The following is a 55389-nucleotide window of genomic DNA, read 5'->3' as shown; positions in this document are numbered from 1 at the left end:
CGGAATTCCTGAAGGAAGGCGCGGCCGTCGACGATTTCACGCGGCCGGACCGCATCGTGATCGGCTGCGACGACGACGTGCCGGGCGAGCGTGCCCGCGAGCTGATGAAGAAGCTCTACGCGCCGTTCAACCGCAATCACGAACGCACGCTGTACATGGATGTGCGCTCGGCCGAGTTCACGAAATACGCGGCGAACGCGATGCTCGCGACGCGCATCTCGTTCATGAACGAACTGGCGAACCTCGCCGACCGCTTCGGCGCGGACATCGAGGCCGTGCGCCGCGGGATCGGCTCCGATCCGCGCATCGGCTATCACTTCCTGTACGCCGGTTGCGGCTACGGCGGTTCGTGCTTCCCGAAGGACGTCGAGGCGCTGATCCGCACGGCCGACGAGCACGGCCAGTCGCTGCAGATCCTGAAGGCCGTGTCGTCGGTCAACGCGACGCAAAAGCGCGTGCTCGCCGAGAAGATCGTCGCGCGTTTCGGCGAGGACCTGAGCGGCCGCACGTTCGCGCTGTGGGGCCTCGCGTTCAAGCCGAACACCGACGACATGCGTGAAGCGCCGAGCCGCGAGCTGATCGCCGAGCTGCTGTCGCGCGGCGCGCGCGTCGCCGCATACGACCCGGTCGCGCAGCAGGAAGCGCGCCGCGTGATCGCGCTCGATCTCGCCGATCACCCGAGCTGGCTCGAACGCCTCTCCTTCGTCGACGACGAGGCGCAGGCCGCGCGCGACGCCGACGCGCTCGTGATCGTCACCGAATGGAAGGCGTTCAAGAGCCCCGACTTCGTCGCGCTCGGCCGCCTGTGGAAGGCGCCGGTGATCTTCGACGGCCGCAACCTGTACGAGCCGGAGACGATGAGCGAGCAGGGCATCGAGTACCACCCGATCGGCCGGCCGGGCTCGCGCCAGGCCGTCGCCGCGCGCGTGCCGGGCGCCGCGCGCGCCAGCGCGTAACCCGTTTTTCGTCACTCGTTGCGAGACGCCATGTTCCGGAACATCCTGATCGTCTGCCACGCGAACGTCTGCCGCAGCCCGGCGGCGGAAATGCTGTTCAAGTCGCACGCCGCGTCGCGCGGCGGCCCGCGCCCGACGTTCCATTCGGCCGGCGTCCACGCGAACGACGGCGACGGCATCGATCCGGTGATGCGGCAACTGCTCGCCGAGCGGGGCGTCGATGCGACGACCCATCGCTCGCGGCGGCTGTCGCGCCGGATCGTGCGCGACGCCGACCTGATTCTCGTCAGCGAGCGTCGACAGATCGCGGCCGTCGAAGCGGTCGATCCGTTCGCGCGCGGCAAGGTTCACCTGCTCGGCAAGTGGGAAGGAGCCGAGATCGCGGACCCGCACGGCGGCCCCGAGGCCGACTACCGCGAGAGCTACTCACTGATCGAACGTCTGGTTCAAGGATGGCTACAGAAACTATGCTGAAACGCCCGATGCGCCCGGTGGCGCTTGCCGTCGCGCTGACGACTTTCCTGTCGGCCTGTGCAACCGCGCCCGGCAACTACCTCGACTCGTCGAACCTGAAGGACGAAGGCCGGCAGGAAGCGGCCGAAACCTATCCGGTTCATTACATCGACGCCAAAGTGGTGATGGACCAGTTGCAGAAAGCGCAGGTCGATCATCCGCTGCCGCCCGGGCGCTATACCGATCCGTCGCAGTACACGTATCGCGTCGGCCCGCAGGACATCCTCGGCGTCACCGTGTGGGACCACCCGGAGCTGACGACGCCGCAGGGCCAGTCGTTCTCGAGCGGCGGCAACACGACGCAATCGGTCGCGGGCGCGCTGCAGCAGCCGTATACGACCGCGCTGCCGGGGCAGGCCGATCCGTACGGCCAGACGGTCGCCGCCGACGGCACGATCTTCTTCCCGTTCGTCGGCCGCATTCGCGTGGCGGGCAAGACGGTCGCGCAGATTCGCGACGAGATGGCGTCCAGCCTCGCGCGCTACGTGAAGAACCCGCAGCTCGACGTGCGCGTGCTGTCGTTCCGCAGCCAGAAGGTGCAGGTGACGGGCGAGGTGAAGCAGCCGGGCCCGCTCGCGGTGAGCGACGTGCCGCTCACGCTCGTCGACGCGATCTCGCGCTCGGGCGGCTCGACCGCCGAGGCCGACCTGCAGCGCGTGCGCCTGACGCGCGACGGCAAGCTGTACACGCTCGACGCGAACGGCGTGCTCGATCGCGGCGAGGTGAAGCAGAACGTGATGCTGCAGCCGGGTGACATCGTCAACGTGCCGGATCGCAGCGACAGCCGCGTGTTCATCATGGGCGAGGTCAAGACGCCGGTCACGGTGCCGATGCTCAAGGGCAAGCTGACCATCGCCGACGCGCTGACCGCGGGCGGCGGGATTCTCGACACCGATGCGAACCCGCGCAAGATCTACGTGATGCGCGGGATGCGCGACAACCCGACGAAGCCTGAAGTGTTCCGTCTCGACATGACGCAGCCCGATGCGCTGATGCTGTCGAGCCGCTTCCCGCTTCAGCCGCTCGACGTCGTCTACGTCAGCACGGCCAGCTCGGTGCAGTTCAACCGCGTGCTGCAGCAGGTGCTGCCGACGATCCAGACGATCTTCTACATGCGGCAGATCACGCGCTGATAGCCCGCCGGGGCGGCGCCCGCCCCCCGGCACCACTCAAGCGGGAACGAATGGTGAACACGCAAGCGAAACACTCCTACGCGGACCTGACCGCGAAGACCGAGGAAGAGGACGTCGTTCTCGGCCAGTTGCTCCAGGTCATCATGGACGACATCTGGCTGCTGCTCGGCATCGCGGTGACGGTCGTCGCGCTCGCCGGCCTCTACTGCTTCATCGCGAAGCCGGTCTACCAGGCGGACGTGCACGTGCGGATCGAGGGCAACGACAACACGTCGCAGGCGCTCACGCAGACGCAGACGGGCGCGTCGATCAACAGCGGCCCGCAGCAGGCGCCGACCGATGCCGAAATCGAGATCATCAAGAGCCGCGGCGTCGTCACGCCGGTCGTCGAGCAGTTCAAGCTGAACTTCTCGGTCGCACCGAAGACGCTGCCGGTGATCGGCAGCCTCGCCGCGCGCGTCGCGACGCCGGGCGTGCCGTCGCGGCCGTGGCTCGGGCTGAAGTCGTATGCGTGGGGCGGCGAAGTCGCGGACGTCGATTCGATCAGCGTCGTGCCGGCGCTCGAAGGCAAGAAGCTCACGCTGACGGCCGGCCCGAACGGCACCTATTCGCTCGTCGACGAGAACGGCACGCGGCTGCTGGCCGGCCGCGTCGGCGAATCGGCGCAGGGCGGCGGCGTGACGCTGCTCGTGAGCAAGCTCGTCGCGCGCCCCGGCACGCAATTCACGGTGGTGCGCTACAACGATCTCGACGCGATCAGCGGCTTCCAGGCCGGCATCCAGGTGAGCGAGCAGGGCAAGCAGACGGGCGTCGTGCAGATCTCGCTCGAAGGCAAGGACCCGGACCAGACCGCCGCGATCGCGAACGCGCTCGCGCAGTCGTACCTGAACCAGCACGTGGTCGCGAAGCAGGCGGAAGCGACCAAGATGCTCGACTTCCTGAAGGGCGAGGAGCCGCGCCTGAAGGCCGACCTCGAACGCGCGGAAGCCGCGCTCACGCAATACCAGCGCACGTCGGGCTCGATCAACGCGAGCGACGAGGCGAAGGTCTACCTCGAAGGCAGCGTGCAGTACGAACAGCAGATCGCCGCGCAGCGGCTGCAACTCGCGTCGCTCGCGCAGCGCTTCACCGATTCGCATCCGATGGTGATCGCAGCGAAGCAGCAGCTCGCGGAACTGGAGGGCGAGAAGGAGAAGTTCAGCAACCGCTTCCGCAGCCTGCCGGCGACCGAGGTGAAGGCCGTCCAGCTCCAGCGCGACGCGAAGGTCGCCGAGGACATCTACGTGCTGCTGCTGAACCGCGTGCAGGAGCTGTCGGTGCAGAAGGCCGGCACGGGCGGCAACATCCATCTCATCGATTCGGCGCTGCGTCCGGGCGCGCCGGTCAAGCCGAAGAAGGTGCTGATCCTGTCGGCCGCCGTGTTCCTCGGGCTGATCCTCGGCACGGGCGTCGTGTTCCTGCGTCGCAACCTGTTCCAGGGCATCGAGGATCCGGACCGCATCGAGCGCGCGTTCAACCTGCCGCTGTACGGGCTGGTGCCGCTCAGCGCCGAGCAGGTGAAGCTCGACGCGGCCGCGGAGAAGGGCGGCAGCCGTGCGCGGCCGATCCTCGCGAGCCTGCGTCCGAAGGACCTGAGCGTCGAAAGCATGCGCAGCCTGCGCACCGCGATGCAGTTCGCGATGATGGACGCGAAGAACCGCGTGATCGTGCTGACCGGCCCGACCCCGGGCATCGGCAAGAGCTTTTTGACGGTGAACCTCGCGGTGCTGCTCGCGCATTCGGGCAAGCGCGTGCTGCTGATCGACGCCGACATGCGCCGCGGGATGCTCGACCGCTACTTCGGCCTGACGGTGCAGCCGGGCCTGTCCGAGCTGCTGAGCGATCAGTCGCCGCTCGAGGACGCCGTGCGCGAGACGCCGGTGCAGGGCCTGTCGTTCATCGCGGCCGGCACGCGCCCGCCGAACCCGTCGGAGCTGCTGATGTCGGCGCGCCTGCCGCAATACCTCGAAGGGCTCGGCAAGCGCTACGACGTCGTGCTGATCGATTCGCCGCCGGTGCTGGCGGTGACCGACGCGACGATCATCGGCCGCATGGCCGGCTCGACGTTCCTCGTGCTGCGCTCGGGCATGCATACCGAAGGCGAGATCGCCGATGCGATCAAGCGCCTGCGCACCGCGGGGGTCGATCTGGAAGGCGGCATCTTCAATGGCGTGCCGCCGAAGGCGCGCGGCTACGGCCGCGGCTATGCGGCCGTGCACGAATACCTGAGCGCCTGATCGCATTTCACGACACCGGGCCGGCGCGAGCGGCGCCTGCCCGGCCGGCTGGAGAATCCTTGATGAAAATTTCCGTGCTCGTTCCGACCTATCGGCGTCCCGCCGACCTCGCGCGCTGCCTGCTGGCGCTGCAGCGGCAGCAGCGGCTGCCCGACGAGGTGATCGTCGTCGCGCGCCCGGAGGACGACGCCACGCACGAACGGCTCGCCGATCCGGCGGTCGGCGGCGCGCTGCCGCTGCGCATCGTGCCGGTGGAGGTGGCGGGGCAGGTCGCCGCGCTGAACAAGGGGCTCGACTCGGTGAACGGCGACATCGTCGCGATCACCGACGACGATGCGGCGCCGCACCCCGACTGGCTCGCGCGCATCGAAGCCGCGTTCCTGTCCGACCCGCGCGTGGGCGCGGTCGGCGGGCGCGACTGGGTGCACGAGAAGGGCCGCCTGCTCGACGAATCGCGCGAGCGCGTCGGCCAGCTGATGCTGTCGGGCAAGATCGTCGGCAATCATCACCTCGGCGTCGGCGGCGCGCGCGCGGTCGACATGCTGAAAGGCGCGAACATGAGCTACCGCCGCGCGGCGATCGAACGGCTGCGCTTCGACACGCGGCTGCGCGGCGCCGGCGCGCAGGTGCACAACGACATGGCGTTCAGCATGGAAGTGCGGCGCGCGGGCTGGACGCTGCTGTACGACCCGGCGATCGCGGTCGACCATTTCCCGGCCGAGCGCTTCGACGACGACCGGCGCGATGCGGCGTCGCTGAACGCGATCAGCAACGGCGCGTACAACCTGCAACTGACGCTGCGCGAGCATCTGCCGCCGCTGCGGCGCGAGATCGCGTGGTGGTGGTGGACGCTCGTCGGCACGCGCGTCTATCCGGGCTTCGCGCACGTGCTGCTGGCGCTGCCGACCGCGCGGCGTGCCCGCGTGCTCGCGCACTGGCGCGCGGTGCGCCGCGGCGCGCGCGATGCGCGTCGCACCGACCTTGCCCCCCACCGCGCGGCGATGCCGCCGGTGACGTCTTGAACGGCCTGCGCGCGTCGCGCGCGGCCATGCCCGGAGGGCTCGCATGACCACGAAGGCTGCAACGAACGTTCACGTCCATTTGTTCTACGGCGCCGATCCGCGGACCTACCGGAAAGGCGACGACATCGGCTGCCTGTACGGCTATCACCACGCCGAATCCGACGAATTCCGGCTGACCTATTCGCAGGACGGCCGCGAGAACCGCGTCGTGAGCATCGCGCGCCGCGCGCTGAAGGCGGCGCTCGGCTTCGACGTCGTGCATGCGTGGCGCAATCGCGCGGCGTTGCTCGCGACCGACGTGATCTGGACGCACACCGAGCAGGAGCATCTGGCGGCCGCGCTGATCCTGAAGCTCGCCGGCGAGCAGGGCAAGCGCCCGCTGCTGCTCGCGCAGAGCGTGTGGCTGTTCGACAAGTGGGGCAGCTTCGGCGCCCCGCGCCGCTGGCTGTACCGCAAGCTGCTCGCGCGCGCCGACGCGCTGACCACGCTCGCTCGCGACAATGCCGACCTGTGCCGCCGCTATCTCGGGCGCGAGGCCGAGTTCGTCTATTACGGACTGAACACGCAGGATTTCCCGCCGGTCGAGCCGAAGCAGTGGCAGCCGAACCGGCCGTTGCGGATCGCCGCGATCGGCAACGACCGCGACCGCGACTGGCGCACGTTCCTCGCCGCGTTCGGCGGCGACGAACGCTACGACGTGCGGCTCGCGACGCGCCGCCGCGTGCCGCGCGAATGGCACGCGCCGAACGTGAAGATCGGCCCGGCGTCGGGGCTCGCGAAGCAGCACGAGCTGTACGCGTGGGCCGACGTGATCGTCGTGCCGCTGCGGCCGAATTTCCACGCGTCGGGCATCACGGTGATGCTCGAGGCGGCGGCCGTCGGCAAGCCGATGATCGTGTCCGACGTGGGCGGCCTGAGCGACTACTTCCCGCACGATACGGCCGCGTATGTGCCGGCGTTCGACGCGCAGGCGATGCGCCAGGCCGCCGACCGCTTCGTCGCCGATCCGGCGGCGGCGCTCGACTGCGCGCGGGCGGCGGCTGCCTGCTTGCGCGAGCGCGACCTGACCACGCAGGCGTTCGCCGAGCAGCACGTGCGGATCACGCGCGACATGCTGCGCCGGCGCCGCACGCCCGCGGCGGCCGGCGTCGCGATGCCGCTCGCCGATTCGCACCCTTCGTCGCAGTGAGCGCGGACCGATGAGTACGATTGCCGCCGAACGCGCGCCGTCGCGCGCCCGCAGCTGGTTCGCCGAGCCGAAGCACTGGGCCGGGCAGGCCGGGCTGTGGACGTTGACCGCCGCGCTGATCGCGATCCACCAGGGCAAGGTGCTGACGCTCGCGTTCCCGGTGCTGGCCATCGGGGTCGGCATCTGGCTGTATTTCAAGAGCCCGGCGCGCTATGTCGGCTTCATGTGGTGGGTGTGGTTCCTGAGCCCGGAAGTGCGGCGCCTGGCCGACTGGTCGAAGGGCGCGTTCACGCCGACGAGCCTGATCCAGGTCGCGCCGCTCGCGGTGACGATGATCGCCGGCCTGGGGCTCATCCGGCATTACCGCGTGCTCGCGCAGCGGCGCGGGATTCCGGTGCTGCTGATCCTGTTCGGGCTCGTGTATGCGTACCTCGTCGGGATCGTGTCGAGCGGCGTGATGGCCGCGACCTACGACCTCGCGAACTGGCTGTACCCGATCCTGATCGGCTTTCACGTCATGGTGAATGCGCGCGACTATCCGGAGTATCGCGACGTGCTGCTGTCCACCTTCATGTGGGGCATGCTCGTGATGGGCGTGTACGGCGTCGTGCAGTACTTCGTGATGCCGCAATGGGACGTGCTGTGGATGGTCGGCTCGCAGATGGGCTCGCAGGGCGAGCCGGTGCCGTACGGCGTGCGCGTGTTCAGCACGATGAATTCGTCCGGGCCGTTCGCGTTCGCGATGATGGGCGCGCTGGTGTTCGTGCTGGTCGCGCCGCAGAAGATCCGCTGGTTCGCGGGCGCGGCCGGTTTCGTGTCGTTCGCGCTGTGCCTCGTGCGCTCGACCTGGGGCGGCTGGGTGATCGCGCTCGCGATCCAGCTCGTCCAATCGAGCAATCGCGTGCGGATGCGGATCCTGATCAGCGGCGTCGTCCTGGTGGGGCTGTGCGTGCCGCTGCTGACCGTCGGGCCGGTGGCCGACCGGCTCGGCCAGCGCCTGCAGTCGATCACGAACCTGAAGGACGACCGCAGCTACGACGACCGCAACAAGTTCTACGCGACCTTCGCGCAGACGGCGTTCACCGACGTCGCCGGCGAAGGAATGGGCGCGACCGGCGCGTCCACGAAGCTGTCGAGCGACAGCGGCGAGCTCGGCAAGTACGGCAGCTTCGACAGCGGCGTGATGAACGTGCCGTTCGTGCTCGGCTGGCCCGGCACGCTGCTGTATCTCGCCGGCGTCGTGATGCTGTTCGGCCGCACGCTGCGCGCGGCGTTCAAGCTGCGCAAGGACAAGTTCGTCGGCGCCTGCCTGAGCCTGTGCCTGTCGACCTTCGCGATGCTCGTGTTCACGAACTCGCTGATCGGCACCGGCGGCCTGCTGATGTTCACGGCCATTTTTTCGATACTTGCCGCGGCGCACTGGCAGAAGGCGCAACGCCTGCTGGCCGCCGCGCGTTCACGGGGAGGCGACCATTGAGAATCGCGATCGTCACGCACGTCGTGCGACACAACGACGGGCAGGGCCGCGTCAATTACGAAATCGCGCGCGCGGCGCTGGCCGAAAACTACGAGGTCACGCTGGTCGCGTCGCATGTCGCGCCCGAGCTGCTGGCCGATCCGCGCGTACGCTGGGTGCCGGTGAAGGTCGGCGGCTTCTGGCCGTCGAATCTCGTCAAGCAGCAGGTGTTCGCGCTGAAAAGCGCGGCGTGGCTGCGCGCGCACCGTAGCGAATACGACGTGCTGCACGTGAACGGCTTCATCTCGTGGATCAAGGCCGACGTGAATACCGCGCACTTCGTGCACGGCGGCTGGTTCAAGAGTCCGTACTATCCGTTCGGGCCAGCCAAGGGGCTGTGGTCGGCCTACCAGTACGTCTATACGCGCGTGAATACCGTGCTGGAGCGCTGGGCGTACAAGCGTTCGCGCGCGATCACCGCCGTGTCGCAGAAGGTGGCCGACGAGATCGCCGGGCTCGGCATCGACAGCCGCAAGATCAGCGTGATCTACAACGGCGTCGATACGAGCGCGTTCGCGGGCGCGCAGGCCGACCGCGCGGCGTTCAAGCTGCCGGCCGACGCGTTCCTGCTGCTGTTCGTCGGCGATCTGCGCACGCCGCGCAAGAACCTCGGCACCGTGCTGAAGGCGCTGACGAAGCTGCCCGCGAACGTGCATCTCGCGGTGGCGGGCTACTTGCCCGGCAGCCCGTATCCGGAAGAAGCGCGTGCGCTCGGCATCGATTCGCGCGTGCATTTCCTCGGGCTCGTGAAGAACATGCCGACGCTGATGCGCTCGGTCGACGCGTATGTCTTTCCGTCGCGCTACGAAGCGATGAGCCTGTCGTTGCTGGAGGCGATGGCGGCCGGCTTGCCGGTCGTCACCGCGCGCACGGCGGGCGGCGCGGAAATCATCACGCGCGAATGCGGGATCGTGCTGGAGGATCCGGACGATCCGGCCGCGCTCGCGCAGGCGATCGGCGCGCTCGCGGCGTCGCGCGACACCTGTCGCGCGATGGGCGACGCGGCCCGCGAACTGATGACCCGTTTCGGCTGGGCCCACATGGGCGCCCAGTACGTCGCGCTTTACCGGCGCATCGGCCAACCCTCGCAGCCGTCCGCTTTCGAGCGGGTCGAGCATGCAATCACGCAGGAGCAACCGTGATGTCCCACTCTTCCCGGCCGATCAAATCGTTGCAGATCGGCATGCACTGGTTCCCCGAACGCGCGGGCGGCCTCGACCGGATGTACTACTCGCTCGTCGGCGCGCTGCCCGGCGCGGGCGTCGAGGTGCGCGGGCTCGTCGCCGGCTCGCCGAAGGTCGCCGACGACACGGGCGGCGCGATCCAGGGCTTCGGGCCCGCGTCGCAGCCGCTCGCGCGCCGGATGCTCGCCGCGCGGCGCGCGCTGCGCGACGAGATCCGCAGCAAGCGGCCGGACGTGATTTCGTCGCACTTCGCGCTTTATACGTTCCCGGGCCTCGACGTGACGCGCGGGATTCCGCAGGTGTCGCACTTCCAGGGGCCGTGGGCCGACGAAAGCCAGGTCGAGGGCGCCGCGTCGCTCGGGCAGCGCGCGAAGCGCTATCTCGAACAGGCGGTCTATACGCGCTCGTCGCGGCTGATCGTGCTGTCGCAGGCGTTCGGCCAGATCCTGACGCACCGCTACGGGATCGATCCGTCGCGGGTGCGCGTGATTCCGGGCTGCGTCGATACCGCGCAGTTCGACACGCCGCTCACGCCCGCCGAGGCGCGGCACAAGCTGCAACTGCCGCAGGACCGGCCGATCGTGCTGGCCGTGCGCCGGCTCGTGCGGCGCATGGGGCTGGAGGACCTGATCGACGCGATCGGCCTCGTCAAGCGCCGTCACCCCGACGTGCTGCTGCTGATCGCCGGCAAGGGCAAGATCGGCGAGGAACTGCAGCAGCGTATCGACGAAGCCGGGCTGCAGGACAACGTGAAGCTGCTCGGCTTCGTACCCGACCATCATCTCGCGGCGCTATACCGCGCGGCGACGGTCAGCGTCGTGCCGACGGTCGCGCTCGAGGGCTTCGGGCTGATCACCGTCGAATCGCTGGCATCCGGCACGCCGGTTCTGGTCACGCCGGTCGGCGGGCTGCCGGAGGCGGTCGCCGGGTTGTCGAGCGATCTCGTGCTGCCGTCGACGGGGGCCGATGCGATCGCCGAAGGGCTCGGCGGTGCGCTGTCGGGCGCGATCGCGCTGCCCGACGAGGCCGCATGCAAGCGCTATGCGCGCGATCATTTCGACAACGCGGTGATCGCGCGACGCGTGGCCGGCGTGTACGAAGAGGCGATTCAGGCGGCGGGCTGACCGCCCGCGGCGCGCATCGCGCCGCTGAACCGCAGCGAACCGCAGCCGAACCGAAGCCGAACCGAAGCCGAACCGAAGCCGAACCGAAGCCGAACCGAAGCCGAACCGAAGCCGAACCGAAAACCCGACCGGCACACGTGCGCGGCCGGTTCGCGAGCCGGCCGCCCGTCTCGGGCGGGCCGGCTTTTCCCGTTCCATCCGCACGGCCGGCGCGCATCATGCACGCCGCAGCGTCGCGGCCCACACGCCGAGCGCGGCCACACTGACTCCCGCACCGAGCACGCAGACACCCGTCCAGCCGGCGCGCGCATACGTCATCGTCGCCGCGAGCGCACCCAGCCCGCTGCCGATCGAATAGAACAGCATGTAGCAGCCGACCAGGCGCGCATGCGCGTCGGGCCGCGCGCCGAGAATCATGCTCTGGTTGACGACGTGCACGGCCTGTCCGCCGACGTCCAGCAGCACGATGCCGACGATCAGCAGCGCAATCGACGTATTGCCGAATGCGAGCGGCAGCCACGCGCAGGCAAGCAGCGCGAGTGCGGCGCCGGTCGTCGCTTCGCCGCGCCCGCGGTCCGCGAGCCGCCCCGCGCGGGCAGCGGCGGTCGCACCCAGCGCGCCGACGAGGCCGAACGCGCCGATCTGCGTGTGCGACATCGCATGCGGCGGCGCGCTCAGCGGCAGCACGAGCGCGCTCCAGAAGATGCTGAACGCCGCGAACATCAGCAGCGCGATCGCGCCGCGCACGCGCAGCACGCGTTCATCGCGCAGCAGCGACACCATCGAGCGCAGCAGCGCCGCGTAACCGATGCGTTCGCGCGGTGCGTGCCGATCGGGCAACAGCCGCGACAGCACGACCAGCATCGCGATCGCGAGCGCACCCGATACGAGATAGACGGCCCGCCACCCGGCGATGTCGGTGACGACGCCCGCCACCGAGCGCGCGGCCAGCAGCCCGACCACGACGCCGCCCTGCGCGGCGCCCACCACGCGCCCGCGTTCGCCTGCGCCGGCGAGCGTGGCCGAGCATGCGATCAGCCCTTGCGTCATCGCGGTGCCGAGCAGTCCGACCGCGACCATTCCCGCCAGCAGCGCGACGCGTGTCGATGCGGCGGCCACGCCGATGCAGGCCGCAGTCAGCAGCAGAAGCTGCACGGCGATCAGGTGCTTGCGGTTCAGCAGGTCGCCGAGCGGCACGACGAACAGCAGCGCGAGCGCGCAGCCGAGTTGCGTCGCGGTGATGACGCCGCCGACGGCGGCCTGCGACACGCCGAAATCCCGCGCGATCGAATCGAGCAGCGGCTGCGCGTAGTAGACGTTCGCGACGCTCGCCGCGCAGCAGACGGCCAGCAGCGCGACGCGCGCCGACGACAGGCGGCCGCCGTCGGCCGGATGAATCGCATCGGTTCGCGCGTTCGATGCAACGGTGCCGGAACGACAGGACGACCCCATGGTGGCCTCACGCAATGTAGTTGCAATTTGAAACTTGTTCGGAGTGTAGGGAAACTAGTTTTAAAATGCAACCTGTTGAGTGGCGGGCGACGGGCTCGCGCACGGATGGCCGGCATCGCCGCGAAGGTGGCCGGCGCGATTGCGGAGAGGAAGATGGCCAGGCAGAAAAGTCTTGCGGAATCGCCGTGCCCGGTGGCGCGCGCGACCGATATCGTCGGCGATCGCTGGGCGTTGCTGATCGTGCGCGATGCGTTCGACGGCGTGCGCCGCTTCGGCGATTTCCGCGTGAGCCTCGGCGTCGCGACCAACATCCTGTCCGACCGGCTGAAGAGGCTGGTGGACGCCGGCGTGTTCGACGTCGTGCCGGCCTCCGACGGCACCGCGTATCAGGAGTACGTGCTGACCAAGAAGGGCGAGGGGCTGTTTCCTGTCATCGTGATGTTGCGGCAATGGGGCGAGGCCAACCTGTTCGCGCGCGGCGAGCCGCATTCGGTGCTGGTCGACCGCGGCACGGGGCGCGCGATCCGCAAGCTCGCGCTGCGGCACGACGACGGCCGGCCTTTGAAGGCGGCCGATACGGTCGTCAGGAAACTCGACGACGAGGCCGGCGCGGCACGGCGGTGAGCGTCATCTGCGACGGTTGCACCGTCGGATAGACTGTCGCGATCTTCGTCGTCCGGAACCGCATCGCCATGACGCATCCGCTGGATTCCGCCGGTTATCGGCGCTTGCTCGACCTGCAGCACCGCATCTACGACCATGGCGTGCGCGAGGGCGTCGAGGACGGGCGCGACCATGCGGATCCGGCGCAGCCGCTGTGGCTGACCGATTTCAATCATCTCGACGTCGCGCCGCTACTGGGCGGGCTGCATGTCCGGTATTTCGGCGAGGCTTGGGGCGAACCGCTCGACTGGACGCTGGAATGTCTGGCGGAACCGGACGTGGCGAGCCTGGTGACCGATCTGGCATTCAGCGGCCCGGACGAAGGTGCGAACGGCACGCGCGAATGGGATTTCGGTCCGCTGCTCGATTCGGATGCGCGCTTTCCGATGCTGCGGTCGCTGTATGTGCGGCCGACCGAGCCGGCCGATCACAACATGTCGATGATCGTGCGCCGGGATCTGATCATGCGGGAGGGCGGCGAGATTGCCCGGTTCGTCGTGAAGGCGCCGTGTCTCACCGAGCTGACGGTGCCGAACGCGCCCGATGTGCGCTTCTTCGACGTGCCGTTGCCGCACCTGAACCGGTTGCGCATCGGTGGCGGTAGCGACACGCAGCAGTTCATCGATCGTCTTGCCGGCAGCGACAACCTGCCGTCGCTCGGCTGCCTCGACTTCTCCGAATCGACGGAATTGCATCTGGCGTGGAAGCACGAGCGCGGCGCCGGCAGCGTGACGTCGTTCGACGCATACGAGCGTCTGCTGAAGAGTCCGGCCGGCCAGCGGCTCCGCGCGTTGTATCTGAGAAATACCTGTCTCGATCTCGATGCGCTCGAAACGCTGCAGGCGCTGCATCCGCGGTTGCAGTTCATGGTGATTCAGGCCGGCAGCGGTGGGTACGTGAGCCACTTCCGGCACAACGTTTTTCCGTGGCGTCACCTGATCCAGCCCGACCCCGGCGACGCGTGATCGCACGCCCTCAATCGTGCGCCGACGCTGCCTGGCGCGCACCCGGTGCGCCGCGGTGCGCATCGGTCCGCACGCGGGTCGCGAGCAGTGCGGCCGCGAGCAGCAGCGCGACCGACACGACGGTTTCGATCCGCAACCCGCTGACGACCTGCGATCCACCGCCGCCGCCGGCGAGCGCGCCGAACGCCGCGACACCGATCGCACCGCCGGCCTGCCGCGCGGTATTCAGCACCGCCGACGCGATGCCTGCCCGTTCGGGCGCGACCGATGCGAGCACGGCCGTCGTCATCGCGGGCACCGCGAACCCCATGCCCGACGGAATCAGCAGGAACGGCACGAGCAGCACGCCGAGCGGCGTCGCCGCGTCGACGAAATGCAGCGACCCGTAGCCGAGCGCGGCGACCAGCGCGCCGGCCAGCATCGGCACGCGCGGGCCGTATCGGGCGACGGCGCGTCCGCTCGCGAGATTCGACAGCAGGAAGCCGCCCGTGAGCGGCAGGAATGCGAGCCCGGCCTGCAACGCCGATTCGCCGCGCGCGCGTTGCAGATAGAGCGTGAGCACGAACACGGTGCCGTAGTACGTGAGGTTCACGCAGATCCCGAACAGTACGGCCGCGCTGAACGCGGGACGGCGGAACAACGACAGCGGCAGCATCGGCGCAGCCGTGCGCGATTCGACCGCGATGAACGCGAGCGCGGCCAGCGCCGCCAGCGCGAAGCTGCCTGCCACGACCGGATGCGCGAAGCCGAGCGGCCGCCATTCGATCACGGCGCCGGTCAGCGCGGTCAGCATCGCGATCGCGACGAACTGGCCGCGCAGGTCGAGCGAGCGGCCCGGCGCAGCCTGTTCGCGGCGCGCGGGCACCCATGCGAACGTGGCCGCGAGTCCTGCCGCACACAGCGGCAGGTTCACGAGGAAGATGCCGCGCCAGCCCCACGCGGCGATCAACAGGCCGCCGACGACCGGGCCGGCCGCGATCGCGATCGACCCGGCCGCCGTCCACCCGCCGACCGCGCGGGCGCGCAGGCGCGGGTCGTGCCGGCACGCGTCGTTGAGCAGCGCGAGCGAATTCGGCAGCATGGCCGCGGCGCCGACGCCTTGCAGCGCGCGGGCCGCGATCAGCATCGCGGGCGCGACGGCGGCGCCGCACGCGAGCGACGCAAGCGCGAACAGCAGCAGCCCGGCGATGTACAGGCGGCGTGCGCCGAAACGGTCGCCGAGCGCGCCGCCCGACAGCATCAGCACCGCGAACGCGAGCGTGTACGCATCGACGACCCATTGCAGGCCGGCGACCGGCAGGTGCAGATCGACGGCGAGATGCGCGAGCGCGATATTGACGATCGTCACGTCGAGCTGCGTGACGACGAAACCGATGCTGACGGTGGCGACGACGCGCGCGAGCGGCGGCGGGAAAGCAGGGGACGGTGTGGTCGTATCCATGCGTCCATCGTAGGCGGCGACGGACAGGCGATGTTTCAGCGGGACGTGAAGCGTCGATACGCGCGCCGACGCGTGCTGCCTGCTACGTGCGTCGCTGCGTATTCGGCGAGGCCGATGCGTTCAGTGCCGTTCGCCGCGCCAGCGTCCCGGCGCCATGCCGAAGCGCTTCGTGAACGCATGCGTGAACGTGCTTTGATCGGCGAAGCCGACGCTGACCGCGATGTCGACGAGCGAATGCCGGCCGTCGGCGAGCAGCACGATCGCGGCGTCGAGCCGCAGCCGCTGCAGGTAGCGATGTGGTGTTTCGCCGAATGCGTCGACGAACAGTTGATGAAACCGGCGCATCCCGTAGCCGCAGTGCGCGGCGAGATCGGCGATGCGCAGCGGATCGGCGAGCCGCGCGCGCAGCCAGCGGTCGATGCGCGCGAAATCGAGGCCCGACGCGGGCGCGGCGATGCCCGCATCGTCGAGCAGCGCGTCGCACAGGCGCGCGGCGGCCTGCCAGTGGAAACGGTGCGCGGCGGCCTGCCGTGCGTCGCCGGCCGGCGCATCGTGCTGCGCGGCCGCCGCCGCGACCTGCGCGACGAGGGACGTGAGCGCCGGGTCGATCGACACGGCGCGCGCATGGTCGAACAGCCGCCGCGGTACCGCGAGCGATGCCGCGGGCAGGTCGATCACGAGCTGGCGATTGTCGCCGAGGCCCGCGTAGTCGTGGCGCGCGCCGGCCGGAATCAGCCAGGCCGCGTGCCGGTCGATGCGCCGGCCGATGCCGTCCACCGCCATCACCATCGCGCCATCGACGCCGAGCACGACCTGGTGGAAGTCGTGCACGTCCGACGCTTCGCACGTGGCGTAGCGGCGCAGCGCGATGGCCGGGGAGGCGAGGCGTTCCATCGGGAGGGAAACGGCGGGATGCGGGGTCAGACGTCGAGCAGTTCGACTTCGAACACGAGCGTCGCATTCGGCGGAATCACGCCGCCTGCGCCGCGCGGGCCGTAGCCGAGTTGCGGCGGGATCGTCAGGCGACGCACGCCGCCGACCTTCATGCCTTGCACGCCTTCGTCCCAGCCCTTGATGACCATGCCGCCGCCCAGCACGAACGCGAACGGGTCGTTACGATCCTTGCTCGAATCGAATTTCTGACCGTCGGTCAGCCAGCCCGTGTAGTGGACGCTGACGGTCTTGCCGGCTTGCGCTTCCGCGCCGGTCCCTTCGGTCAGGTCTTCGTACTTGAGGCCCGATTCGGTCGTGATGACGGACATGATTTCTCCTGAAAGAGCGTGACGTAAAACCGCTATTGTAGGCGAGCGCGCCGCAGGCCGGCGCGTGCGGATTTCGTGCCGCCGTACGCGTGTCGGCAAGCGGGGCGGAGCGTCGCGCGCGGGATCGCCCGAAATGCGATTGGAACGCGCGTTTGAATTTTTCGCGTGTCGCGGGGCCGAGGTTGCGCCGCGGCAGTGCGCCGCGCGTATGAATCGATGCGACCGGCACGCGTTGCCGCAGGCTGCACGACCGGCGCCGGAGCGGCGAAAGGCCCGCCACATGGGGCTTGCGGCCTGATGGCGGCGCGCTGCATCGGGCCTGGCAGCTCGCCCGTACGCGAGTCCGCGCGTTCGAATCGCGCCGGGTCCGGGCGCCGTTCGAGCGCCGTTTTTTCCATCTTTCCGACCGTGCCCCGTTTGGAATCGCGCATCTACCGCGCGGCTTGCGTGCGCCGGCGCGCGCGGCCTATCTTTACATTTGTGGATGTCAGAATTTGGCGGCGCGCGATGTGCCGCCCGGGCTTGCGCCGGCCGCGTCGGACGATGCGCCGCGCCGCTCGGCAACAGGAGAACGATGAACATGAAGTCAGCCGCTTCCGCCACCGCGGCCGGGATCATGCCGGTGCGTCGCGATCTGCGCTTCGACCTGCCGGTCGAACGCGCGAAGGACTGGCATGGCCTCGGGTCGCACGTGACCCATTTCTTCAACGCGCTGTCGCTGCTGTTTCCGGCCGGCGAGCGCTTCTTCATGGATTCGGTGCGCAACTACCGCGACCGGATCGACGATCCCGTGCTGAAGCAGCAGGTGCTAGGCTTCATTGGCCAGGAAGCGATGCACACGCGCGAGCACGTCGAATACAACGAGCTGATGCAGGCGAACCGGCTGCCCGCGCGCAAGCTGGACAAGCGCGTGTGGACGGTGCTCGGCTACATGAAGCGCAAGCTGCCGCATTCGGTGCAGCTCGCGCAGACGGTGGCGGCCGAGCACTACACGGCGATGCTCGCCGACTGGCTGCTGAGCGACCCGACGCGCCTCGACGGTTCGGTCGAAGGCTACCGGCAGATGTGGTTGTGGCACGCGCTGGAGGAAACCGAGCACAAGGCCGTGTCGTTCGACGTGTGGAATGCCGCGATGAAGCCGGGGCTGCGCCGTTACCTGATCCGCATCGGCGTGTATCTGCTGACGACGCTGACGTTCTGGCCGACCGTGTTCCTGCTCCATGTGACGCTGCTGCGGCGCGATCGCGGCGCCGGCCATCACGTGCGCGGCCTGCTGCGGGTGATCGCGTTCCTGTACGGGCCGCGCCGCGGGCTGTTCCCGCGCATCGTCGGCGAATGGCTGAGCTTTTTCCGGCCGGGCTTCCACCCGTGGGATCACGACAATCGCCACCATCTCGCGCGGGTCGACGCGCTGACCGCCCGCTACGGCCAGCCCGGCGGCACGCCGGCCGGCCGCGGCCGCGTGAACGCGCCGGCACCGCTCGCGTCGGGCCGCTAACCCGGCCGCCCGCCGCCCGGCGGGGCGCCGCGCATGTTGCGTGCGTGCATCATCTGGTTGCTTCCCACGATTGACGCAAATCAACCGGAACCGGTTGCGCGGGCGCCCGCCTGCCCGGCCGGCCGGTTGCGCGCGCATGCGCCGGCGCGCCGAGCGTGCATGCGCCGCGTCGTCGCAGGTAATCGCCGCGCGCCAGCACCGGCGCGGCTTCGCGCGAGCGGCGCCGGTCGCTTCCGGTCGCGCGCCGTGCCCGCCTCCGGGATAACACCCCTCTAGCCGCAGGCCGGCCGCATCGATATACCGTTCATGGCAACGTCGACCTCCGGCGCGATTCATGCGCGGGGGGATTTTATTCGGACGGAAATACGGCCAATATGTCAGTTCGATCGTGTCCGTCGTACGCGGCGGTGAGCCGGCGCGCGATACCAACGCCAAGCGGGGAACAACGATGGTTGCTAGGTCACCCGACGCAAACGGGCAGGCGGCGCCCGAGATGACGGACGTATCCGTCACCGCTCCCGAGGCCGGACGCAAGCTGTTCGTGATCATGCGCACGCCCGACGAGCCGTTGCTCGCACAACTGCGCGGCCTTGGCTGGGAGATCGCGGTCGCGAAGACGGCCGGCGCCGCGCAGAACATGACCTCCGGCGTGAGCGTGGCCGCGGGGCTGGTCGATTTCACCGGGTTCACGTCGCGCGACTATCCCGCGCTGAAGATGTGCCTGAGCCAGCCGGCGATCGGCTGGATTTCCATCGCGCAGGCCGGCATCACGATCGGCCCCGCCGTGCGCGAACTGATCCGCAGCTATTGTTTCGATTACGTGACGCTGCCGCTGCCGTACGAATGGATTTCGCACGTGCTCGGCCATGCGCGCGGGATGGCCGCGCTCGATCGCGTCGACGGCGCCGCCTATGCGGCGTCGATCGGCGAACACGGGATGATCGGCAACTGCGAGGCGATGCAGCAGTTGTTCAGCACGATCCGCAAGGTCGCGAAGACCGACGCGAGCGTGTTCATTTCGGGCGAGTCGGGCACCGGCAAGGAACTGACGGCGCTCGCGATTCACGAACGCTCCGGCCGCGGCAAGGGGCCGTTCGTCGCGATCAATTGCGGCGCGATTCCGCATCACCTGCTGCAGTCGGAGCTGTTCGGCTATGAACGCGGCGCGTTCACCGGCGCGAACCAGCGGCGCGCGGGCCGGATCGAATCGGCGAACGGCGGCACGCTGTTTCTCGACGAGATCGGCGACATGCCGGTGGAAAGCCAGGCGAGCCTGCTGCGCTTCCTGCAGGAAGGCAAGATCGAGCGGCTCGGCGGGCAGGAATCGATCGCGGTCGACGTGCGGATCATCTCGGCCACGCACGTCGACCTCGACGGCGCGGTCGAGGCCGGACGCTTCCGCGCGGATCTCTATCACCGGCTGTGCGTGCTGCGCATCCACGAGCCGCCGCTGCGCGCGCGCGGCAAGGACATCGACATCCTCGCGCACTACGTGCTGCAGAAATTCAAGTCCGACAGCGGCCGCAAGATCAGCGGCTTCACGTCGGCCGCGCTCGACGCGATGCGGCGCTACGAATGGCCCGGCAACGTGCGGGAGCTGATCAACCGCGTGCGGCGCGCGATCGTGATGGCCGAGAGCCGGCTGCTGACGCCGCACGATCTCGGGCTCGATACGCCCGGGGAAACCGAACCGGTGACGCTCGAACAGGCGCGCTCGCTGGCCGAGCGCACCGCGATCGAGAACGCGCTGCTGCGCAACGACCACCGGATCAACAAGGCCGCCGCCGAACTTGGCATTTCACGCGTGACGCTCTACCGGATGATGATCGAGCACGGGCTGAACGATCACGACAACACCGCCGGCAACGGCGGGAATGGCGACAGCGGCGGGCACGATGGCGCGCCGTCGGGCGACGCGGAGCATCAGCGGGTCGGATGAGCGGCTTCGCGCGCTGCGCGCGGTGCGGCTCACCGATAGGTCCACAGCCGGTGCAGCACGAACGTGACGGGCGGCACGCACAGCACGACCGCGACGATGCTCCATGCCCGGGCGAGCCCGAGCGCGTCGGTGCCGCGCGCCAGCAGCATCGTCGCGGCGAGGCCGGCCGTCGCGACCGCGAGAAAGCGCACGAAGTTGCCCCACGTCACCGGCGACGAAAAACTCCACAGCGTGTTGGCGAGATACGAGAACGCGGTCGAACAGACGAACGCGGTCGCGTTCGCGATGACGGGCGTCGCGTCGAACGACGCGAACATCGCGGCGGCGATCAGCGCATGCAGCGCGGTCGAGCCCAGGCCCGACACACCGAAGCGGATCAGTCTCGCGCGCTCGGCGGCATGGAAGGTGCGGATCATCGTGGGCGGGGCGTTTGCGTGAAGTCGCGTGAGGTCGCGTGAAGCGGTGTCGCAGTATAGCCATGCGATCGGCCGCCGCGTCCAGCGTTCGGCAGCGACCCACGGTGCGGCTTGCCGCCGGCATGTAAAGCGCATGAAACATTTCGCATCGGCCGCCGGGCGAATTTCCGCGGCGAAGCGGGCCGATCGGCCAGCCCGCCGCCGGTAAAAATTCCGCGCTCCATTGTTCAGCCTTATCCCGCAAGGCCCCCGTCGTTGCAAGGCCGGCACGCGCCGCGGCGCCCACGTTTCAGTTCCGTAACTTCCGGCATTCCACGGCCGTTCCGGCCGCCAGCCGGCCCGGTCACCGCCTTGTCCGGCCGGGCTCGCGCGGCGCTGGCCCGGTCCTTGCGAAGAAGGTCGTGCGAGAGTCGACGACGCGAGATCCGTCCGGTCAGGCAGCGAAAGCCGCCCGTACCGGCCAGGATGCGGTCCGCGGGGATGCGGCGGCCGGGCGCGGTGCGGCGGGCCGCGTCACGGCGAGCACGGCACGTCGTCGCCCGATCGCCGGGGCATCGGCATCGTCCGGTTGCCGGAAAAAACATCAGACAGCAAACGGGGTAGAAAAATGATCGATCGTCACACGCCGCGGTCCGCAGGCCGCGATCGCCGTGATTCGGGACATCGCCGCTCGAACGTCGCGCTGGCGGCCGACAGGCGTGCCTCGACAGGCCATCTCTCCGCGCCCGGTGCGAGGCGGATCCGGCTGGTTGCCGGTCATCCGCGCCGGGTCGGCACTTTCCTGCACGCGAATCCGATCCGCATGGGCATGTGCGCGCGGGCGCCGATACCGCGACGCCCGATCTTCGCCTATTGACGCGAGCGGCACGAGATCCGTTCGCATGCCCCTCTTTGCCGCGAACGATTGATCCGTTATCCGAACGATGATCGACACATCGTGCCGCGCGCGATGCAGGAAGACAGGCATTCGATGCAATGGCGAACCACGCGCCGCCGTTGCCATCCGGTTGAAGGGGAGGGGCGGTCGGACGCGCGCGACGGAAGCGGTATCCGTACGCGCGCGACGCCGTTTTTCAGCCGCCGTAGATGTCGAAGTCGAAGTACTTCGACGCGAGTCGCTTGTAGGTGCCGTCCTTGACCATGTCGGCGATCGCGCGATCGATCTTCGCCTTCAGGTCGGTGTCCTCCTGACGCAGGCCGATGCCGGCGCCGACGCCGAGCAGCTTTTCGTCGACGAGCTCGGGCCCGACGAACGTGTAGTTCGCGCCGCGCGGCGATTTCAGGAACCCGATCGCGGCCTGCACTTCGTCCTGGAGCGCCGCGTCGAGGCGGCCGGCGAGCAGGTCGGCATACACGCCGTCCTGGTTCTGGTACGACACGACGTTCGCGCCTTGCTTGCCCCAGTACGCCTTCGCATACGTCTCCTGCGTCGTGCCCTGCTCGACGCCGATCGATTTGCCCTTCAGCGATTCGGCGGTCGGCAGCAGCGACGAGCCCTTCTTCACGACGAGCCGCGTCGGCTGGTTGTAGATCTTCGTCGTGAAGCCGATCTGCTGCGCGCGCTGCGGCGTGATCGACATCGACGACAGCACCGCGTCGAACTTCTTCGCCTTCAGCGCCGGAATCATCCCGTCGAAATCGTTCTCGAGCCACACGCATTTCGCCTTCAGGCGCGCGCAGATCTCGTTGCCGAGGTCGATGTCGAAGCCCACGAGCTTGCCGTCCGGCGCCTTCGATTCGAACGGCGCGTAGCTCGCGTCGGTGCCGAAGCGGATCGTGGTCCAGTCCTTCGCGACGGCGGGGCCTGCGGATACCGCGAGCACGGCGATCGAAACAGCGGCAATCAGTCTCTTCATGGTGCGTTCCTTGGGCAGGGTGCATCCGGGTTCCGGGCGACACGGTTTCCACGGACACGACTCGCGCCGTGACGCGGTGTCCGCCCGGCCATTAACGCAGAAAATAAAATAAGAGTCCAGAATGGACAAAAAATATCGATTTGCCGGATCGGCGTGACGAGCGATGGGTGCGACCCTTGCAAAAATACGAGAATGGACTAATCTTGTTAGTAAATTCGTTTCGAGACTAACCGTCATGTCACAGCCTGCTTACGAGTCGCATTCCGCCGTGCCGCACGCTTCGGTCGCGCAGATGTCGGCCGCCGGTCTGCGTGCGTTTTTCAACATCGCGCGCGACTGGGAACTGACGATCGACGAGCAGATCGTGCTGCTCGGGTCGCCCGGCCGCTCGACGTTCTTCAAGTGGAAGGCCGCGCCGGAATCGGCACGTCTGCCGCGCGATACGCTCGAGCGCCTGTCGCTGCTACTCGGCATCTACAAGGCGTTGCAGATCCTGCTGCCGCAGCCGGCCGCGGCCGATGCGTGGGTCAAGCGGCCCAACGATGCCGCGCCGTTCGGCGGCAAGCGCGCGCTCGACCGGATGCTGGCCGGCAACGTCGGCGATCTGGTGGCCGTCCGGCAGTATCTCGACGCGATGCGGGGTGGCTGGGCGTGACGACACCGATCGACGTCACCCGGTGGCCCATGACCACCGTCGACTGGGCGCCCGCCTATCGCGTGATTCCCACCCGTTTTCCAGCCATCAACCTGTTCGACCGCGTCGCGTCGGCGGACGATTTCGACGCGCTCTACGCGCTCGAATCGCTGACCAACGACCGCATCCGCAACGAAGTCGGCACGCTCGACCTCGTGCCGCCCGCCGAGCGCCGCTACGGGCAGGGCTGGGGGCCGATCATGGCCGCGTTCACGCACCTGAATCCGTTGGGCAGCCGCTTCTCGGACGGCAGTTACGGCGTGTTCTACTGCACGCGCTCGCGCGACACGGCGATCGCCGAAACGCGTTATCACAGCGGGTTGTTTCTCGCCGCGACGAAGGAGCCGCCGATGCGCCAGCAGATGCGGCTCTATACCGTGTTCGCGCACGGCGACGTCGCCGACGTGCGCACGTGGCCGCAGCGCGCCCCCGCGTTGCTGGATCCGGTCGACTACAGCGCGGGGCAGGCGTTCGGCCGCGCGGTGCGCGATGCCGGCGGCGCGGGGATCGTCTATCCGTCGGTGCGCGATCCGCGCGGCGAGTGTCTCGCCGCGTTCCGCACGACGCTGCTGCGCGACTGCCAGCATGCGGCCTATCTCGAATACAACTGGAACGGCTCGGCCGTCGATGCGGTGTTCGAACTGAATCAGGTCGGCTAGCGTTCGCGTGCGGGACGAAGCGCCGGCTGGCGCGTCAGGGCAGCGGCCAGTCTTCCGCGTGGCGCTCGCGCGCTTCGGCTTGCGTCATCGACCAGATGCGGCCGGTGCGCGGCTCGGCGAGCGTGAGCCGCCCGGCCGGCGCGAACGCACCCGTGTCGATGAACCATTGCGCGCCGATCCGCTGCGGCTCGCGCACCGGCGTGTGTCCGGTGCAGGTCAGCGACAGCCCGGCCTGCACCGCCGGATCGGCGAGCCCCTGAACGAGATCGCGGCCCCAGATCAGGCGCTCGCGCACGTCGTGCGGATAGCTGCCGGTATCGAGATCCGCGTCCGAGCCGAAGAATTCCGCATGCAGCACGTTGAAGCGCGCCGGGCCGTCGCCGATCACGCGCACGAGCGGCAGTGCGTCGACGCGCGCCGCATGCGCGCGCAGCCGTTCCGGCGGCAGGTCGGCGCCCCAGTCGCCGCCGATTCCGCGCCACGCGTCGGGCGGCAGCTTGCCGCGCGCGACGAGGCTCAGCACTTCCTCGTGATTGCCGCGCACGACGTGGCACCACGGCCGGTCGAGCAGGTCGAGCGCGGTGTCGGAGGCCGGGCCGCGGTCGACGAGATCGCCGACCGAGAACAGCCGGTCGCGGGCCGGATCGAAGCGGACGTCGTGCAGCAGCGCACGCAGTACGTCGACGCAGCCGTGCAGGTCGCCGACGACGAAGTCGCGGCCGGCCGTGTTCGCGGGATGGCGGCAGAGCAGGGCGGGGGCGGTCATCCCCTTATCTTAGGCGCTCCTCAGGCGCTCGCGCCCATCGCCATGTCACGCCGGAATGAGGATAATCGGGGCGCGTTTCGCGCCGGCGCCGTGGCGCAGCCGCGCACGCGGCCGAACCCTTTCCATCTGCTTTCGGAATCACACGATGACGCTTTATCCGCAGGTATTACGCAACCGGCCGCGCATGGTCTCGGCATTCGTCGCCGGCGTGCTGTGCGCGGTGCTGCTGCCGTTTCCGCTGCGAGCCACCGCGCGGGCGCTGATCGGGTGGGATTGCGCGGTCTGGTTGTATCTGGCGTTGATGTGGGGGCGCATGGTCACCGCGCATCATCACAAGGTACGCGAAGTCGCGATCCGCGAGGACGAAAATGCGACGACCGTGCTGACCGTCGTGTGCCTCGCGACCGTCGCGAGCGTGGCCGCGATCGCGATCGAACTCGCGACCGCCAAGAGCGTGGGCTTTCGCGCGGGGCTCAGCCACTACGCGATCACGGGCGCGACGCTGTTCGGCGCGTGGTTCCTGATCCCGACGATCTTCACGCTGCACTACGCGCGGCTCTATTACGGCTCGCCGTGCAGCGACCGCGCGCTGCGTTTCCCGGATCAGCACCCGGAGCCCGACTACTGGGATTTCCTGTATTTCGCCTTCACGATCGCGGTCGCGTCGCAGACGGCCGACGTGTCGCTCGCGAATCGCGCCGCGCGGCGCTCGGTGCTCGCGCAGTCGATCCTGTCGTTCTACTTCAACATGGCCGTGCTCGGCTTGTCGATCAACGTCGCGGCGGGGTTGCTGAGTTGACGCCGATCACTTGAGCAGGTCGTACCGGCCGCCGCGTTCCAGCGCCCGCCGGTAGGCCGGCCGCGCATGGACCGTGTCGAGAAAGCGCGCGATCGCCGGATACCGGCCGCCGCCGCCGCGCGCGGTCGCGGCTTCGAGCGGAAAGCTCATCTGGATGTCGGCCGCGCTGAAGCCGTCGCCGACGAACCAGCCGCTGCGCGCCAGCGCGCCGTCGACATGGCCGAGATGCAGGTCGATCTGCGGATCGACGAAGCCCGACTGCAGCGTCGCGGCGATCTTGCGTGCGATCGGCCGCGCGAAGAACGGCATCGGCGCATGCGCGATTCGCAGCGCGACGAGCTTGAGCAGCAGCGGCGGCATCGCCGATCCTTCCGCGTAGTGAAGCCAGTACGTGTAGTCGTGCCGCTCGGGCGAGCCGGGCGGCGGCGCGAGGCGCCTGTCGCCGTAGCGTTCGACCAGGTATTCGATGATCGCACCCGATTCGGCGAAGGTGCGGCCGTCGTCGGTCACGACGGGCGACTTGCCGAGCGGATGGATCGCGCGCAATTCGGCCGGCGCGAGCATCGTCTTCGGATCGCGCTCGTAGCGCACGATCTCGTACGGCACCTCCAGTTCTTCGAGCAGCCAGAGCACGCGCTGCGAACGCGAGTTGTTCAGGTGGTGGACGGTCAGCATGTCGAGGTCGGAAGGGGGCGGGAACGTCATCATACCGAGCCCATGCGCCGCGTACGAGAATCGCGTCGTGCGCGCCGTCGCGGGCGCGTCGAACCGTCATGCGCGCCGCACCGCGACCCACGCCCCCCAGAACAGGCTCGCGAAAAAACGCAGCGGCGCGTCGAAGCCCGCGTCGCGCAGCAGCGCGAACACGGCTTCCTCGGACGCGGGCGGATCGGCGCCCTGCAGGATCTTCGCGAGTTGCGCGCGCACGGCGTCGGGCGTGGCGCCCTTCATGCGCCAGCGTTGCTGCCACGCGTCGAGCAGGCGCGGATGGTCCGCGTAGCGGCGATGGTTGCCGGCGAGCACGAGCGGCGCGCCGGGCTTCAGGCGTCGCGCGATCGCGTGCAGCAGCGCGGCTTTCGCGTCGTCGCCCGGCACGTGGTGCAGCACGCCGATCAGCGTCGCGCCGTCGAACGCGGGCACGTCGGGCAACGCGTCGACGCCGTCCTCGACGAACGTCGTGCGCGCGCCGAAACCCGCGGCTTCGACGTTCGCACGCGCGAGCGCGAGCATCGGCGCGGACGGGTCGACGGCCGTGAATTGCCAGCCCGGTTCGAGCGCGGCCGCGACGCAGATTTCCTGTCCCGTGCCGCCCGCGCCGGCAACGAGGATCCGCGCATCAGTCGCACCGATCGCCGACGCGAGCATGCAGGTGGTGAGTTCGTGGCACGCATCGTAGCCGGCGAGCGCGATGCGCGATTGCTCGGCGTATTCGTGGGCACGCGACGGATCGAATTTCGCGGCGCTGGCGGGGAGCGACATGGCGGGTCCTCGGGTAGGGGCGGACGACATGTCCGCGAACATGGCGCAGAGCGTATGTGCGCGCGGCCCGCGCAACAAGACGACCCATCATTCCGGTATGCCGACTACCCGACTCAGCGGCGCATGCCGGCCCGTTTCCAGCGGCGATGTTCCAAGGGTCGATTCGTATTTAAAAATGTCTGACTACGGTGCATCGACGGGGCGAATCCGGCGCATACTCGGTGCTCTCCCCCGCCTGGCCGTCGCATGCCGGGCTCCGATGCGCTGCGCCATCGGCGCGGCCATGCCGCTCGGTACGCACGAGGAGCGCATGATGTCCGATTGTCCGCACGATCCGTACGCGCAGCACTACATCCATTGTTTGCCGTTTGGCGCGCAGCCCTGCGGCGCGCTCAGCACGACGCCGCGCACGCATTTTCGCGTGTGGGCGCCCGGCAGCACCCACGTCCAGCTCGAACTCGATACCGGCTACGGCCCGATGCTCGTCCCGATGACGAGCGCCGGCCCGAACTGGTTCGAGGTCTTCGTCGACTGCGGCGCGGGCGCACGCTACCGCTATCGTCTCGACGATACCGTGTCGATTCCCGATCCCGCATCGCGCTCGCAGCCCGACGGGCTCGACGGCCCGAGCGAGGTCGTCGATCCGCGCGCGTTCACGTGGCGCAATACGTTCTGGCACGGGCGCGCGTGGGAAGACATCGCGCTCTACGCGATCCGCCCGCACGCGGTGGGCGGCTTCGACGCCGTGCGCCGCCGCCTGCCTCGGCTCGCGCGTCTCGGCGTGACCGCGCTGGAGTTGCTCGCGTCGCCGCACGACAGCCTGCCGTTCGCGCCGCTCGCGGCCGAAGGCGGCCCCGACGCGCTGAAGGCGCTGATCGACGATGCGCACGGCTACGGTCTCGCGGTGCTGCTGGAGCTCGACTACGCGCGCTTCGGCAGCGGCACCGATGCGCTGCGCCACTACGCGGGGCCGTTCTTCCATACGCGCGACGATCCGCTGCAGGCTGCCCCGCTCGCGCTCGATCATCCGGAAGTCTGCGATTTCTTCTGCGACAACGCGCTGTACTGGATCGACGAATACCGCTGCGACGGGCTGCGCCTGCGTGAAGCCGACCGGATCGGCGTGTCGTGGCTGCGCGAGATCGCGGATCGCGTGCGCGCCGCCGTGCCGGCCGACCGGCTGATCCACCTCGTGCTCGGCAGCGAGCGGCATCCGGCGCATCTCGCCGATACCCATTTCGACGCGCAGTGGAACGGCTGCGGCGAACGCGCGCTGCACCGGCTCACCGGGCGCGACACGTCGGCGCATGAAGGCATTTCCACGCACCAGTCGATTCACACGCTCGCCCGCGCGCTGACCGCGGCCGGCGCGGCATACCGGCCGGCCGCGTCGGCGGACGGGATGACCGCCGACAGCGGACTGTCGCTGACGTCGCTCGTGCTGTCCGACGGCGCGTGGCGCGACGGCGGCCCGGGCGATCGCGGGCAGGCGGCCGGTCTGGCCGCGCTCGCGCTGTCGCTGCTCACGCCGCAGATCCCGCTGATCTTCGACGAAACCGCGCGCGACCTCGACCGTGCGCATTTCGTGCAGTCGGCGCTCGCGGTGCGCGCGAAGCTGATCGCGCCGCGGCTGTCCGATTGCCGGCCGCAGGAAGCCCATGCGCTGAAGGCGGACGGCGACGGCGATGCCGACGCGCTGTGCGCATCATGGCGGCTCGCCGACGACGAGACGTTGACGATCGCGTTGAACCTGTCGCCCGATGCGGTGCCGTTCGACGCCCCGGTCGGGCGGGTGGTGTTCGAGACGCCGGCGCGCGCGCGCGACCGGGTCGATGAAGGGGAGTTGCCGCCGTATTCGCTCGTCGCGTGGCTGACGGGCGACGTCAATCGCTACGCGCTGACGCACGACGTGCGCCGCATGGACGACGGTTCGTGGCGCGGAATGCGTCCGAGCCTGAATGCATGAGCCGACGAACGCGTGAAGGGGGGCTGCCGGCCGCCTGCCGGAAAGCACCGAATCACCAGAACCCGCGAATGCCTGCGATGCCGTACGCGCCGTGACGGCGCGCGTCGTCGAGGTGTGCGCGCGTCATGCCGCCGAGCGCGAACACGGGCATCGCGGCCTGTGCGGCCAGCGCGTCGAATCGCGCCCAGCCGAGCGTCGGCGCACCGGGGTGGCTGAGCGTCGGCAGCACCGGCGACAGCGTGACGAAATCCGCGCCGGCACGCGCGGCCAGCAGCAGGTCGTCCTGCGCGTGGCATGCGGCGGACACCCATCGCCCGGCCGGCAGCGGCCGCTGCGCGGCGGCGCGCAACGCGGGGCCGTCGAGATGCCAGCCGGCGTCGTCGAGCCGCATCACGCCGGCCGCGTCGATCGGGCCGTTCAGCATCAGGTGCGCGCCGGCTGCGTGGCAGCGCGCGAGCGCCGCGGCGGCCAGCGACGCGAATGCCGCCGCGTCGAACGATTTCACGCGCAGTTGCACGAGCGTTTCGCCGCGTGCGAGCACGGCCGACAGCCGGTCGAGGAACGCGGCCCGATCGGCCGCCGACGCGGACGCCGGCTCCGGCGTGATCACGCAGCAGCGCGGCAGCGGCGCGTTCATCGCGCGATGCGACGCGCGGCCGTCATTCGTCGGCCTCTTTCGCGATCTTCGGATAGACGCGCACGAGCACGATGCGCGGCCCGTTCATCTTCTTCACGACGACGTCGAAGCGGTCGAACGCCACGCGCTGCCCTTCGGTCGGCAGGTCGCTCAACGCCTGGATCACGAGGCCGCCGACCGATTCCGCGCGGCCTTCGTCGATGTCGATGCCGAGCGCCTGCTCGAGCGACACGACGGGCAGGCTGCCCTTGCCCATCAGCGTGCCGTCGTCGAGGCGGCTCCAGTCCGCATCGCCCTGGCGGAACTCGTCGTGGATCTGGCCGACCAGCGCGCCGAGCAGGTTGTCGAGCGTCAGGAAGCCGATCGGTTTCTCGCCCTTGTTGCCGACCAGCGCGAAGTGCGGCGCGCCCTTGCGGAAGCGGCGGAACAGCTCCAGCGCCGGCGTGTCGGGTTTCACGTACTGGACCGGGCGCACGTAGTCGGAGAGATCCTCGAGCGCGGCGCCCGCGTGACGCGCGAGCAGCAGGTCCTTCAGGTGGATCAGCCCGCTCACCTGTTCGCGCGACGCATCCTCGAACAGCGGATAGCGGCTGAAGCGGTGCCGCGCGACGATCTCCATGTTGTCGGGCAGCGGCAGGTCGCGCCGCAGGCCGATCATTTCATGGGCCGGCCGCATCAGGTCCGACACGGTCATCGACGAAAAATCGAGCGAATGCGCGAGCGTGTTCCATTCGTCGTTGCTGTACGTGCCGCGCGCCGGCTGCGCCGCATTGCCGGCCGCGCTGCGGCGGCTGCGCAGGATCAGCTTCAGCTCGTCGGTCGAATAGTGCGCATCGCCGCCGTGGTCGGCCGACAGCCCCGCGAGCCGCAGCACCGCGTTCGCGCTGGTGTTGAGCACCCAGATCGCCGGATACATCGCCCAGTAGAACGCGTAGAGCGGCAGCGCGACCCACAGGCCGACTTTCTCCGGCTGGCGGATCGCCATCGATTTCGGCGCCAGTTCGCCGACGACGATGTGCAGGAACGAGATCAGCGAGAACGCGAACACGAGCGAGATCAGGTGCACGACGCGTTCGGACTCGACGCCGATCAGGTCGAGCAGCGGGCCGAGCAGTTGCGCGAACGCGGGTTCGCCGACCCAGCCGAGGCCGAGCGACGCGAGCGTGATGCCGAGCTGGCACGCGGAAAGATACGCATCGAGCCGGCCGTGCACGATGCCGAGGATGCGCCCGCGCAGGCCGTGCTTGCGGGCGAGGGTCTTGACGCGCGTCGCGCGGAGTTTGACGAGGCCGAATTCGGCCGCAACGAAGAACCCGTTCAGGGCCACCAGGAACAACGCGCCGATGAGCGCGAAGATCTGTAACAAAGAATCGCTCCGGTTATGACAGGCCCGTCAGTATAGAGCCAGAAAGGAATTTGTAATGCGTCGGGCGACCGCTTGCTTACACCGGCGCCTCGCACGGAATCGAGAACGTGAGGGTGGCGGGCGCGCCGTCGGCGAACAGGTCGTGTGTGAACGTCCCGCCGTGCGCGAGGGCGACGCGCTGGCACAGCGCGAGTGTCCACGCGCTGCGTTTCGTGTCGCGCTCGCGCAGCATCTCGCGCCGTGCGAACGATTCGAACGCGTGCGGCTGGGCGGGATCGACGAGCACGTCGGCGTTCACGGTGCAGGTGGCGCGCGCGGTGAACTGCGCGCCGTCGCGCGTGCAGGCGAACGCGACGCGGCTGCCCGCAGCGCTGGCCTCCACGGCCGTCGTCAGCAGGGTCCAGAGCGCCTGCGCGACGCGCTCGCGATCGGCGGTGAGCGACGGCTCGCCGTCCGGCAGCGTCGTGTCGAGCGCGACCTGGCGAGCGTCCGCGAGCGCGAAACGCACGAGCGCGATCGTTTCGTCGAGCAGCGCGCGCAGCGCGAACGGCTGTGGCGCGAGCGCGAGCGTGCGGGTTTCCGCGCGCGGCGCGTCGAGCACGCCGTCGATCAGCGCGACCTGCTGGTCGATGCCCGTGCGGATGCCCGCGAGCGCGCGCTGCAGGTTCGGATCGGCATTGGCAAGCTGGCGTTCGAGCACGTAGGCCCAGCTGTGCATCGCATTCAGCGGGCTGCGCAGGTCGTGCGACGCGGTGGAGAGCGCCTGGTCGCGCAGGAACAGCGCCGCCTGGGCGGCGTAGTGCGCTGCGCGTTCGCGCAGCAGGTCGGCGGCGGGATCGACGGAAGTGGACGTCACGGAGCTGGCCTGTCGGAAGCGGTTGGCGTGGAAGTCACGCGAATCGCCATTATAGGGACGGTGGGCGTCACGCCGGCAGCGCGTCCTCGTCCTTTTTCCGCGCGTCGCCGTTCGGCAGCAACTGGCACGCGAGCAGGCCGGCCAGCATCAGTGCGCAGCCGACGAGCGCGCGCAGCGTCAGCGTTTCGCCGAGCGCGGCCCAGCCGGCGATCGCCGCGAACACGCCTTCCATGCTGAAGATCACCGCCGCGTGCGCGGGCGCCGCGTCGCGTTGCGCGACGACCTGCAGCGTATAGCCGACCCCGACCGACAGCAGCCCGCCGTACAGCAGCGTCGGCAGCGCGCCGCGCAGCATCGCGATGCTGACCGGTTCCACGGCCAGGCCCATCGCGAGACACGCGACGCCGCATACGGCGAACTGCAGGAACGCGAGCACGAGCGGATCGTGGCGTTTCGCGAGATGGCCGACCGCCATCACGTGCGCGGCGATGATGACGGCGCCCGCGAGCTGGAACCAGTCGCCGTAGAGCACCGAGAAGTGCTCGTCGATGCTGAGGAAATACAGGCCGATCGCGGCCAGCAACGCGCCGAACCACGTGCCCGCGCCGATCCGGTGGCGCGCGAACACGCCCATCAGCGGCACGATCACGACGTACAGCGAGCTGATGAAGCCGGCGTTCGCGATCCGCGTGTATTGCAGGCCGACCTGCTGCAGCGAGATCGACACGGCGAGCAGCCCGCCGAGCGCCAGACCCGGCAGCAGCAGCGCCGGTTCGCGCCGGATCGCCGCGAGCTGCGCGCGCGACGCGGGATTCAGGATCAGCAGCGGCACCAGCACGAGCGCGCCGAGCAGGAAGCGCAGCCCGGTGAACAGGAACGGGCCGATCACGTCGAGACTCAGGCGTTGCGCGACGAAAGCGGAGCCCCAGATCGCGGCGGCGCCGAGCATCAGCAGGTTGGCGCGGAGGTGCTTGCGGGCGTCAAGCTTCATCGGAATTCGTCTGGAGATTACGGGCGGCGGGCCCGCTAGTTTACGCCGAGATTGCAAGACTGTCGGCGAACCTGCGCAGCGCGGCGGCGGCCCGGGCGTCGCGGACGCGCGAATACAGCACGACCTGCGACTGCGGCAGCGCCGGCAGCCCGAATTTCGCGCCGACGTCGACCAGCGTGCGCGGGGCGACGCGCCGCGCGAGCGGGCAGACGGCCAGCCCCGCCGCGGCGGCGGCCGCGACCGCCGCGACCCCGCCGCCCGTGAAGCGCTCGCGCCACGGCAGCCCCGCGCGGTCGAGCGCGCGCAGCGCGGCGGCGCGCACGCCGCAGGGGCCGGCCAGCACGGCGAGCGGCAGCGGCTCGCCAGCGCGCGGCGCCCAGTCGGGCGCGGCGAGCCACGCCAGCGGCTCGGTGAACAGTGGCGTGGCGTCGTCGCGCGGCGGATCCTCGCCGGGCTCGTGCCGCGCGATCACCGCGTCGAACCGCCGTTCGTCGTATTGCGGCAGCAGGCTCGTCGACGCCCCGAGATGCATTTCCAGCGACAGCCCCGGATCTTGCCGGTGCAGGCTCGTCAGCACGGCCGGCAGGTCGGGCACCGCGACGTGCTCGCTGACGCCGAGCGACAGGCGCGCCGTGCCGGTCGAGATCGCGCCGAGCGCACGCTCGTGCGCGTCGAGCAGCGCGCGGGCGGCCGGCAGGAAGTTCTCGCCGTCGGCGGCCAGCTTGACGACGCGCGGCGTGCGCGCGAGCAGCGGCTTGCCGAGATGGGCTTCCAGCCGCTTCAGCTTCAGGCTGACGGCCGATTGCGTGGTGCCGAGCGCATCGGCGGCGCGCGTGAAACTGGCGAGGTCGGCAACCAGCACGAACGCGCGAACCGCATCGAGATCGAGTACTTTCATTTCAAATGAAAATTGATGAAATATTCGACAATGACTGTTCATTATAGATTGCCGCGCCTAACCTGACGCTGTGTTTTCGATCCTCAACGTCACTTACCGACAGGAGCAGCACCATGCCATTCACCCGTATCGCCGTACGCGAAGGCAAACCGGCCGCCTATCGCAAGGCCCTCGTCGACGGCGTGCAGCGCGCGCTGATACAGGCGTTCAACGTCCCCGAGGACGACATCTTCATGGTCGTGACCGAGCATGCGGCCGAGAATTTCGTGTTCGGCCGCCATTACCTCGATATCGAACGCAGCGACGATCTCGTGATCATCCAGATCACCGCGAACAACACGCGCACGCTCGAGCAAAAGCGCTTGCTGTACCGGACGATCGCCGACAACCTCTCGCAGCAGCCCGGCGTGCGGCAGGAAGACGTCTTCATCAATCTTGTCGAGGTGCTGAAGGAGAACTGGTCGTTCGGCAACGGCATCGCGCAATACGCGGTCTGACGTGCCGGCTTGACCTGACACAGGGAGACAGGGCCGGATCGTCGCCTGCGCCCTTTTGGGGCGTGTACTATGGAAGTTGCTTCACGAGCGACGCCGGCGCGGTCGATGCGCCGGCGATTCTTCTTGTGCAGGAGCCTCCATGTCGCGTGTGCTGGAAATCGTGTTGTCGTTGTCGCTGGAAGGGTGGCCGGGAAAGGGCGCAAGCCGCGCCCGTGGCGCGCAGCCCGACTTCGGCGCCGAACTCGTGCGCGCGTGGCGCATTTGCCCGCAGGTCCGGATGCGCCGCGGCCACGAGCGCGTGACGATCGAGCCGTGCCAGATCGAGGAGGCCGAGCGGAGCCCGGGCGCGAGCTGGTGGACCTGGGTCGAATCGAACGCGCATGGCACGCGGGTCGTCGCGTCGCGCACCGAGACCTTCGCCCCCGGCGTCACGCAGCGTGAACTGTTCGACGCGGAGCACGCGGGCGTCGTCGTCGCGACGCCGCTTCCGATACCCGCGACAGGTGCCGCGGCCGATGCCGACGCGCCTCCCGCCGAAATCGACGGCGTTCCCTCGGACACCGACGAAGCGCGGTCCCAGGCGTCGGCGCTGCGCATCGTCAGCGAACGGCGGCGTGGGCGCTGGGCCGACGACAGCGGCGTCGTGGTCGAGATGACGCTCGACGACATCACGCTGCACGGCGGCGGCGAGCCGCCGCGCCGCTACGTCGAGTTGCGTCTGGCCGCGCCCGACTGGGAAACCGTTGCCGCGCGCACGGCCGCGCTGCACGCGCTGTTTGCCGCGGCGCGCGAACTGACCGGCGCGTGGCCCGCCTTCGTGCAGCTGACGAGCGTGATCGACCGCGCCTGTGCGGGCGGGCCGGTGGCCGCCGCGCTGGTCAAGGCGCAGCCCGTCGACCTGACCGGCATCCGCACGCAGCGCGCCGCGCTGTTCGCGCTGTCCGGCGACATCACCGCGCAATGGCTCGGCAACGAGTGCGGCGTGCTCGATCGCGACGATCCCGAATTCGTGCACCAGATGCGCGTCGCACTGCGCCGCCTGCGCACGCTGATGCGCTTCTTCCCGCGCTTCACCGACCGTCAATGGAAGGACACGCTCGGCGTCGACCTGCGCTGGCTCGCCGCGTTGCTCGGCACCGTGCGCGACTGGGACGTGTTCGCGACCGAGAGCTTGCCCGCACTGATCGCGGCCGACGGCGGCGGCAGCGAGTGGGACGGCACGCTCGGCGCGGCCCGCGCGCAGTCGATGGCCGCGCGCGTCGAGCTGCGGCAGGCGCTGCATTCGGCGCGCTATGCGCGGCTGACGCTCGGCTGGCTCGAATGGCTGAGCGCGCTCGCGCTGCCCGCGGCCGACGGCGACGACGCGCCGCCGCTGCGGCGTCACGCGACCAAGCGCGTGCGGCGGCTGTTCGGTCATCTCTACGGATCGCCGTCGCTCACGTCGCTCGACACGGCCGCGCGCCATCAGGTGCGGATCGATGCGAAGCGGCTGCGCTACGCACTGGAATTCTTCGCGTCGCTGGCGTCGCGCCGCACGCGCACCGAGACGGTCAAGACGCTGGCGCGCGTGCAGAGCGTGCTCGGCGAAGCGAACGACGCGATGGTCGCGCTGCATCATCTCGAGCAACTGGCCGCGCCGCCGTATCAGCTCGGTTTCGTGCGCGGCTACGGCGCCGCGCTCGAACAGCGGGCCGCCCGCGACGCCGAGACGCTGCTGGCCAGCCTGCGGCCGCCGAGGCTCGACGGCAAGCCGGGCTGAGCGCCGCGCGCCGGACCCTATAATGGCCGCCCGTTTCCCGCACGCATGCCGATGATGACCGACGCACCGCATTCTTCCTCGTCCCCCGGGCCGCTCGAACTGGGCGGCGAGCTGTGGCTGCGCGCCGGCGAACAGACGCTCGGCGGCGCGACGCGCATCGCATTGCTCGCGGCGATCGGCGACACCGGTTCGATCACGCGCGCGGCGAAGGCGGTGGGCCTCAGCTACAAGGCCGCGTGGGACGCGGTCGACACGATGAACAATCTCGCCGGCGAACCGCTCGTCGCGCGTTCGACGGGCGGCAAGGGCGGCGGCGGCACGACGCTGACGCCGCGCGCGACGTCGTTGATCGCCGCATTCCGCACGATCGAGCGCGAGCATCGCCGCTTCATCGAGGCCGCGAGCGCGGCCGTTGCGGGCTTCGACGTCGACTGGGCGCTGATCGGCCGGATCGGGATGAAGACGAGCGCGCGCAACCAGTTGTTCGGCAAGGTCGCGTCGATCGTGCGCGGCGCCGTCAACGACGAGGTGACGCTCGCGCTGCCGGGCGGGCAAGCCGTCGTCGCCGTGCTGACGCACGAAAGCGCCGAGGCGCTCGGGCTGCGGGAAGGCGCGAGCGCGTGCGCGCTGGTGAAGGCGTCGTGGGTCGTGCTCGCGATCGACGATGGCGGGCCCGACCTCAAGGTGTCCGCACGGAACAGGCTGCGCGGCAGTGTCGAAACCGTCACGGCGGGCGCGGTGAACAGCGAGGTGACGCTGGCGCTCGACGGCGGCGGGACGCTGACGGCCGTCGTGACCAACGACAGCGTCGATGCGTTGCAGCTCGACGCCGGCCGGCGCGCGATCGCGCTGTTCAAGGCGTCGAGCGTGATTCTGGCGGTGACCGGCTGACCCGCCCGGCAGCCCGGCTTCCATTGGCCGACGGCCGTCGTGCAGGGCGGAGTGAAGCCGGTGCCGCATGCGTGCGCATCGCACCGGCTTCGTTTCCGCTTTCAGCATGTGCCGCGACGCGGCTGCTCTCAGGCTCCGGCGTGGCGGCCGGCGCCACGCTCGCGACCACGGCGTCGCGCGTTCAGGTGACGCGCGTCGGCCACTCGGCGTGCGGCGAACTCGCCCGCACGCGTCCTTCGCTCAACTGCACGACCTGGTCGCCGAACGCGGCGACGTCATCGGGGTCGTGCGAGATCAGTACCATCGGGATGTCGAGCCGCGCCTGCAGTTCGGCGAGTTCATGGCGCATGCGCTGGCGCATCGCACCGTCGAGCGCCGCGAACGGTTCGTCGAGCAGCAGGATGCGCGGTTGCGCGACCAGCGCACGGGCGAGCGCCACGCGCTGCTTCTGCCCGCCCGACAGTTGCGACGGATATTGCCCCGCGAGCGATTCGAGATCGAACGCGCGCAGCCAGTACGCGACCTCCGGCGGCGCCGTTTTCGCGCGCGGATTGCGCAGGCCGGACGTGAGCCCGAACGCGATGTTCTGGCGCACGTTCAGATGCGGGAACAGCGCGTAGTCCTGGAACAGGTACGCGACACGGCGTTCGCGGGTCGGCACGTCGATGCGGCGCGCGGCGTCGAACAGCGGCTCGCCGTTCAGCGTGATCGCGCCTTCGTCGGGCGTCAGCAGCCCGGCGATCGCCTGCAGCGTCATGCTCTTGCCCGCGCCCGACGGCCCGAACAGCACGACGCGCTGCGTCGTCGCCGTGAACGACACGTCGAGCGTGAAGCGGCGTTCGGCGTTCGCGTAGGTCTTGCGGATATCGACGACGACGCTCATGCGGGCCTCCGCCGAAGCGGGCCGGCTGCCGGATGACGGGCGCGATACGGGCGGCGCAGGTGCTTCATGTCAACTGGCTCCGCCGGGCGCGCGACGGCACGAGCCAGCCGGTCGCGAGCAGCACGAGCACGCAGGTGATCGACGTCACCAGCACGAGGAAGTTGGCCGTGTTGTCGTCGCCGGCCTGCACGGCCGCGTAGATCGCGACCGACAGCGTCTGCGTGCGGCCGGGCAGGTTGCCGGCGATCATCAGCGTCGCGCCGAATTCGCCGAGCGCGCGCGCGAACGCGAGCAGCGCCCCCGCGAGGATCCCGCGCGCGGCGAGCGGCAGCGTCACGCGGAAGAACACCGCGGCTTCACCGAGCCCGAGCGTGCGGGCGGCGCGCTCGAGATGCGGATCGACGCCCTCGAACGCCGCGCGCGCCGATTTCAGGATCAGCGGAAACGCGACGATCATCGACGCGATCACCGCGCCTTGCCACGTGAACACCAGTTCGATGCCGAACGTGTCGAGCCACGCGCCGAACACGCCGCGCCGGCCGAGCAGCACGAGCAGGTAATAGCCGAGCACGGTCGGCGGCAGCACGAGCGGCAGCGTCAGCACGGAATCGACGACGTCGCGCAGCGGCGAGCGCCAGCGTGCGAGCATGAACGCGGCCGCGACGCCGAGCACGATGTCGAGCGCGGTCGCCCAGCCGGCAACCTTCAGCGACAGCAGCAGCGGGACCCAGGCGTCTTGCATCGCGATTTGCTCACTTGGCGGACTTGAAGCCGAACGTCGACAGCACGGCCTGCCCCTGCGGCGACGCGACGAAATCGATGAACGACTGCGCCTGCGCGGCGTGGCGGCTGTCCTTGACCACGGCGATCGGGTAGGTGATGGCCGTCTGGGTCGGCACCGTCAGCGCGATCTTCACGCGGCCCGGCATGATCGCCGCGTCGGTGCCGAACACGAAGCCCGCGTCGACCTCGCCGCGCGCGACGTAGTCGAGGCTCTGGCGCACGTTGGCGGCCAGCACGCCCTTCGCGCTGACCGCATCCCACACGCCGGCCGCGCGCAGCGCGCCCTCGGTGTAGCGGCCGACCGGCACCGAGGCCGGATCGCCGTACGCGATGCGCTTCACGCCCGGCGCTTTCAGGTCGTTCAGCGACGCCGGCGCGGGCGCGCGGCTGTCCGCCGGCACGATCAGCACGAGCGAGTTCGCCGCGAAATCGCGGCGCGTGCCGGGCACGATCACCTTCTCGTTCACCGCGCGATCCATCGCCTTCTGGTCGGCCGACGCGAACACGTCGGCCGGTGCGCCCTTGGCGATCTGCTGCATCAGCACGTCCGATGCGCCGAAATTGAACAGCACGTTGGTGTCCGGATGCTGCTTCTCGTACGCGTCGCCGACGGCCTTGAACGCGTTCGTGAGGCTGGCGGCCGCCGACACGACCAGTTCGTCGGCGGCGCAAGCGGGTGCGCTGAACGCGACCGCGGCGGCAAGCGTGGCGATCGGCAGCAGGCGAAGCAGGGTGCGGCGAAGCGGACGGACGGTTGAGCGCATGGAGGTTCGTCGTGAATGGATGGAAACCGTAATCGTAATATAGGGCGGGTTATAACGCTCGGCATAGTGCTCATGCGACGGTGCGCATGAAATGGTCGGACGTGAAAACGGGCGGCCGGTTACGCGTGAAGCGTGGGCGGCGCGGATCGGGTGCGCTGCAGCGACGACGGCTGCGACGCGGGATGGTAGTTCGGATTGGCCTTCCAGCGCGCGCGGACGAATGGGCGCTCGTGGCCCGACAGTTCCAGCGCGACCTTGGTGACCCAGCGATGCGACGGCACCGTGAGGCCGTGCAGCGCCACGGTGACGAGCGCGAGGCTCGCGACGACCGCCGGCACCGACCAGCGGTGCGGCGTCGCGCGCCACGAGCCGGCGATGAACGTGAGCGCGGCGACTCCGCCGACGAGGCAGCCGGTAATCGATTCGGACGGCGAATGCGCGTCGAGCGCGACCCGCGACACGCCGACCGCGACGCCGGCCGCCAGCCCGAGCGCGATGCCGGCGAGCCGCACCGGCGTGCGCGTGCGGATCAGCGCGAGGAAAATCGCGACCGGATACACCGACGTCGACAGCATCGCATGGCCGCTGAACCCGGTGAAATCCCACGCGCGGATGCCGATGCCCCAGCCGAGGAACGCGATCTTCGTGAGCGCCACCACGCCGATCGCGGCCGCGAGCACGCCGAGCCACGCGGCCGCACGCTGCCACGAGTAGCCGAGCGCGAGCCAGACGGCGATCGTGATCGCGAGCGGCAAGGTCAGGCCGGCGCCGCCGAACGCGGTAATCATGATCCACAGGTGAGCGGGCAGGTCGAACATCGGGAAGGGGACGAACGAAGGCGGGGACAATGCTTAAATCAACGCGCGAGCCGGGAAGAACGACTACAACGGATACAAGCGACGAAACCCCAGTATAGCGCCGCGTCCGCATGAGGCCCGTTTTTTGCGCGACCGGGCACGATCGACGAGCAGGAAAAATCCTGGAAACAATGTTATGGTGCATTGCACAAAGTCGAACGATGCATCCGTTGTGGCGCCTCTCATGGCGCCCTATTTTTCCTGACTGCGAGCCCGATCGATGACCAAAAGTCTGACCAAGGTATGGCTGGGCGGCATGAAACGCATGCTGTCCCCGGTCGCCAAGCGCGCGGCGCGCGACGCGCAGCGCATCACCCGCGACGCACTCGAGGCCGCGGCCTCTCCTGCCGTATCCGATCCGTCCCCCCCTCGCGAGTCGCGTGTGCGACCGCGCGCGGCCGCGTGGGCGGCCGGCGAGTGGACGCGCGGCGAATATCCGATGGCGCCCGCGCTCGGTCGCCTTGTCCAGAACCTCGCGTACGGGCTCTACGTGCCGTCCGGCCGCCGGCGTGGCGCGATGCCGCTCGTCGTGATGCTGCACGGGTGCCAGCAGTCCGTCGACGAGTTCGCGCAGGGCACGCGGATGAACCTGCTGGCCGACAAGCACGGCTTCGCGGTGCTGTATCCGGAACAGTCGCTGCGTGCGCACGCGCATGGGTGCTGGCACTGGTATGAAGACACCGACCGCGCGGGGCGGGGCGAGGCGGACACGGTGGCGGCGCTGGTCGACGCGCTGGTCGACGAGCACGGTTTCGACGCGTCGCGCGTCTACGTCGCGGGGCTGTCGGCCGGCGCGGGGCTCGCTTCGCTGCTTGCGCTGCACCACCCGGACCGTTTCGCGGCGGTCGCGTTGCACTCGGGCCCCGCGCTCGGCGAAGCGAATTCCGGCATCACCGCGATGGACGTGATGCGCCGCGGTTTGCGGCAGAACCCGGCCGCGGCGGTCGATGCGCTGGTCGACGCCGGCGCGTATCCGGGCATGCCGGCGCTGATCGTCCAGGGCGACGGCGATCATGTCGTCGCGCCGAAGAACGCCGATCAACTGACCGTCCAGTTCATGCGCCTGAACGGGCTCGCCGACAGCCGGGGCGCGCTGCGCGGCGGCGAGCGCGTCGAGACGCGCAAAACGGGCGTCCAGATTACCGATGTATGCCGCGACGGCGAGCCGGTGGTGCGGCTGTGTCACGTGAAAGGGCTGGATCACGCGTGGGCCGGCGGCGACGAAGCCGTGCCGTTTCACGCGGCGGTCGGCCCCGACGCAAGCGTGATGATCTGGGCTTTTTTCGAAACCCGTCGTCGCACTGTGGCGACCGAACGACGCACCGTTTGATCGGTGCTGGTCAAAGCCTAGGGTTTTCCCTATAATTCGGGAAAACCCTAGTCAAGAACCTTTGAACAGCGAGATCGACCATGTACCTGCTGAGCCACCTCTTCCTGATGCTGACCAAGAACGCTGAAAAGGCTGCGAAAGAGCGCGCCGACGCGTACCTGGCCGAAGCCACCGACATCTACGATCTCGAATTCCGCATGCGCAAGATCGATCGCGACGCGGCAATGAATCGTCCGTATTCGATCGGCGCGCGCTAAGCGGCGCGCGCGGGCCTGCCGGCCCGCCGTTTCGATGCATCGCGCAAAAGGGCGCGTGCGGCATGGTGCCGCACGCGCCCTTTTTGTATTCGCGTGAAACCCGAACCGGCGTCGTGTCAGACGATCGTCAGGCGCACCGGCACGTTGTTGCGCGTCGCGTTCGAATACGGGCACACGTGGTGTGCCTTGTCGACCAGCGCTTGCGCGTCGTTCTTGTCGAGCCCCGGCAGCGACACGCGCAACTCGATGTCGAGCCCGAAGCCGCCTGCATCGTTCGGGCCGATGCCCACTTCCGCCGTTACTTGCGTATCGGCCGGCAGCGTCTGCTTGTTCTGGCCCGCGACGAATTTCATCGCACTCAGGAAGCAGGCCGAGTAACCTGCGGCAAACAGTTGCTCCGGATTCGTGCCTTCCGCGCCCGTGCCGCCGAGTTCGCGCGGCGCCGCCAGCTTCACTTCCAGCTTGTTGTCGGCGGATACTGCGCGGCCGTCGCGGCCGCCGGTGCTCGTGGCGCTGGTCTTGTACAGAATGTTCATCGTGCAGCTCCTGTCGGGAAGAGAGGGAGAAAGCGGTCCGGTCAAACGGGATGTCGCCGGCCACGACTGAAATATAGAACACTAATGATTTGTGTGCAAATTAAATTTTGAAGAAAAACCCGGCGTGCCGGGCGGGTCGCTTCATGCGCGAAGTGTCAGCGTTCGTTGGCCACCGACAACGCGTCGCGCAACTGCTGGAGATCGGCGCGCAGCCTCACCAGGAATTCGGGTGTCTGTTGCATCGCGCAAAAAAGGTCGGCGGGCACCGAGTGCGCGCGGTCCTTCAGCGCACGGCCTTCCGGCGTCACGCGCACGTTGACCACCCGTTCGTCGGCCGCGCTTCGCACGCGCTCGACGTAGCCGAGCGCTTCCAGCCGCTTGAGCAGCGGCGTGACCGTGGCCGGATCGAGGTCGAGCCGCGCCGAGACGTCCTTCACGGCCATGTCGTCGCGCTCCCACAGCACGAGCATCGCGAGATATTGGGGATAGGTCAGCGACAACTTGTCGAGCAGCGGCTTGTACGCCTTCGTCATCGCGTGCGAAGTCGAATAAAGCGCGAAGCAGAGTTGCTCGTCGAGCGTCTGGGGCAGCGGAGGCAGGCGATCCATGATTCGGGTAGCGCATCGGATGCGCGAACGATTTGTACGCAAATTATTTTGCGCGCAAAAGATCGCGTTGAACAGGGGCGACCCGCAGCGTTCGATACCGGAAGAAGGGGGAGCAGAAGCGCGCCGCGCGACGCCGCGGTGCGGGAAAACAGCGCGCCGGCCGGCGGCGGGCAGCCCGCGCCGGCCGGGAGAGCAGTCAGTCAGCGGCCCGACGTCGTCGTCGTGGCGCCCGGTTCCTGCACGCCGAAGCAGCCGCGATAGGTCGCATAGAACGAGCAGTACAGCATCGTGACGATGATGATCGTCACCGGCATCATGATCGTGAGCGCATACGCGCCGGCGCCGAGCGCCTGCAGCAGCAGCGACAGCACGAGCGACGTGCCGAGCGCGACGCCGAACCACAGCACGCCGTACACGACGAACGCGCCGCGATTGCGCCAGCAACTGACGACGCTGAAGAACAGCGCCTTCGCGGGCGGGACGTCATGCCACGCGACCAGCACCGGCGCGAACCAGAACAGCATCGCGACCGGCAGATAGAGCAGCGTCGCGAAGAACAGCGCGCCGAGCGTGCCTTGCGCGGCGAGCGTCTCGGGCGTCGTGTTCGCTTCGTCGGCCGCACCCATCATCACGTGGAACAGCGCGCCGCCGTCCACGAACGACGACGCGGCGAACACCAGCACCATCGACGCGACGTAGATTACGCCGAGGACGAGCAGCCGCTGGGTCGCGACGGCGCCGTACGAGCGAAAGCCGTCGACGAGGATCGTCGGCATCACGGTCTTGCCGGCCACCGTGTCGCGGCACGCGGCCATGAAGCCGACCGCGATGCCGGGAATGAACACCAGCGGCAGCGCGGAGCCGATCACGGGCACCCTCGACACCAGCGTGATCGCGAGTAGGTACGTGAAGAACAGCGTGATGAACGCGAGCGGGTTCCGGCGGAACAGCCAGATGCCTTGACGGAACCAGACATAGCCCGTTTTCGCGGGCACTTCGATCAGTTGCATGCGGTTTGGATCTCGGGAAGCGCGGGCGTATGCGCGATACGCTCACGCAGAATGCGTTCGAAATGGCCGGGGTCGTGCGGCTTGAGCATCTCGGCCGCGCGTGGCAGGTAGAAGTCGTACAGGCGCGACACCCAGAAGCGGTATGCGCCGGCGCGCAGCATGTCGCTCCAGTGGCGGCGTTCCTCGGCCGTGAACGGCCGCACCGTCTGGTACGCGCGCAGCAGCGCGTCGGCGCGCGCGACGTCGAGCACGCCGGTCGCGAGGTCGACGCACCAGTCGTTGACGGTGACCGCGACGTCGAACAGCCACTTGTCGCAGCCCGCGAAATAGAAGTCGAAGAACCCGCCGAGCCGCACGTCGTGGCCGGTGCCGGGCGCCGCGTGCGCGAACAGCACGTTGTCGCGGAACAGGTCGCAATGGCAGGGGCCGGCCGGCAGCGCCGCATAGTCGTCCGACGCGAAGAAGCCGGCCTGGTGCGCGAGCTCGCCTTCGAGCAGCGTGCGTTGCGCGTCCGTGATGAACGGCACGATCGCCGGCACGTTCTCCTGCCACCACGGCAGGCTGCGCAGGTTCGGCTGGCTGCGCGGATAGTCGCGCCCCGCGAGGTGCAGGCGCGCGAGCATCTGCCCGACCTCGATGCAGTGTTCGACGCCGGGCGCGAGTTCGGCCGCGCCGTCGAGCTTCGTGACGATCGCGGCCGGCTTGCCGTGCAACTCGCCGAACAGCGCGCCGTCGTCACGCGGGACCGGGTCCGGCACCGGCACGCCGTGGGCGGCGAGGTGGCGCATCAGGTCGAGGTAGAACGGCAGCTGCTGCGCCGTGAGCTTTTCGAAGATCGTGAGGACGTATTCGCCGCGCGTCGTCGTCAGGAAGAAATTGCTGTTTTCGATACCGGACGGAATGCCGCGGAACGCAAGCACGTCGCCCAGTTCGTAGTGGCGCATCCATTGCGCGAGATCGGAGTCGGAAACAGCGGTGAAAACGGCCATGCGGGATGCGTCAGGTCAGGGTGTCGGCACGCGGGCGGCGTGCAGCGCGACAGCAGATGAAGGGGCGGCGCGGCGCGGTCGGTGTGCGGCGCCACGGAATCAGTAGCGCAGGTTCAGCGACGGCAGGCGCGTGATCGGGATGCCCGCGTCGTGCGGCTTCGGCGACGTGTCGGGGGTCGAGCTCATTTGGTAGCGCGTGCCGAAGTTCGACTTCACGTCGATTTCGACCGGCTTGCCGCGGTCGCGGTACTCGGTGACCTCGGTGCCGTTCTTGCTCTTTTCGTGGAAGCTCGGCGTGCGGCGGATGTCGGCGAAGTCCACTTTCGACGTGACTTCGGCGCCCGGCCGGTTGATCTTGCGGAGATCGGGCAGGCCGGCGGCTTCGTTGGCCTCGGCCCGGGCCTGCGCGTCGGCGTCAGGCGTGCCGCCGGCGGCGTGAGCGACGCCGGCGGCGGCAAACGCGACGGCAGCGGCGACGAAAATGAGCGGCTTCATGATGAGTCTCCAGTGAACCTACCGATTTTAGCAAATACTGCGCGCCATCCGGCCCCGGCGTGCGCAGGGGCGGCCATAAGGGCGACCGGGTTCCGTGGTAATGTCGTCGGATCAGACGAGGTGATGAAAATGAAGAACGATTTGAGCCGCCGGCACCGTGTGCTGTCGCCCGAAAGCCCGTCGATCGAGGCTTTCGACGATCCGATCGCTGCCGTCGCGCGGCTGTCCGCCATTTACGACACGAATACGGGCTTCCTGCGCGATGCGTTCGCGCGCTATCGCCGCCACGAAGCGATTACCGAGCACGTGCGCGCGTGCTATCCGTTCGTGCGGATCCGCACCGACGTCAACACGCACGTCGATTCGCGCCGCTCGTACGGCTTCGTCGCGGGCCCCGGCGTGTTCGAGACGACGGTCACGCGCCCCGATCTCTTCGCGAACTACTACCGCGAGCAACTGCGCCTGCTGGCGAAGAACCACCATGTGAAGATCGAGATCGGCGTGTCGTCGCAGCCGATTCCGATCCATTTCGCGTTTCCGGAAGGCATCCATCTCGAGGGTGAACTCGATCGCGACCGCCTGCTCGCGATGCGCGACATCTTCGATACGCCCGACCTGTCGTATCTCGACGACCGCATCGTCAACGGCACGTTCGAGCCGGCGCCGGGCGAGCCGCATCCGCTCGCGCTGTTCACCGCCGCGCGCGTCGACTTCTCGCTGCATCGGCTGCGCCACTACACGGCGACGTCGCCCACGCACTTCCAGAACTACGTGCTCTACACGAACTACCAGTTCTACATCGACGAGTTCGTGAAGCTCGGCCGCACGATGATGACGGAAAGCGACGATCCGGAGGTGCGCGCGTACCGCAGCGAATACAGCGCGTTCGTCGAGCCGGGGGACGTCGTGACGTACAACGCGAACCTCGGCGGCGAGCCGGCCGAGGGCACCGCGCCGCCGCGCCTGCCGCAGATGCCCGCGTATCACCTGAAGCGCGCGGACGGCAGCGGGATCACGATGGTCAACATCGGCGTCGGCCCGTCGAACGCGAAGACGATCACCGATCACATCGCGGTGCTGCGCCCGCACGCGTGGGTGATGCTCGGTCACTGCGCGGGGCTGCGCAACACGCAGCGCCTCGGCGACTACGTGCTCGCGCACGGCTACGTGCGGGAAGATCACGTGCTCGACGCCGACCTGCCGCTGTGGGTGCCGATCCCGGCGCTGGCCGAAGTGCAGCTCGCGCTCGAGCGCGGCGTGGCCGAGGTCACGCGGCTCGAGGGCGTGGAACTGAAGCGCGTGATGCGCACGGGCACGGTCGCGAGCGTCGACAACCGCAACTGGGAGCTGCGCGACCATCGCGAGCCCGTGCAGCGGCTGTCGCAGAGCCGCGCGATCGCGCTCGACATGGAAAGCGCGACGATCGCCGCGAACGGTTTCCGCTTCCGGGTGCCGTACGGCACGCTGCTGTGCGTGTCGGACAAGCCGCTGCATGGCGAGCTGAAGCTGCCGGGCATGGCCGACACGTTCTATCGCGGGCAGGTCGACCAGCATCTGCAGATCGGCGTGAAGGCGATGGAGATCCTGCGCACGAACGGGCTCGACAAGCTGCATAGCCGGAAGCTGCGGAGCTTCGCGGAAGTGGCGTTCCAGTAACGACACACGGCGCAACGGCGTCCATCACGACAAAGGCCGCACGCGAACTTGCGTTCGCGTGCGGCCTTGTTCTTTTCGTTTCGGCGCGAAGGCCGGATGGCCCGCGCTCAGGCGTTCAGCATTCGCCCTTTTTCGCGTGCCCCGGCGGGCAGTGATAGCCGCCATGGCCGCGATGACGCTCGTGATCCTCCCACTCGCGGCGTTCCCAGTAACGACGGCCGTCCCAGTAGCGGTCGCCGTGCCAGCCGACGATTACCGCCGGTGCGGGAGCGACCACGACCGGCGCGGGCGTGCCGATGTTGACGTCGACGTTGACGGCGTGAGCGAGGCCGGACAGCGAAAGGCCGAGGCCGGCGAAAGCGAGGGCGATCAGCGAGCGTTGCATGTTCTTTTCCGTGGTGTCGTGATGAATGGGCCGACGCGACGCGATGGAAGCGAGGGGGACCGTCCCACCGGGGGAACGCCGCGCCGACAGAATGCAGTGTGCTGCCGGGCGACGGAAAAGGCGAGTCGTGATTATTACGGAGGATTGGCGGTGCGTGCGCGCGCGAAGGGCCATCCATTTGACAGTGGCGGGCCGCCGGTGCGGCTGATCCCGTCGCATGACGCAGCGCCGACGGCGGGATTTGACATTCGACCGCGCGCGGCGGCGAACGGGTATTAACGGCGCGTTACAAAATCGCGCCCGGCGAGCGGCCGGCACGCGTTGCTCATTGCGTGCCAGGCACGACAGCCGGCCGTCGGGCCGGCTACCGTCACCGACCGGTTACAGATAGAACATCCGGTCTTCCTCGGGGCGCGGCGGATGATCGTCATCGTCCGAACCTTCCTCCTCGCCGCTGTCCTCGTAGAACGCGAGCACCGCGTCGAGCACCTGGTCGGGATCGTCGATCACCTGCATCAGATCCATGTCTTCCGGATTGATCAGGCCCATCGGAATCAGTTGATCGCGGAACCATTGCAGCAGCCCCTGCCAGAATTCGCTACCGACGAGGATGATCGGCACGAGGCGCGATTTCTTCGTCTGGATCAGCGTGAGCACTTCTGACAGTTCGTCGAGCGTGCCGAAGCCGCCCGGCATCACGATCACCGCGTCCGAATTCTTCACGAACGTGACCTTGCGCGTGAAGAAGTGGCGGAAGCGCAGCGAGATGTCCTGGTAATGGTTGCCGGCCTGCTCGTGCGGCAGCTCGATGTTCAGGCCGACCGACGGCGCCTTGCCGGCGTGCGCCCCCTTGTTCGCGGCTTCCATGATGCCGGGGCCGCCGCCGGAGATCACCGCGAAGCCGGCGTCCGACAGCTTGCGGGCGATCTGCACGGCGAGCTTGTAGTGCGGCGTGTCGGGTTTGAGGCGGGCAGAACCGTAGATGCTGACAGCCGGGCGGATCTCCGACAGGTACTCGGTCGCCTCGATAAACTCTGCCATAATCGTGAACATCTGCCACGATGCGCGCGCCTTCTTGGCCGTCGCGCGCTCTTGATCTGCGAGCGAACGCAGACTCGGAATCACTTTTCTCTTGTTCATAATGCCTGAAGAACGAAATCTGGAAGGTAAGACCCTGCTATTGGTTGACGGTTCGAGCTATCTGTATCGGGCTTACCATGCGATGCCTGATTTGCGTGGCCCTGGCGGGGAGCCGACCGGAGCGCTCTACGGAATCATCAACATGCTGCGCCGTATGCGCAAGGAAGTCAGTGCAGAGTATAGCGCTTGCGTGTTCGATGCAAAGGGCAAGACGTTCCGCGACGACCTTTATGCCGACTATAAGGCAAACCGTCCGTCGATGCCGCCCGATCTCGCGTTGCAGGTCGAGCCGATCCACGGCGCGGTGCGCGCGCTCGGCTGGCCGCTGCTGATGGTCGAAGGCGTCGAGGCCGACGACGTGATCGGCACGCTCGCGCGCGAAGCCGAACGGCACGGGATGAACGTGATCGTGTCGACCGGCGACAAGGATCTCGCGCAGCTCGTGACCGGCCGCGTCACGCTCGTCAACACGATGACCAACGAGACGCTCGACCGCGACGGCGTGCTCGCGAAGTTCGGCGTGCCGCCCGAGCGCATCATCGACTATCTCGCGCTGATCGGCGACACCGTCGACAACGTGCCGGGCGTCGAGAAATGCGGGCCGAAGACGGCCGTGAAATGGCTGTCGCAATACGACAGCCTCGACGGCGTGATCGAACACGCGGCCGAGATCAAGGGCGTGGTCGGCGACAACCTGCGCCGCGCGCTCGATTTCCTGCCGCTGGGCCGCCGGCTCGTGACGGTCGACACGGCCTGCGATCTCGCACCGCATCTCGACTCGATCGAAGCGTCGCTGAAGAGCGACGGCGAGGCGCGCGACCTGCTGCGCGACATCTTCGCGCGCTACGGCTTCAAGACCTGGCTGCGCGAAGTCGAGAGCGCACCGGCCGAAGGCGGCGGCGCCGATGCGCCGGAAGGCGAGCCGGCCCCGCTGATCGCAGCCGACGTCGCGCGCGAATACGACACGATCCAGACCTGGGAACAGTTCGACGCGTGGTTCGCGAAGATCGATGCGGCCGCGTTGACCGCGTTCGACACCGAGACGACCGCGCTCGATCCGATGCTCGCACGGCTCGTCGGCCTGTCGTTCTCGATCGAGCCGGGCAAGGCGGCCTACCTGCCGGTCGCGCACCGCGGCCCCGACATGCCCGAGCAGCTTCCGCTCGACGAAGTGCTCGCGCGCCTGAAGCCGTGGCTCGAGTCGCCCGATCACAAGAAGGTCGGCCAGCACCTGAAGTACGACGCACAGGTGCTCGCGAACTACGACATCGCGCTGAACGGCATCGAGCACGACACGCTGCTCGAATCGTACGTGCTCGAATCGCACCGCACGCACGACATGGACAGCCTCGCGCTGCGTCATCTGGGCGTCAAGACGATCAAGTACGAGGACGTGGCCGGCAAGGGCGCGAAGCAGATCGGTTTCGACGAAGTGGCGCTCGCGCAGGCCGCCGAATACGCGGCCGAAGACGCGGACATCACGCTGCAGCTCCATCACGCGCTGTATCCGCAAGTCGCGCGCGAGCCGGGCCTCGAGCGCGTGTACCGCGAGATCGAGATGCCGGTGGCGCTCGTGCTGCGCAAGATGGAGCGCACCGGTGTGCTGATCGACGATGCGCGCCTGCACGCGCAGAGCACCGAAATCGCGACGCGCCTGATCGAGCTCGAGGGCCAGGCGTACGAACTGGCAGGCGGCGAATTCAATCTCGGCTCGCCGAAGCAGATCGGGCAGATCTTCTTCGAGAAGCTGCAGTTGCCGGTCGTGAAAAAGACGCCGAGCGGCGCGCCGTCGACGGACGAGGAAGTGCTGCAGAAGCTGGCCGAGGACTACCCGCTGCCGAAGCTGCTGCTCGAGCACCGCGGGCTGTCGAAGCTGAAGTCGACCTATACCGACAAGTTGCCGCGCATGGTGAACCCCGCCACCGGCCGCGTGCATACGAATTATGCGCAGGCGGTCGCGGTGACGGGCCGCCTTGCGTCGAACGATCCCAATCTTCAGAACATTCCGGTGCGCACGGCCGAAGGCCGGCGCATCCGCGAGGCGTTCATTGCCTCGCCGGGCCACCGGATCGTGTCGGCCGACTATTCGCAGATCGAACTGCGGATCATGGCGCACATCTCGGGCGACGCGTCGCTGCTGCGCGCGTTCTCGCAGGGCGAGGACATCCACCGCGCGACGGCCGCCGAGGTGTTCGGCGTGACGCCGCTGGAGGTCAATTCCGACCAGCGCCGGATCGCGAAGGTGATCAACTTCGGGCTCATCTACGGGATGAGCGCGTTCGGGCTCGCATCGAATCTCGGTATCACGCGCGACGCGGCGAAGCTCTATATCGACCGTTATTTCGCGCGCTATCCGGGCGTCGCGCAGTACATGGAAGACACGCGCGCGGCGGCCAAGGAGAACGGCTACGTCGAAACCGTTTTCGGTCGCCGCCTGTGGCTGCCCGAGATCAACGGCGGCAACGGTCCGCGTCGCCAGGCGGCCGAGCGCGCGGCGATCAATGCACCGATGCAGGGCACGGCGGCCGACCTGATCAAACTGTCGATGATCGCCGTGGACGACTGGCTCACGCGCGACCGGCTTGCGTCGCGCATGATCATGCAGGTGCACGATGAACTGGTGCTCGAGGTGCCCGAAAGCGAGCTGTCGCTCGTGCGCGAGAAACTGCCGGAAATGATGTGCGGCGTCGCGAAGCTGAAGGTGCCGCTGGTCGCCGAAGTGGGCGCCGGCGCGAACTGGGAAGAGGCACACTGACGCACCCCGTACGATTCCTTGCTGCCCGCGGCATATTGTTGCAGGGATGCCGAATATCGAGATGGTTTGCTTGTGGTCAACGCGCAAGCTCCCGGACAATGCATGTCAGTCATGCCATTGACGCGGGGCGGCGCGCCCCGCGTGCCGGATCGGCCGCATCGAAGTGCTTCGAACTGCACATCGATGGTGTCCGAACCGGTTAATCCACCGGGCTGTGCGAATGCATCGCGTTTGCTTTATCCGGCGGCAGCAGTTTCGAATCGCAAAGGGGGAATCGGATGCATCGGATCATCATCGTAGGCGGAGGCGCGGGCGGCCTGGAACTGGCGACGCGGCTCGGCGACCGTTACGGCGCACGCGGCAATCGTCCCGCGCGTGCGCTCGTCACGCTCGTCGACCGCAATCCGACGCACATCTGGAAACCGCTGCTGCACGAGGTCGCGGCCGGCAGCATGGATCCGTTCACGCAGGAGCTCGAGTATGCGGCGCAGGCGCGCTGGCACGGCTTCGAGTTTCAGCAGGGCGAGCTGACCGCGCTCGACCGCGCGGCGAAGCACATCACGCTGTCGCCCATCAACGACAGCGACGGCGAGGAACTGTTGCCGGCGCGCGAGCTGGAATACGACACGCTGGTGATCGCGATCGGCAGCACGACCCACTTCTTCGGCGTGCAGGGCGCGCCGGAAAACGCGATCGCACTCGATACGGTCGGCGAGGCCGAACGCTTCCGCAAGCGGCTGATCGCGGCATGCATGCGTGCCGAGCACCAGGCGCCGGCGCCCACCGCGCCGGGCGAGTCGACCGAGCCGCGCATCCAGGTCGTGATCGTCGGCGGCGGCGCGACGGGCGTCGAGTTGTCCGCGGAACTGCGCAATACCGCGCAGGTGCTGTCCGTGTACGGGCTGCACAAGCTCGATCCGCGCCATGACGTCGGCATCGTGCTGATCGAATCGGGGCCGCGGATCCTGCCGGCACTGCAGGAGCGCGTGTCGGCGGCGACGGCCGAACTGCTCGAAAAGCTCGGCGTGCGGCTGATGCTCGGCGAGCGCGTGACCGAGGTGGCGCCCGGGTTCGTGCATACCGCGAGCGGCAAGGCGGTGCGCGCGGATCTGACGGTCTGGGCGGCCGGCATCAAGGCGCCGTCCGTGCTCTCGCACCTCGACGGCCTTCAGGTCAACAAGCTCGGTCAGCTCGACGTGCGCCGCACGCTGCAGACCTTCACCGACGACAACGTGTTCGCACTCGGCGATTGTGCGGCCTGCGCATGGCCGGGCAACGAACGCAACGTGCCGCCGCGCGCGCAGGCGGCGCACCAGCAGGCGAGTTTCCTGCTCAAGGCGATCGGCTGCCGGCTCGAAGGGCGCCCGCAGCCCGAGTTCACGTATCGCGATTTCGGCTCGCTCGTGTCGCTCGGTCACTTCAGCGCGGTCGGCAACCTGATGGGCGGGCTGATCGGCGGCAACATGCTGATCGAAGGGCTGTTCGCGCGTTTCATGTACATGTCGCTGTACCGGCTGCACATCGCGGCGCTGCACGGTTACCCGCGCATGATGCTCGACACGGTCGCGCACTGGCTGCGGCGCACGACGCTGCCGCGCGTCAAGCTGCACTGATCGCGTCGTTGCGCGTGGCGCGGGCGGGGAATGCGCCTATCGTGCGTGTTCGCCGCCCGTTTTTCTTTTCGGCTCACACGGATTCGGTCGCGCGTCGACGCGCGATACGGGCCGCCGTGCGATGACCGATTCGGCGGGCGCCGCCACGCGTCGTAATCGAGTCTTACACATCCGACAGTTGACGCGACAACGGATTATTGGGCATCTTGTCCGGGTTTTCGTTTGCGGCGGGGTGCCAACCGCCGCGACCTCCGCGCCGCGTGGCGGTGCGATGCCCCGTCATGTCGTATCCGCGATCGTGACGGCGGCGCCCCAATCGAGGAGTGCATTCATGTTGAAACCCGAAGTCGACAGCCTGGTCCCCCACGTCCCGTTCTCGCGCCGCAAGTTCATGCAGGCTGCGCTCGGCGGCACCTTCGCGGCGGCCGTGCTGCCCGTGTCGGCGCAGACGGTCACGACCGACAGCGCCGGGCTGGACATCGACACCATCGAGATCCGCTCGGGCGATGCGAGTATTCCGGCGTATCGCGCCCAGCCGGTCGACAAGACGAACCTGCCGGTCGTCATCGTGATCCACGAGATCTTCGGCGTGCACGCGCATATCGCCGATGTATGTCGACGCTTCGCGAAGCTCGGTTATCTCGCGATCGCGCCCGACCTGTTCGTCCGGCAGGGCAATGCGGCGAAGTATCCGACGATGAAGGAGTTGTACGACCACATCATCAGCAAGGTGCCGGACCGGCAGGTGACGGAGGATCTCGATGCGACCGTCGCATGGGCCGGCAAGAACGGCGGCGACCTGTCGCGTCTCGGCGTGACGGGGTTCTGCTGGGGCGGCCGCCAGGCGTGGCTGTATGCGGAACACAATCCGCACGTGCTGGCCGCCGTGGCGTGGTACGGGTTCGTCGAAGGCAAGACCGACGAGATGACGCCGTTCAATCCGGTCGACCATGCGTCGTTGCTGAAGGTGCCGGTGCTCGGGCTGTATGGCGAGAAGGATCAGAACATCACGCAGGCGTCGCTCGCGGACATGCGCAAGGCGATCCAGGCGAGCGATTCGAAGCGCGCGCGCGAATCGGAGATCGTCGTGTATCCGGATGCCGGTCACGCGTTCTTCGCCGACTACCGGCCGAGTTACGTGAAGGGCGATGCCGAGGACGGCTGGAAGCGCGCGATCGAGTGGTTCCACAAGTACGGCGTGATGTAAACGACGAGCGGTGGCAACTGCCGCCGCGGCATCGGCCGCCGCATCATCGTCGTCGCGCCGCGCGGGTGCTCAAGGATTCGGGCCGGTCGCGATCGGTCGCGACGGATCGGCGCTCCATTCGCTCCACGAGCCCGGGTACAGCGACGCGCCGTGCAGGCCGGCCACTTCCAGCGCTAGCGCGTTGTGGCATGCGGTGACGCCCGAGCCGCATTGCAGGATCACGCGGTTCGGCTCGGTGCCGGCCAGCACGGTCGTGAATGCCTCGCGCAGTTCATGGCCGGTCTTGAAGCGGCCGTCGGCAGTCAGGTTGTCCTTGAAGAAACGGTTGCGCGCCCCCGGAATGTGGCCGCCCACCCGGTCGATCGTTTCGTTTTCGCCGCGATAGCGATCCGGTGCGCGGGCATCGATCACGACGCGCGCGGGCGACGACACGTTCGCGAGTACGGCCGCCGCATCGACCGTCGATTCGAGCGGCGTGGCCGAGCGGAAGTCGCCGGCGGCCGGTTGCGGCACGTCGGTCGTCAGCGGCTGGCCGGCCGCTTCCCAGGCTTGCAGACCGCCATCGAGCACGGCAACCGAATCGTGGCCGAGCCAGCGCAGCAGCCACCACAGGCGCGCCGCATAGGCGCCGCCTTGCGCGTCGTACGCGACGACCTGCTGACCCTGCTTGAGGCCACGGCTGGCGAGCAGCGTCGCGAGTGCGTCTCGGGTCGGCAGCGGATGGCGGCCGTTGGTGCCCGTCTTGCGGCCCGACAGGTCGCGGTCGAGATGAAGATATTGCGCGCCGGGGAGGTGGCCGGCCGCGTAGGCGGTTTCGCCGACGCCGGGGTCGACGAGATCGAAGCGGCAGTCGAACAGCGCGACGCTGCCGGGCGCCGCGGCCAGGCGCTCGGCGAGATTGGCGGCGGAGATGAGCGTGGTGTAATGAGTGTGTGGCATGACGACTCCCTGGAGTGCAAATGGCCTGACACTCCAAGTCTAAACAAAAAAAGACGGGCCGAAGCCCTAATGCCGTTCAGTTAAGGTTCTTTTTAAGGACGCGGACGGCATAGCGTTTTGGCACGGCCTTCACGGCCCGCTCGAATTTTCGAGCGGGCCGTTCTTCTTTGAGTAGCGCGACCAGACGTAGTCGCAGTCGTTGCAGCAGGGCTGGGAGTTTGCCCTGCGCACGGGTAACCGCGGCCCAGTGCAATTCGTACTGGATGACGTGGAAGGCGCGCACGAAGCTAATCTCGGTCGGCTCGCACTTCACCGCAAGCGCGGCCTTGGCAATCTCCAATCGCACGAGGTTGTAGGCAATCAGCGCGCCCCAGATTTCCTGATACACCCCCTCAACGCTGCGGCTGCGCAGGATCGGCGCCATGCCCATCATCGTCTGCTTGAGTTCTCGATAGCTGGTTTCAATTTGCCAGCGGCGCGCATAGCAGGCCACGATATCGGCGCTCGTGTAGCGTTTTC

54 protein-coding genes (1 of these 54 only partly in view) are annotated in these 55389 nt (G+C 68.6%); 27 read left to right on the top strand and 27 right to left on the bottom strand.

Annotated elements, in window-relative coordinates; all coding sequences use genetic code 11:
* The 9 genes from AC3IFE_RS03335 to AC3IFE_RS03295 form a co-directional block, all read left to right on the top strand.
* On the top strand, nt 1-956 hold the 3' portion of the coding sequence (locus tag AC3IFE_RS03335) for a UDP-glucose dehydrogenase family protein (protein WP_089469280.1). The gene continues 457 nt to the left of window position 1, outside the view; only the last 956 of its 1413 coding nucleotides appear in the window; its start codon lies beyond the left edge, outside the window; the stop codon is at nt 954-956.
* 30 nt (nt 957-986) lie between these two features.
* Complete coding sequence (locus AC3IFE_RS03330) at nt 987-1430, top strand: low molecular weight protein-tyrosine-phosphatase (RefSeq protein ID WP_006482944.1); 444 nt, start codon at nt 987-989, stop codon at nt 1428-1430.
* On the top strand, nt 1424-2602 hold the full coding sequence (locus AC3IFE_RS03325) for a polysaccharide biosynthesis/export family protein (RefSeq protein WP_089469281.1): 1179 nt from the start codon (nt 1424-1426) through the stop codon (nt 2600-2602). Before AC3IFE_RS03330 ends, AC3IFE_RS03325 begins: the two co-directional genes overlap by 7 nt.
* Before the next feature lie 50 nt (nt 2603-2652).
* Nucleotides 2653-4878 (top strand): polysaccharide biosynthesis tyrosine autokinase, encoded by a 2226-nt coding sequence (locus AC3IFE_RS03320; protein WP_301738548.1) that lies wholly within the window; start codon nt 2653-2655, stop codon nt 4876-4878.
* 62 nt (nt 4879-4940) lie between these two features.
* Entirely contained in the window at nt 4941-5900 is a 960-nt protein-coding gene (locus tag AC3IFE_RS03315) for a glycosyltransferase family 2 protein (RefSeq protein ID WP_489189595.1), read from the top strand.
* A 43-nt stretch (nt 5901-5943) separates the two neighbouring features.
* A complete protein-coding gene (locus AC3IFE_RS03310; protein WP_489189594.1) occupies nt 5944-7089 on the top strand; it encodes a glycosyltransferase family 4 protein in 1146 nt (381 codons plus the stop codon).
* Nucleotides 7090-7099: 10 nt separating this feature from the next.
* Complete coding sequence (locus tag AC3IFE_RS03305; RefSeq protein ID WP_089469285.1) at nt 7100-8566, top strand: O-antigen ligase family protein; 1467 nt, start codon at nt 7100-7102, stop codon at nt 8564-8566.
* Nucleotides 8563-9747 carry a glycosyltransferase family 4 protein gene (locus tag AC3IFE_RS03300; RefSeq protein ID WP_089469286.1) on the top strand — a complete coding sequence of 395 codons (1185 nt, stop codon included), beginning with the start codon at nt 8563-8565 and terminating at the stop codon, nt 9745-9747. Before AC3IFE_RS03305 ends, AC3IFE_RS03300 begins: the two co-directional genes overlap by 4 nt.
* Nucleotides 9747-10913, top strand: a complete 1167-nt coding sequence (locus tag AC3IFE_RS03295; RefSeq protein WP_489189592.1) for a glycosyltransferase family 4 protein — start codon at nt 9747-9749, stop codon at nt 10911-10913. Before AC3IFE_RS03300 ends, AC3IFE_RS03295 begins: the two co-directional genes overlap by 1 nt.
* Before the next feature lie 216 nt (nt 10914-11129).
* Here the strand turns inward: AC3IFE_RS03295 and AC3IFE_RS03290 are convergent, their stop codons facing one another.
* The gene (locus AC3IFE_RS03290; protein WP_489189591.1) at nt 11130-12365 is read right to left on the bottom strand and encodes an MFS transporter; all 1236 of its coding nucleotides are present in this window, start codon (nt 12363-12365) and stop codon (nt 11130-11132) included.
* 153 nt (nt 12366-12518) lie between these two features.
* Here AC3IFE_RS03290 and AC3IFE_RS03285 point away from each other — a divergent pair, with 153 nt between their 5' ends.
* On the top strand, nt 12519-12989 hold the full coding sequence (locus tag AC3IFE_RS03285; protein ID WP_489189590.1) for a winged helix-turn-helix transcriptional regulator: 471 nt from the start codon (nt 12519-12521) through the stop codon (nt 12987-12989).
* A gap of 68 nt (nt 12990-13057) precedes the next feature.
* On the top strand, nt 13058-13993 hold the full coding sequence (locus AC3IFE_RS03280; RefSeq protein ID WP_489189589.1) for a hypothetical protein: 936 nt from the start codon (nt 13058-13060) through the stop codon (nt 13991-13993).
* Between the two features lie 10 nt (nt 13994-14003).
* Here AC3IFE_RS03280 and AC3IFE_RS03275 read toward each other — a convergent pair whose 3' ends face one another.
* The 3 genes from AC3IFE_RS03275 to AC3IFE_RS03265 form a co-directional block, all read right to left on the bottom strand.
* Nucleotides 14004-15434, bottom strand: coding sequence for an MFS transporter (locus tag AC3IFE_RS03275; RefSeq protein ID WP_489189588.1), 1431 nt, complete (start codon nt 15432-15434; stop codon nt 14004-14006).
* Between the two features lie 120 nt (nt 15435-15554).
* Complete coding sequence (locus tag AC3IFE_RS03270; protein ID WP_489189587.1) at nt 15555-16328, bottom strand: helix-turn-helix transcriptional regulator; 774 nt, start codon at nt 16326-16328, stop codon at nt 15555-15557.
* A gap of 26 nt (nt 16329-16354) precedes the next feature.
* Entirely contained in the window at nt 16355-16696 is a 342-nt protein-coding gene (locus AC3IFE_RS03265; RefSeq protein WP_006479474.1) for an FKBP-type peptidyl-prolyl cis-trans isomerase, read from the bottom strand.
* A gap of 580 nt (nt 16697-17276) precedes the next feature.
* Here AC3IFE_RS03265 and AC3IFE_RS03260 point away from each other — a divergent pair.
* Nucleotides 17277-18194 carry a metal-dependent hydrolase gene (locus tag AC3IFE_RS03260; RefSeq protein ID WP_489189586.1) on the top strand — a complete coding sequence of 306 codons (918 nt, stop codon included), beginning with the start codon at nt 17277-17279 and terminating at the stop codon, nt 18192-18194.
* A 448-nt stretch (nt 18195-18642) separates the two neighbouring features.
* Nucleotides 18643-20133: a sigma-54 dependent transcriptional regulator gene (locus AC3IFE_RS03255; RefSeq protein WP_089469291.1), complete on the top strand. Its 1491-nt coding sequence runs from the start codon at nt 18643-18645 to the stop codon at nt 20131-20133.
* Nucleotides 20134-20162: 29 nt separating this feature from the next.
* On the opposite strand, the gene AC3IFE_RS03250 is transcribed toward AC3IFE_RS03255, so the two are convergent.
* Nucleotides 20163-20549, bottom strand: a complete 387-nt coding sequence (locus tag AC3IFE_RS03250) for a GtrA family protein (RefSeq protein WP_489189585.1) — start codon at nt 20547-20549, stop codon at nt 20163-20165.
* Between the two features lie 607 nt (nt 20550-21156).
* Between AC3IFE_RS03250 and AC3IFE_RS03245 the strand changes: the two genes are divergently transcribed.
* Nucleotides 21157-21405 carry a hypothetical protein gene (locus AC3IFE_RS03245; protein WP_089469450.1) on the top strand — a complete coding sequence of 83 codons (249 nt, stop codon included), beginning with the start codon at nt 21157-21159 and terminating at the stop codon, nt 21403-21405.
* Nucleotides 21406-21622: 217 nt separating this feature from the next.
* Here the strand turns inward: AC3IFE_RS03245 and AC3IFE_RS03240 are convergent, their stop codons facing one another.
* Complete coding sequence (locus tag AC3IFE_RS03240) at nt 21623-22405, bottom strand: ABC transporter substrate-binding protein (RefSeq protein WP_489189584.1); 783 nt, start codon at nt 22403-22405, stop codon at nt 21623-21625.
* Nucleotides 22406-22640: 235 nt separating this feature from the next.
* Here AC3IFE_RS03240 and AC3IFE_RS03235 point away from each other — a divergent pair, with 235 nt between their 5' ends.
* Nucleotides 22641-23060, top strand: a complete 420-nt coding sequence (locus AC3IFE_RS03235) for an MbcA/ParS/Xre antitoxin family protein (RefSeq protein WP_050017968.1) — start codon at nt 22641-22643, stop codon at nt 23058-23060.
* A 29-nt stretch (nt 23061-23089) separates the two neighbouring features.
* The gene (locus AC3IFE_RS03230; RefSeq protein WP_301738557.1) at nt 23090-23758 is read left to right on the top strand and encodes an RES family NAD+ phosphorylase; all 669 of its coding nucleotides are present in this window, start codon (nt 23090-23092) and stop codon (nt 23756-23758) included.
* A gap of 34 nt (nt 23759-23792) precedes the next feature.
* On the opposite strand, the gene AC3IFE_RS03225 is transcribed toward AC3IFE_RS03230, so the two are convergent.
* Nucleotides 23793-24524, bottom strand: a complete 732-nt coding sequence (locus AC3IFE_RS03225; RefSeq protein WP_489189583.1) for a metallophosphoesterase — start codon at nt 24522-24524, stop codon at nt 23793-23795.
* A gap of 145 nt (nt 24525-24669) precedes the next feature.
* Here AC3IFE_RS03225 and AC3IFE_RS03220 point away from each other — a divergent pair, with 145 nt between their 5' ends.
* Nucleotides 24670-25323, top strand: a complete 654-nt coding sequence (locus AC3IFE_RS03220) for a DUF1345 domain-containing protein (protein WP_489189582.1) — start codon at nt 24670-24672, stop codon at nt 25321-25323.
* 6 nt (nt 25324-25329) lie between these two features.
* Here AC3IFE_RS03220 and AC3IFE_RS03215 read toward each other — a convergent pair whose 3' ends face one another.
* Both AC3IFE_RS03215 and AC3IFE_RS03210 read right to left on the bottom strand, forming a co-directional pair.
* Entirely contained in the window at nt 25330-25998 is a 669-nt protein-coding gene (locus AC3IFE_RS03215) for a glutathione S-transferase (protein WP_489189606.1), read from the bottom strand.
* A gap of 96 nt (nt 25999-26094) precedes the next feature.
* Complete coding sequence (locus AC3IFE_RS03210; protein WP_089469297.1) at nt 26095-26802, bottom strand: class I SAM-dependent methyltransferase; 708 nt, start codon at nt 26800-26802, stop codon at nt 26095-26097.
* A 313-nt stretch (nt 26803-27115) separates the two neighbouring features.
* Between AC3IFE_RS03210 and AC3IFE_RS03205 the strand changes: the two genes are divergently transcribed.
* Nucleotides 27116-28768, top strand: a complete 1653-nt coding sequence (locus AC3IFE_RS03205; protein ID WP_489189605.1) for a DUF3459 domain-containing protein — start codon at nt 27116-27118, stop codon at nt 28766-28768.
* A 52-nt stretch (nt 28769-28820) separates the two neighbouring features.
* Here AC3IFE_RS03205 and AC3IFE_RS03200 read toward each other — a convergent pair whose 3' ends face one another.
* The 5 genes from AC3IFE_RS03200 to AC3IFE_RS03180 form a co-directional block, all read right to left on the bottom strand.
* Nucleotides 28821-29405 carry a thiamine phosphate synthase gene (locus AC3IFE_RS03200; RefSeq protein ID WP_301738560.1) on the bottom strand — a complete coding sequence of 195 codons (585 nt, stop codon included), beginning with the start codon at nt 29403-29405 and terminating at the stop codon, nt 28821-28823.
* A gap of 22 nt (nt 29406-29427) precedes the next feature.
* The gene (locus AC3IFE_RS03195) at nt 29428-30771 is read right to left on the bottom strand and encodes a hemolysin family protein (protein WP_089469299.1); all 1344 of its coding nucleotides are present in this window, start codon (nt 30769-30771) and stop codon (nt 29428-29430) included.
* Nucleotides 30772-30847: 76 nt separating this feature from the next.
* Nucleotides 30848-31627: a sensor histidine kinase gene (locus AC3IFE_RS03190; protein ID WP_489189581.1), complete on the bottom strand. Its 780-nt coding sequence runs from the start codon at nt 31625-31627 to the stop codon at nt 30848-30850.
* Between the two features lie 67 nt (nt 31628-31694).
* The gene (locus AC3IFE_RS03185) at nt 31695-32618 is read right to left on the bottom strand and encodes a DMT family transporter (RefSeq protein ID WP_489189580.1); all 924 of its coding nucleotides are present in this window, start codon (nt 32616-32618) and stop codon (nt 31695-31697) included.
* Nucleotides 32619-32658: 40 nt separating this feature from the next.
* Nucleotides 32659-33516, bottom strand: a complete 858-nt coding sequence (locus tag AC3IFE_RS03180; protein ID WP_089469302.1) for a LysR family transcriptional regulator — start codon at nt 33514-33516, stop codon at nt 32659-32661.
* Nucleotides 33517-33629: 113 nt separating this feature from the next.
* Between AC3IFE_RS03180 and AC3IFE_RS03175 the strand changes: the two genes are divergently transcribed.
* The 3 genes from AC3IFE_RS03175 (at nt 33630) to AC3IFE_RS03165 (ending at nt 36663) form a co-directional block, all read left to right on the top strand.
* Nucleotides 33630-34013: a tautomerase family protein gene (locus tag AC3IFE_RS03175; protein WP_489189579.1), complete on the top strand. Its 384-nt coding sequence runs from the start codon at nt 33630-33632 to the stop codon at nt 34011-34013.
* A 139-nt stretch (nt 34014-34152) separates the two neighbouring features.
* Complete coding sequence (locus tag AC3IFE_RS03170; RefSeq protein WP_489189578.1) at nt 34153-35772, top strand: CHAD domain-containing protein; 1620 nt, start codon at nt 34153-34155, stop codon at nt 35770-35772.
* Between the two features lie 54 nt (nt 35773-35826).
* On the top strand, nt 35827-36663 hold the full coding sequence (locus tag AC3IFE_RS03165; RefSeq protein ID WP_489189577.1) for a TOBE domain-containing protein: 837 nt from the start codon (nt 35827-35829) through the stop codon (nt 36661-36663).
* A gap of 181 nt (nt 36664-36844) precedes the next feature.
* On the opposite strand, the gene AC3IFE_RS03160 is transcribed toward AC3IFE_RS03165, so the two are convergent.
* The 4 genes from AC3IFE_RS03160 to AC3IFE_RS03145 form a co-directional block, all read right to left on the bottom strand.
* Nucleotides 36845-37546 (bottom strand): sulfate/molybdate ABC transporter ATP-binding protein, encoded by a 702-nt coding sequence (locus AC3IFE_RS03160; protein ID WP_089469305.1) that lies wholly within the window; start codon nt 37544-37546, stop codon nt 36845-36847.
* Nucleotides 37547-37610: 64 nt separating this feature from the next.
* Nucleotides 37611-38288 (bottom strand): molybdate ABC transporter permease subunit, encoded by a 678-nt coding sequence (modB, locus tag AC3IFE_RS03155; RefSeq protein WP_489189576.1) that lies wholly within the window; start codon nt 38286-38288, stop codon nt 37611-37613.
* A gap of 10 nt (nt 38289-38298) precedes the next feature.
* Nucleotides 38299-39093, bottom strand: coding sequence for a molybdate ABC transporter substrate-binding protein (gene modA / locus AC3IFE_RS03150; protein ID WP_489189575.1), 795 nt, complete (start codon nt 39091-39093; stop codon nt 38299-38301).
* 119 nt (nt 39094-39212) lie between these two features.
* The gene (locus AC3IFE_RS03145) at nt 39213-39911 is read right to left on the bottom strand and encodes a phosphatase PAP2 family protein (RefSeq protein WP_089469308.1); all 699 of its coding nucleotides are present in this window, start codon (nt 39909-39911) and stop codon (nt 39213-39215) included.
* A gap of 259 nt (nt 39912-40170) precedes the next feature.
* Here AC3IFE_RS03145 and AC3IFE_RS03140 point away from each other — a divergent pair, with 259 nt between their 5' ends.
* Both AC3IFE_RS03140 and AC3IFE_RS03135 read left to right on the top strand, forming a co-directional pair.
* The gene (locus AC3IFE_RS03140) at nt 40171-41280 is read left to right on the top strand and encodes an extracellular catalytic domain type 1 short-chain-length polyhydroxyalkanoate depolymerase (RefSeq protein WP_489189574.1); all 1110 of its coding nucleotides are present in this window, start codon (nt 40171-40173) and stop codon (nt 41278-41280) included.
* A gap of 80 nt (nt 41281-41360) precedes the next feature.
* Nucleotides 41361-41537: a DUF3563 family protein gene (locus AC3IFE_RS03135; RefSeq protein WP_069618521.1), complete on the top strand. Its 177-nt coding sequence runs from the start codon at nt 41361-41363 to the stop codon at nt 41535-41537.
* 116 nt (nt 41538-41653) lie between these two features.
* Here the strand turns inward: AC3IFE_RS03135 and AC3IFE_RS03130 are convergent, their stop codons facing one another.
* From AC3IFE_RS03130 to AC3IFE_RS03110, 5 genes are all read right to left on the bottom strand, one after another.
* Nucleotides 41654-42073 carry an organic hydroperoxide resistance protein gene (locus AC3IFE_RS03130; RefSeq protein ID WP_489189573.1) on the bottom strand — a complete coding sequence of 140 codons (420 nt, stop codon included), beginning with the start codon at nt 42071-42073 and terminating at the stop codon, nt 41654-41656.
* A gap of 155 nt (nt 42074-42228) precedes the next feature.
* Nucleotides 42229-42681, bottom strand: coding sequence for a MarR family winged helix-turn-helix transcriptional regulator (locus AC3IFE_RS03125; RefSeq protein WP_489189572.1), 453 nt, complete (start codon nt 42679-42681; stop codon nt 42229-42231).
* A gap of 200 nt (nt 42682-42881) precedes the next feature.
* Nucleotides 42882-43691, bottom strand: a complete 810-nt coding sequence (locus AC3IFE_RS03120; protein WP_489189571.1) for a BPSS1780 family membrane protein — start codon at nt 43689-43691, stop codon at nt 42882-42884.
* Nucleotides 43682-44680 (bottom strand): homoserine kinase, encoded by a 999-nt coding sequence (locus tag AC3IFE_RS03115; protein ID WP_050011351.1) that lies wholly within the window; start codon nt 44678-44680, stop codon nt 43682-43684. The genes AC3IFE_RS03120 and AC3IFE_RS03115 overlap by 10 nt, the downstream gene beginning before the upstream one ends.
* Nucleotides 44681-44779: 99 nt before the next feature.
* Nucleotides 44780-45175, bottom strand: a complete 396-nt coding sequence (locus tag AC3IFE_RS03110; protein WP_006486478.1) for a hypothetical protein — start codon at nt 45173-45175, stop codon at nt 44780-44782.
* A gap of 129 nt (nt 45176-45304) precedes the next feature.
* Here AC3IFE_RS03110 and AC3IFE_RS03105 point away from each other — a divergent pair, with 129 nt between their 5' ends.
* Nucleotides 45305-46831 (top strand): AMP nucleosidase, encoded by a 1527-nt coding sequence (locus AC3IFE_RS03105; protein ID WP_050011350.1) that lies wholly within the window; start codon nt 45305-45307, stop codon nt 46829-46831.
* A 115-nt stretch (nt 46832-46946) separates the two neighbouring features.
* Here AC3IFE_RS03105 and AC3IFE_RS03100 read toward each other — a convergent pair whose 3' ends face one another.
* Together AC3IFE_RS03100 and AC3IFE_RS03095 are read right to left on the bottom strand one after the other, a co-directional pair.
* Entirely contained in the window at nt 46947-47216 is a 270-nt protein-coding gene (locus tag AC3IFE_RS03100; protein WP_089469313.1) for a hypothetical protein, read from the bottom strand.
* A 381-nt stretch (nt 47217-47597) separates the two neighbouring features.
* A complete protein-coding gene (locus AC3IFE_RS03095; RefSeq protein ID WP_089469314.1) occupies nt 47598-48356 on the bottom strand; it encodes an LOG family protein in 759 nt (252 codons plus the stop codon).
* A gap of 1 nt (nt 48357) precedes the next feature.
* Between AC3IFE_RS03095 and polA the strand changes: the two genes are divergently transcribed.
* The 3 genes from polA (at nt 48358) to AC3IFE_RS03080 (ending at nt 53931) form a co-directional block, all read left to right on the top strand.
* Complete coding sequence (gene polA, locus AC3IFE_RS03090) at nt 48358-51111, top strand: DNA polymerase I (RefSeq protein ID WP_489189570.1); 2754 nt, start codon at nt 48358-48360, stop codon at nt 51109-51111.
* A 278-nt stretch (nt 51112-51389) separates the two neighbouring features.
* Nucleotides 51390-52724, top strand: coding sequence for an NAD(P)/FAD-dependent oxidoreductase (locus AC3IFE_RS03085; protein WP_489189569.1), 1335 nt, complete (start codon nt 51390-51392; stop codon nt 52722-52724).
* 331 nt (nt 52725-53055) lie between these two features.
* Nucleotides 53056-53931 carry a dienelactone hydrolase family protein gene (locus tag AC3IFE_RS03080; protein ID WP_489189568.1) on the top strand — a complete coding sequence of 292 codons (876 nt, stop codon included), beginning with the start codon at nt 53056-53058 and terminating at the stop codon, nt 53929-53931.
* Nucleotides 53932-54000: 69 nt separating this feature from the next.
* Here AC3IFE_RS03080 and AC3IFE_RS03075 read toward each other — a convergent pair whose 3' ends face one another.
* Both AC3IFE_RS03075 and AC3IFE_RS03070 read right to left on the bottom strand, forming a co-directional pair.
* Nucleotides 54001-54870 carry a sulfurtransferase gene (locus AC3IFE_RS03075; protein WP_489189567.1) on the bottom strand — a complete coding sequence of 290 codons (870 nt, stop codon included), beginning with the start codon at nt 54868-54870 and terminating at the stop codon, nt 54001-54003.
* A 76-nt stretch (nt 54871-54946) separates the two neighbouring features.
* The coding region (locus AC3IFE_RS03070) for a transposase (RefSeq protein WP_489189566.1) at nt 54947-55389 on the bottom strand (443 nt) is incomplete at its 5' end.

The organism is Burkholderia sp. APQ4-4ca (genome assembly GCF_057837105.1).
The sequence above is the reverse complement of the archived record's forward strand: the minus strand, read 5'-3'. Positions and strand labels throughout refer to the sequence as shown.

What these genes read in the sequence shown, in the direction of transcription:
- AC3IFE_RS03330 (WP_006482944.1), top strand. Translation starts at nt 987, where the DNA reads ATGTTCCGGAACATCCTGATCGTCTGCCACGCGAACGTCTGCCGCAGC.
- AC3IFE_RS03325 (WP_089469281.1), top strand. Translation starts at nt 1,424, where the DNA reads ATGCTGAAACGCCCGATGCGCCCGGTGGCGCTTGCCGTCGCGCTGACG.
- AC3IFE_RS03320 (WP_301738548.1), top strand. Translation starts at nt 2,653, where the DNA reads ATGGTGAACACGCAAGCGAAACACTCCTACGCGGACCTGACCGCGAAG.
- AC3IFE_RS03315 (WP_489189595.1), top strand. Translation starts at nt 4,941, where the DNA reads ATGAAAATTTCCGTGCTCGTTCCGACCTATCGGCGTCCCGCCGACCTC.
- AC3IFE_RS03310 (WP_489189594.1), top strand. Translation starts at nt 5,944, where the DNA reads ATGACCACGAAGGCTGCAACGAACGTTCACGTCCATTTGTTCTACGGC.
- AC3IFE_RS03305 (WP_089469285.1), top strand. Translation starts at nt 7,100, where the DNA reads ATGAGTACGATTGCCGCCGAACGCGCGCCGTCGCGCGCCCGCAGCTGG.
- AC3IFE_RS03295 (WP_489189592.1), top strand. Translation starts at nt 9,747, where the DNA reads ATGTCCCACTCTTCCCGGCCGATCAAATCGTTGCAGATCGGCATGCAC.
- AC3IFE_RS03290 (WP_489189591.1), bottom strand. Translation starts at nt 12,365, where the DNA reads ATGGGGTCGTCCTGTCGTTCCGGCACCGTTGCATCGAACGCGCGAACC.
- AC3IFE_RS03285 (WP_489189590.1), top strand. Translation starts at nt 12,519, where the DNA reads ATGGCCAGGCAGAAAAGTCTTGCGGAATCGCCGTGCCCGGTGGCGCGC.
- AC3IFE_RS03280 (WP_489189589.1), top strand. Translation starts at nt 13,058, where the DNA reads ATGACGCATCCGCTGGATTCCGCCGGTTATCGGCGCTTGCTCGACCTG.
- AC3IFE_RS03275 (WP_489189588.1), bottom strand. Translation starts at nt 15,434, where the DNA reads ATGGATACGACCACACCGTCCCCTGCTTTCCCGCCGCCGCTCGCGCGC.
- AC3IFE_RS03270 (WP_489189587.1), bottom strand. Translation starts at nt 16,328, where the DNA reads ATGGAACGCCTCGCCTCCCCGGCCATCGCGCTGCGCCGCTACGCCACG.
- AC3IFE_RS03265 (WP_006479474.1), bottom strand. Translation starts at nt 16,696, where the DNA reads ATGTCCGTCATCACGACCGAATCGGGCCTCAAGTACGAAGACCTGACC.
- AC3IFE_RS03260 (WP_489189586.1), top strand. Translation starts at nt 17,277, where the DNA reads ATGAAGTCAGCCGCTTCCGCCACCGCGGCCGGGATCATGCCGGTGCGT.
- AC3IFE_RS03255 (WP_089469291.1), top strand. Translation starts at nt 18,643, where the DNA reads ATGGTTGCTAGGTCACCCGACGCAAACGGGCAGGCGGCGCCCGAGATG.
- AC3IFE_RS03250 (WP_489189585.1), bottom strand. Translation starts at nt 20,549, where the DNA reads ATGATCCGCACCTTCCATGCCGCCGAGCGCGCGAGACTGATCCGCTTC.
- AC3IFE_RS03245 (WP_089469450.1), top strand. Translation starts at nt 21,157, where the DNA reads ATGATCGATCGTCACACGCCGCGGTCCGCAGGCCGCGATCGCCGTGAT.
- AC3IFE_RS03240 (WP_489189584.1), bottom strand. Translation starts at nt 22,405, where the DNA reads ATGAAGAGACTGATTGCCGCTGTTTCGATCGCCGTGCTCGCGGTATCC.
- AC3IFE_RS03235 (WP_050017968.1), top strand. Translation starts at nt 22,641, where the DNA reads ATGTCACAGCCTGCTTACGAGTCGCATTCCGCCGTGCCGCACGCTTCG.
- AC3IFE_RS03230 (WP_301738557.1), top strand. Translation starts at nt 23,090, where the DNA reads ATGACCACCGTCGACTGGGCGCCCGCCTATCGCGTGATTCCCACCCGT.
- AC3IFE_RS03225 (WP_489189583.1), bottom strand. Translation starts at nt 24,524, where the DNA reads ATGACCGCCCCCGCCCTGCTCTGCCGCCATCCCGCGAACACGGCCGGC.
- AC3IFE_RS03220 (WP_489189582.1), top strand. Translation starts at nt 24,670, where the DNA reads ATGACGCTTTATCCGCAGGTATTACGCAACCGGCCGCGCATGGTCTCG.
- AC3IFE_RS03215 (WP_489189606.1), bottom strand. Translation starts at nt 25,998, where the DNA reads ATGCTGACCGTCCACCACCTGAACAACTCGCGTTCGCAGCGCGTGCTC.
- AC3IFE_RS03210 (WP_089469297.1), bottom strand. Translation starts at nt 26,802, where the DNA reads ATGTCGCTCCCCGCCAGCGCCGCGAAATTCGATCCGTCGCGTGCCCAC.
- AC3IFE_RS03205 (WP_489189605.1), top strand. Translation starts at nt 27,116, where the DNA reads ATGTCCGATTGTCCGCACGATCCGTACGCGCAGCACTACATCCATTGT.
- AC3IFE_RS03200 (WP_301738560.1), bottom strand. Translation starts at nt 29,405, where the DNA reads ATGAACGCGCCGCTGCCGCGCTGCTGCGTGATCACGCCGGAGCCGGCG.
- AC3IFE_RS03185 (WP_489189580.1), bottom strand. Translation starts at nt 32,618, where the DNA reads ATGAAGCTTGACGCCCGCAAGCACCTCCGCGCCAACCTGCTGATGCTC.
- AC3IFE_RS03180 (WP_089469302.1), bottom strand. Translation starts at nt 33,516, where the DNA reads ATGAAAGTACTCGATCTCGATGCGGTTCGCGCGTTCGTGCTGGTTGCC.
- AC3IFE_RS03175 (WP_489189579.1), top strand. Translation starts at nt 33,630, where the DNA reads ATGCCATTCACCCGTATCGCCGTACGCGAAGGCAAACCGGCCGCCTAT.
- AC3IFE_RS03170 (WP_489189578.1), top strand. Translation starts at nt 34,153, where the DNA reads ATGTCGCGTGTGCTGGAAATCGTGTTGTCGTTGTCGCTGGAAGGGTGG.
- AC3IFE_RS03165 (WP_489189577.1), top strand. Translation starts at nt 35,827, where the DNA reads ATGACCGACGCACCGCATTCTTCCTCGTCCCCCGGGCCGCTCGAACTG.
- AC3IFE_RS03160 (WP_089469305.1), bottom strand. Translation starts at nt 37,546, where the DNA reads ATGAGCGTCGTCGTCGATATCCGCAAGACCTACGCGAACGCCGAACGC.
- modB (WP_489189576.1), bottom strand. Translation starts at nt 38,288, where the DNA reads ATGCAAGACGCCTGGGTCCCGCTGCTGCTGTCGCTGAAGGTTGCCGGC.
- modA (WP_489189575.1), bottom strand. Translation starts at nt 39,093, where the DNA reads ATGCGCTCAACCGTCCGTCCGCTTCGCCGCACCCTGCTTCGCCTGCTG.
- AC3IFE_RS03145 (WP_089469308.1), bottom strand. Translation starts at nt 39,911, where the DNA reads ATGTTCGACCTGCCCGCTCACCTGTGGATCATGATTACCGCGTTCGGC.
- AC3IFE_RS03140 (WP_489189574.1), top strand. Translation starts at nt 40,171, where the DNA reads ATGACCAAAAGTCTGACCAAGGTATGGCTGGGCGGCATGAAACGCATG.
- AC3IFE_RS03135 (WP_069618521.1), top strand. Translation starts at nt 41,361, where the DNA reads ATGTACCTGCTGAGCCACCTCTTCCTGATGCTGACCAAGAACGCTGAA.
- AC3IFE_RS03130 (WP_489189573.1), bottom strand. Translation starts at nt 42,073, where the DNA reads ATGAACATTCTGTACAAGACCAGCGCCACGAGCACCGGCGGCCGCGAC.
- AC3IFE_RS03125 (WP_489189572.1), bottom strand. Translation starts at nt 42,681, where the DNA reads ATGGATCGCCTGCCTCCGCTGCCCCAGACGCTCGACGAGCAACTCTGC.
- AC3IFE_RS03120 (WP_489189571.1), bottom strand. Translation starts at nt 43,691, where the DNA reads ATGCAACTGATCGAAGTGCCCGCGAAAACGGGCTATGTCTGGTTCCGT.
- AC3IFE_RS03115 (WP_050011351.1), bottom strand. Translation starts at nt 44,680, where the DNA reads ATGGCCGTTTTCACCGCTGTTTCCGACTCCGATCTCGCGCAATGGATG.
- AC3IFE_RS03110 (WP_006486478.1), bottom strand. Translation starts at nt 45,175, where the DNA reads ATGAAGCCGCTCATTTTCGTCGCCGCTGCCGTCGCGTTTGCCGCCGCC.
- AC3IFE_RS03105 (WP_050011350.1), top strand. Translation starts at nt 45,305, where the DNA reads ATGAAGAACGATTTGAGCCGCCGGCACCGTGTGCTGTCGCCCGAAAGC.
- AC3IFE_RS03100 (WP_089469313.1), bottom strand. Translation starts at nt 47,216, where the DNA reads ATGCAACGCTCGCTGATCGCCCTCGCTTTCGCCGGCCTCGGCCTTTCG.
- AC3IFE_RS03095 (WP_089469314.1), bottom strand. Translation starts at nt 48,356, where the DNA reads ATGAACAAGAGAAAAGTGATTCCGAGTCTGCGTTCGCTCGCAGATCAA.
- polA (WP_489189570.1), top strand. Translation starts at nt 48,358, where the DNA reads ATGCCTGAAGAACGAAATCTGGAAGGTAAGACCCTGCTATTGGTTGAC.
- AC3IFE_RS03085 (WP_489189569.1), top strand. Translation starts at nt 51,390, where the DNA reads ATGCATCGGATCATCATCGTAGGCGGAGGCGCGGGCGGCCTGGAACTG.
- AC3IFE_RS03080 (WP_489189568.1), top strand. Translation starts at nt 53,056, where the DNA reads ATGTTGAAACCCGAAGTCGACAGCCTGGTCCCCCACGTCCCGTTCTCG.
- AC3IFE_RS03075 (WP_489189567.1), bottom strand. Translation starts at nt 54,870, where the DNA reads ATGCCACACACTCATTACACCACGCTCATCTCCGCCGCCAATCTCGCC.